This is a genomic window from Streptomyces echinoruber (genome assembly GCF_014651135.1).
GTDB lineage: Bacteria > Actinomycetota > Actinomycetes > Streptomycetales > Streptomycetaceae > Streptomyces > Streptomyces echinoruber.
On sequence record NZ_BMWH01000036.1, the window covers coordinates 1 to 55,890 of the forward strand.

A 55,890-nucleotide genomic window follows, 5' to 3' on the forward strand; every position below is an offset into this window, starting at 1 on the left:
CGCCGACGTGCACGCCGAGACCAGTGGGGTGTGCCACTTCGCCTACGACGACGAGGAGACCTGCCTCGCCGAGGTGCGCTACCTGCTGTCGCTGCTGCCGCAGAACAACCGCGAGACCCCGCCGCGGGTGCACTGCGCCGACCCGGCCGACCGCCGCTGCGAGGGACTGCTGGACCTGGTGCCGGCGGACGGCAACCGCCCCTACGACATGGCCAAGGTCATCGAGGAGATCGTCGACGACGGCGAGTACCTCGAGGTGCACGAGCGCTGGGCCCGCAACATCATCTGCGCGCTGGCCCGCCTGGACGGCCAGGTGGTCGGCATCGTCGCCAACCAGCCGCAGGTGCTGGCCGGCGTGCTGGACATCGAGGCGAGCGAGAAGGCCGCCCGCTTCGTGCAGATGTGCGACGCCTTCAACATCCCGATCGTGACCTTCCTGGACGTGCCCGGCTTCCTGCCCGGCGTCGACCAGGAGCACGGCGGCATCATCCGGCACGGCGCCAAGCTGCTGTACGCGTACTGCAACGCCACCGTGCCGCGCATCTCGCTGATCCTGCGCAAGGCCTACGGCGGCGCCTACATCGTCATGGACTCCCAGTCCATCGGCGCCGACCTCACCTACGCCTGGCCCACCAACGAGATCGCGGTGATGGGCGCCGAGGGCGCGGCCAACGTCATCTTCCGCCGGCAGATCGCCGAGGCCGAGGACCCCGAGGCGATGCGGCAGAAGATGGTCAAGGAGTACAAGGCCGAGCTGATGCACCCCTACTACGCGGCCGAGCGCGGCCTGGTCGACGACGTGATCGACCCCGCCGAGACCCGCGAGGTGCTCGTCCGCTCCCTCGCCATGCTCCAGACCAAGCACGCCGACCTGCCCTCCCGCAAGCACGGCAACCCCCCGCAGTAACCCGGCGGACCCGCCGCGGCCACCCCGCGGACCCCTCTGTGACGGAGACCGACTGCCATGAGCCCCAGCACCCTGGACATCCGCGTCGAGAAGGGCCACGCCGAGCCCGAGGAGGTCGCCGCCCTGACGGCCGTCCTCCTGGCCCGCGCGGCCGCCCGCCCGGCCGCCCCCACCCGCCCCCACCGCGGCAAGGCGCCCTGGCGCCGCCTGGAGCGCGAAAACGGCTTCCGCGCGCCGCACAGCTGGCACGCGTAACCGCGGACGCCCAGGCCAGCCCAAGACGAGCGCATAACGCCAGGCCAGGGCATTCTGGTCCGGGGGTGGTCCCCCGGCGACGTCGAGCGTCACACCGGTCGGCAAGTGGTCCCCGCCCGCACGGAGGTGGTCCGGTGCGGGCGTGACCGTCCTCGTCCTCCAGCGTGCGGTCCCCGCCTACGCAGGATGGCCCGCCGTGACCAAGGAGGAAGCTCTGCGAGGCAAAGGCTGGTGGCCCGGAGGGTCCTGTTCGCTTGGCCGCGTGTGCACGCCGGAGGGCATGCGTCCGACCCCTGGGGGCGGCGGTGCCGGGCGTGTTGCGTCGGGAGGGACGAGAGCCGCCGGCTTCCCCCGGCCATGTGAGACCCCGTGAGACATGAGAGGGTCTGGGGCGTGAGTGAGACACCACCGAACACCCTGCAATACCGCTTCGACGGGCCGGAAGAGGCCCCCGTCCTGATCCTGGGTCCCTCACTCGGTACCACCTGGCACATGTGGGACCGTCAAGTCCCCGAACTGGCGCGGCAGTGGCGTGTCCTGCGGTTCGACCTGCCCGGTCACGGCGGGGCGCCGGCCCATCCGGCCGGCTCGGTCGCGGAGCTGGCGGCGCGGCTGCTGGCCACGCTCGACGGGCTCGGTGTGCAGCGCTTCGGGTACGCGGGCTGTGCGCTGGGCGGCGCGGTCGGTGTGGAACTGGCGCTGCGGCACCCGGAGCGGCTGGCCTCGCTCGCGCTGATCGCGGCCTCGCCCCGGTTCGGTACGGCCGACGAGTTCCGCCAGCGCGGGGTGGTCGTGCGCACCAACGGCCTGGACCCCATCGCCCGTACGGCACCCGACCGCTGGTTCACCGCGGGCTTCGCCGCCGCCCAGCCGGCCATCACCGACTGGGCCGTGCAGATGGTGCGCACCACCGACCCCGGCTGCTACATCGCCGCCTGCGAGGCGCTGGCCTCGTTCGACGTGCGGGCCGAACTCGGCCGGGTCGGCGTGCCCACCCTCGTCCTGGTCGGTTCCGACGACCGGGTCACCGGGCCCGCGGAGGCGCGCACCCTGGTCGCCGGCATCCCCGACGCCCGGCTCGCCGTCGTACCCGGCGCCTCCCACCTGGTGCCGGTGGAGCAGCCCGCCGCGGTCACCGACCTGCTGGTGCGGCACTTCTCCACCGCCTGGCAGCCCGCGTACGACTCCGCCACCGGCCAGGTCGCGCTCGCCGCGCCGCCCGCCGCCCGGCCGGTGGCGGCGCCGCAGCAGACCGCGCCGGTCGCGCCGGTCGCCGAGATCCCCCCGCCTCCCGCGGAGCCGCAGCCGGCCGGAGGGACCGACCCGTACGACACGGGGCTGAAGGTGCGGCGCGAGGTGCTGGGAGACGCGCACGTGGACGGGACGCTGGAGCAGGCCGACGACTTCTCGGCGGACTTCCAGGAGCTGCTCACCCGCTACGTCTGGGGCGAGATCTGGTCCCGGCCCGGTCTGGACCGGCGCACCCGCGCCTGCGTCGCCCTGACCGCCCTGGTCGCGGGCGGGCACGGGGAGGAGCTCGGCCCGCACGTGCGGGCCGCCCTGCGCACCGGCCTCACGCCGGACGAGATCAAGGAGGTACTGCTGCAGACGGCCGTCTACTGCGGCGTCCCCGCGGCCGACCGGGCCTTCCGGGTGGCGCAGCAGGTGATCCGCGAGGAGACCACGCCCCAGGAGTGATCAAGTGATCAAGTGACCACAAGAGTGGGCACAGGAGTGGGCACGGGAGTGGTCACAGAAGGGGCATGGGAGCGATCGTCAGCCCGGTGGTGGGAGCACCGGGCTCCCCGCCGCTCCGGGCCCGTGCCGCGGGGCAGGATGGGAACCATGAAGTTCACCAAGAAGTCGCACGCCTGCGTCCGTCTGGAGAAGGACGGGCGTGTCCTCGTCATCGACCCCGGCGTCTTCAGCGAGCAGGACGCCGCCGTCGGCGCGGACGCGATCCTCGTCACGCACGAGCACCCCGACCACTTCGACGAGGGGCGGCTGCGCGCCGCGATGGAGGCCAACCCGGCCGCGGAGATCTGGACCCTGAAGTCGGTCGCGGAGCAGATCTCCGCGGCCTTCCCGGGCCGTGTCCACACCGTCGGCCACGGCGACACCTTCACCGCCGCGGGCTTCGACGTGCAGGTCCACGGCGAGCTGCACGCCGTCATCCATCCGGACATCCCGCGCATCACCAACGTCGGCTACCTCGTCGACGGCGGCCGGGTCTTCCACCCCGGCGACGCGCTGACCGTCCCGGGTCGGCCGGTGGAGACGCTGATGCTGCCGGTCATGGCCCCCTGGAACAAGATCTCCGAGGTCATCGACTACGTCCGCGAGGTCAAGCCGCAGCGCGCCTACGACATCCACGACGCCCTCCTCACCGACCTGGCCCGCCCGATCTACGACCGCCAGATCGGCGCCCTGGGCGGTGCCGAGCACCTGCGGCTGGCGCCGGGCGACTCCGCCGACGTGTAAGGACGCACGAGGACGGGGGAGGACGCACGAGGACGGGGGAGCCGGGCACCGGGCGGGGCCGCGCTGTCGGTCCCGCCCGGTAGGTTGGGGACCATGCGCATCGCCACCTGGAACGTGAACTCGATCACCGCCCGCCTGCCGCGGCTGCTGGCCTGGCTGGAGAGCAGCGGCACCGATGTGCTGTGCCTGCAGGAGGCCAAGGTCGCCGAGGAGCGGTTCCCGTTCGACGAGCTGCGCGAACTGGGCTACGAGGCGGCGGTGCACGCCACCGGCCGGTGGAACGGCGTGGCGGTGCTCTCCCGCGTCGGCATCGAGGACGTGGTCAAGGGCCTGCCCGGCGACCCGGGCTACGAGGGCGTGCGCGAGCCGCGGGCGGTCTCGGCGACCTGCGGCCCGGTGCGAGTGTGGTCGGTGTACGTACCCAACGGCCGCGAGGTGGACCACCCGCACTACGCCTACAAGCTGCGGTGGTTCGAGGCGCTCAGGGCCGCCGTGGCCGGCGACGCGGCCGGCAGCCGGCCGTTCGCCGTCCTCGGCGACTACAACGTCGCGCCGACCGACGACGACGTCTACGACCGGGCCGCCTTCGAGGGCTCCACCCACGTCACCCCGGCCGAGCGGGCCGCCCTGGCCGCGCTGCGCGAGGCGGGCCTGACGGACGTGGTGCCGCGGCCCCTGAAGTACGAGCACCCCTTCACGTACTGGGACTACCGCCAGCTCTGCTTTCCCAAGAACCGCGGCATGCGCATCGACCTGGTCTACGCCAACGAGCCGTTCGCGAAGGCCGTGACCGACGCCTACGTCGACCGCGAGGAGCGCAAGGGCAAGGGCGCCTCGGACCACGCGCCGGTCGTGGTCGACCTGGACGTCTGAGCGGCCGCACCCGGACACCCGGGGGCGGCACCCGGCGGCCGCGCCCGCGACACCGCCGTGTGCGCGACAACCGCCGCCCCCGTGCACCATCGCCCCCCGCGCACCGCCGCCTCCGCGCACCACCGTGCCCGCGCATCACCGCGCCCACGACACCCCGTAGCCACGACACCGCCGCAGGCACCCGTGCGCCCGGGCGGTGCGGGTGCCACGCTGGGGGCATGAACATCCCTTTCCTGGGCGGCCGGCGCAAGAAGCACGGGGCGGCGTTCGGCGTGGCGGTGCTGCCCGGCGGGGGCGGCCCGCCCGACCACGAGGGCATCGCCGGCCTCCTCGCCGAGTGCGACCTGCTGCGCTCCCTGGCGGCCCGGGAGGGCGTCCGGCTGGACGACTCGGCGGCCTCCCTGGAGGCGCTGGACCAGGTGCTGCCGCGCTGGCGGGACGACGAGGAGGTCCTGTCCTGGCTCGGCAACGACGCCGGTCTCTACCTCGGCACGGTGATCGTGCGGACCGTGCCGGGCGCGGTCTGGGAGATCTGGCCGAACGGGCAGCCCGTCGTCCGCCTCGCCTCCGGCCGGGAGTTCGACGTCGTCGCCTCCGGCCAGGAGTGGGCCGCGAGCGGCGTCCCCGAACTGTCCCAGCTGTACGCGGAGGTCGCGGAGGCGTGAGGGTGCCGACCGCGAAGATGCCCGCCGCGAGGGTGCCGGCCGCAGGCGGCTGGGGACGGAGACCTCCCGCACCGCCGGGGTAATTCGCGGTAAATACGGCTAATGTCCGAAAAGTGCGTGTCGGGCGTCCACTTCGCGCCCGCCTGAATAGGTTGGTCGGCGAGGAAGAGCAGGGGAGTAGCATGCCGTCCCCCACGGCCCCTCGACCGCGGGGGGCGGCGGTTCATGGAGCCAGGCCCGTCCGGTGCCGGCCGGAGATCACTGCTCGCGCAGCGGAACCGACACGTACGACGGGTCGTCCGCGGGCGAGGAGAAGGTCAGCCGCGCACCGGACGGGTTGTGCTCCAGGTAGAGCGGGTCGATCGTGTCCACGACGAGTGCGAGCCGGTGCCCGGTCGGCACGTCGTAGGCCGTGGAGTACAGCTCCAGGTCCACGCCGAACGGCCGGCCGGGCTCCCGCCCGCGCCAGCTGAACGGCGCGTGGGTGACCAGCCGCCCCACTCCCAGCGGCCCCACGTCGTACAGGTAGGCCACCAGGGTGCCGCGCTCCGCGCTCGGCGTGAGGGTGGTGTGCACCAGCGCCGTGCCGCGCAGGTGCCGGGCGGTGGCGTACGGCTCCGACTGCCACACGGCGGCCCAGCGGCGCGGCAGCAGCGGCAGCCAGGCCAGGGGCGGCACCCGCGTGAGCTGGTCGAGGGCGCCGGAGAGGAAGACGATGCCGCCGTCGGCGCCGGAGTCGACGCCGGCGTGCACGGTGGTGGTGCCGGCCAGGGGGATCCGCTGCCGGGCCGCCGTCACCGACTTCCAGTCCGGGTAGCCCTCGTACCCGCCGCCGGAGCGGGACTTGAGCTCGACGGGCGGCTCGCGGTCGATGCCGTTGTCGACGCCGCGCAGGTAGTGGTCGAACCAGCGCACGGTGTCGGTCCACACGTCGTTGGGCAGCCCGAACAGGCCGGTGATCTCGGCGGTGGCGTGGTCGCCGGGGCGCATCTCCAGTCTCTTGGGGACCGTCAGTTTCTCGTAGAAGTCCGCGTACTGGTTGGGCGAGAAGACCGTCTCGCCCCAGGCGCCGGTGAGCAGCACCGCCGGGCGGTTGGCGTTGAGGCGGTCGAGACAGGCCGCGGGGGAGCGCTTCCAGCCCCAGGCGGTCAGCCGGTCCTCGTTCGCCGGGTCGGCGGCGTAGAAGTCCTTGAACACCTGCCGCGTCTCGGCGCTCTCCCGGCCGGTGAGGCGGGCGGCGCCGTCCAGTACGGCGGTGGCTTGGACGTGCTCGGTGCGGCCGGAGTAGAGGGAGCCGATCAGGTCGCCCCAGCCGCTGAGCGAGGCGACCGCCCGGATGCGCCGGTCGTGCGCGGCGGCGAGCAGGCTGATGCCGGCGCCGTAGGAGACGCCCCCGAAGCCGATGCGGTCGGGGTCGGCGGGGGTGTGGGCCAGCGCCCAGTCGATCACCTTCGAGGCGTCGGCGACGTCGGCCGGGCCGGCGACCTCCACCTCGCCGCCGGACTGCCAGAACCCGCGCACGTTGTACGTCAGCACCACGTACCCGGCCTCGGCCAGCCGCCGCGCCTGCACCAGGTACTCGGCCTGCGGGAAGCCCCAGCTGGTCGGGAACACCACCAGCGGATACGGGCCCGGGCCGTCGGCCGGCGCGACGACGTTCGCCTTGAGGACCGTGCCGCCGTCGCCGGCGATGTCGACGAAGCGGACGGAGGGGGTGGCGGCCTCGGCGGCGGGCGCCAGGCCCGTCAGCGTGCCGGCGAGCAGGGCGGCCGAGACGGCGCCGACGGCGGACGCGCGCAGAGTGCTGCGGCGGAGTCCCATGGGTCACCTTCCTTGAAGTCGGCACAAAGTGACCCGACGGTAACCTTGTCACTCGTTGAAAGGTAACCCGTCGGTAAGTTACGCGTCGGCAAAGGAAGTTGGGTCCGGCTCCGGCAGCGGGGTGCGCGCCGCGCGGGTCACGTCGGCGACCAGCTCCACCACATCCGGCCCGTACGCCTGCGAGTTGACCACCTTCAGCAGCAGCACGAACGAGCCGGAGCCGTACCGGCGGGCCAGCCGCTCGTGGTTGCGGGCGAGGTAGCGGGTGGCGGCCTGGTTGGTGATGGAGCGCTGGCCGCAGAAGAGGAACACCGGCCGCGCGTCACGGCGTTCGCCCGCGGTGAGCCGGGCGAGCAGCACGTACTCGGTGCGCCCCGGATCCATCCGGTAGGTCTCGCCGCCGATGCGGAACGCGCCGCGCTCGGGCCCCGGTTCGGCGTCGGTGTTCACGCGCACGCCCGGCAGCAGGGACTCCAGGTGGGCGGCCATGCGGCGGTTGGAGGCGGGCCCGCCGACGCAGAACTCGGTGCGTTCGCCGAAGCCCTGCCGGGCGGCGTCGTGCGCGACGACCTGCGCGTGCGCCCGGCAGTCCTTGATGAGCGCGGACAGCTCCAGCAGCGCGAAGACGTCGTAACGCGTCACCGTCAGGTCGGTGCCGCCCGCGTCCCGGTTGACCACGAGCAGCGACTCGGAGTGGTCCGGCAGTCCGAAGAAGCCCTGCACGCGCCGCAGCCGGCGCCGCCACAGGAAGGTGCGGGCCAGCCAGCCGAGCGCGGCGCTGACGCCGGCGGCCACCACGCCCAGGACGATGTTGCGCACGTCGTCGTTCATGGCCGCGCATCGTAGCGGCCGCGCACGCACCCGTGTTCGAGACGGACACGCCCGCAACCGTGTGGGCCTGACGGGACCATGACGATGGATTAGGCTGCCCGGACGGCCTTTACTGGAGGTGCGGATGCGTCGTTCCCCGCGTGCTGTCCCCCGCAAACTGACCGTCCTGGCGGTCTCGGCCGCCGTGGTCTCGGCCGCCGCGGCCCCCGCCGCCCCGGCCCCGCAGCCGAGAACCCCCGTCAAGACCCCGGTCGCCGCCGGCTACGGCGGCGCGGTCGCCAGCGTCGACGCGGACGCCACCGCCGCCGGCATCGAGGTGCTGCGCAAGGGCGGCAACGCCGTCGACGCCGCCGTCGCCACGGCCGCCGCGCTCGGCGTCACCGAGCCCTACTCCGCGGGCATCGGCGGAGGCGGCTACTTCGTCTACTACGACGCCAAGTCCCGTACGGTGCACACGATCGACGGCCGCGAGACCGCCCCGCTCACCGCCGACGCGCACCTGTTCACCGAGAACGGCAGACCTCTCGCCTTCGCCGACGCCGTCAGCAGCGGCCTGAGCGTCGGCACCCCCGGCACGCCCGCCACCTGGCAGACCGCCCTGGACCGGTGGGGCACCAGGAAGCTCGCCGGTGTGCTGAAACCGGCCGAGCGGATCGCCCGCGACGGCTTCACCGTCGACGACACCTTCCGCTCCCAGACCGCCGCCAACGAGACCCGGTTCCGCTACTTCCCGGACACCGCCCGCCTGTTCCTGCCGGGCGGGCGGCTGCCGGAGGTCGGCTCCACCTTCAAGAACCCCGACCTCGCCCGCACCTACGAGGAACTGGCGCGCAAAGGCGTCGGCGCCCTCTACCGCGGCGACCTCGGCAAGGACGTCGTCAACACCGTCAACCACCCGCCCGTCGACCCGGCCTCGGGCTGGAACGCCCGGCCCGGCGACCTGTCGCTGCGCGACCTCGCCGCCTACCGCGCCAAACTCCAGGCGCCGACCAGGACTTCGTACCGCGGGCTGAACGTGTACTCCATCGCGCCCTCCTCCTCTGGCGGCACCACGGTCGGCGAGGCGCTCAACATCCTGGAGAACACCGACCTGTCGAAGGCGAGCGAGGCGCGGTACCTGCACCGCTTCATCGAGGCGAGCCGGATCGCCTTCGCCGACCGCGGGCGCTGGGTGGGCGACCCCGCCTTCGAGGACGTGCCCACCCAGGGGCTGCTGTCCCAGCGGTTCGCCGACTCGCGGGCCTGCCTGATCAAGGACGACGCCGTGCTCACCAGCCCGGTCGCGCCCGGCGACCCGCGCCACCCGGCGGCCTGCGCGAGCGGCGGCACGGCCGCCCCGACGACGTACGAGGGTGAGAACACCACGCACCTGACGGTCGCCGACAAGTGGGGCAACGTCGTCGCCTACACGCTCACCATCGAGCAGACCGGCGGCAGCGGCATCACCGTGCCCGGCCGCGGCTTCCTGCTCAACAACGAGCTGACGGACTTCTCCTTCGCTCCCGCCAACCCGGCGGTGCACGACCCGAACCTGCCGGGCCCGGGCAAGCGGCCGCGCTCCTCGATCTCCCCGACGATCGTCCTGGACCGGCACAACAGGCCGGTGGTGGCGCTCGGTTCACCGGGCGGGGCGACCATCATCACCACCGTGCTGCAGACCCTCACCGAGTTCCTCGACCGGCGCCTGCCGCTGGTCGACGCGATCGCCGCCCCGCGCGCCAGCCAGCGCAACGCGGCCCAGACGGAACTCGAACCCGCGCTCTACGACAGCCCGTTGCGCACGCGGCTGGAGGCCATCGGGCACTCCTTCAAGCTCAACCCGGAGATCGGCGCGGCCACCGGCGTGCAGCGGCTGCCGGACGGGCGGTGGCTCGCCGCCGCGGAGAAGGTGCGGCGCGGCGGCGGCTCGGCGATGGTCGTGCGCCCGGCACCGTAGCGGCTCACGACTTCACGCCGCACAGCGGCTCACGACTCGTGGTGGCTCACAACTCGGGGGCGGGCGGCGGCTGCCGCTCCGTGCGGAAGGCCAGCCGCCCGCCCTCCACGTCGACCGTGAGCCGGTCGCCGTCGCGCACCCGGCCGTCGAGGATGAGCCGGGACAGCTCGTTGTCCACCTCGCGCTGGATGGTGCGGCGCAGCGGCCGGGCGCCGTACTCGGGCTGGTAGCCGCGCTCGGCCAGCCAGTCCACGGCCGCACCGGTGAACTCCACCGTGATCCCCTGCCCCTTGAGCAGCCGCCGGGTGTCGTCCAGCAGCAGGTCGGTGATCTGCCGCAACTGCTCGGCGGTGAGCTGGCGGAAGACGACGATCTCGTCGATGCGGTTGAGGAACTCCGGCCGGAAGTGCTCGCGCAGCGGCCGCAGCACCTGTTCGCGCCGCGCCTCCTCGTCCGCGTCCGCGCCGCCCGGGCCGAAGCCGATGGCGGTGCCGCGCCGGGTGATCACGTCGGAGCCGAGGTTGCTGGTCATCACCACCACGGTGTTGGTGAAGTCGACCGTGCGGCCCTGGGAGTCGGTGAGCCGGCCGTCGTCGAGGACCTGCAGCAGGATGTTGAAGACGTCCGGGTGCGCCTTCTCCACCTCGTCGAGCAGCAGCAGCGAGTACGGGTGCCGGCGCACCACCTCGGTGAGCTGCCCGGCCTCCTCGTGGCCCACGTAACCGGGCGGGGCCCCGACGAGCCGGGAGACGGTGTGCCGCTCCTGGTACTCGCTCATGTCGAGCCGCACCATGCGGTCGTCGCTGCCGAACAGCGCCTCCGCCAGCGCCCGCGCCAGCTCGGTCTTGCCGACGCCCGTCGGGCCCAGGAACAGGAAGCTGCCGATCGGCCGGTTCGGGCTGGCCAGCCCGGCGCGGGAGCGCAGCACGGCGTCGGCGACGACCCGCACGGCCTCCTCCTGCCCGACGACCCGCCGCTGCAGGTGCTCCTGCAGGCCGAGCAGCCGGTCCTTCTCCTCCTGGGTGAGGCGGCTGACCGGGATGCCGGTCTGCCGCGACACCACCTCGGCGATCGCCTCCGCGTCGACGACCAGGTTGCGGCCCTCGTCGGCCCCTTCGTCGCCGCTGGCCTCCGCGATGCGCTGCTTCAGCTCCGCGATCCGGTCGCGCAGCCGCGTGGCCTGCTCGTACTGCTCGTCCGCGACCGCCTGGTCCTTGTCCCGGGTGAGCTGCTCGACCTCGCGCTCCAGGGCGCGCACGTCCGTGCCCTTGGTGCGGGCGCGCAGCCGCACCCGGGCGCCGGCCTGGTCGATCAGGTCGATCGCCTTGTCGGGCAGGCGCCGGTCGGTGAGGTAGCGGTCGGACAGCTCCACGGCCGCCGCCAGCGCCTCGTCGGTGTAGCGGACCTGGTGGTGGGCCTCGTAGCGGTCGCGCAGGCCGCGCAGGATCTCCACGGCGTCCGCGGTGGTCGGCTCCGGCACCAGGATCGGCTGGAAGCGGCGGGCCAGCGCCGCGTCCTTCTCGATGCGCCGGTACTCCTCCAGCGTGGTGGCGCCGACGATGTGCAGCTCACCGCGGGCCAGGGCCGGCTTGAGGATGTTCCCGGCGTCCATCGAACCGCTCTCGCCGCTGCCGCCGGCGCCGACCACGGTGTGCAGCTCGTCGATGAAGACGATCAGCCGGTCGGAGTGGGTGCGGATCTCGGTGACGATGGTGTTCAGGCGCTCCTCGAAGTCGCCCCGGTAGCGGGTGCCCGCCACCACCCCGGTCAGGTCCAGGGCGACCACCCGGCGGTCGGCGAGAGTGTCCGGCACGTCGCCGTCGGCGATCCGCTGCGCCAGGCCCTCCACGATCGCGGTCTTGCCGACGCCCGCGTCGCCGATCAGCACCGGGTTGTTCTTGCCGCGCCGGGAGAGCACCTCGATGGTCTGCTCGATCTCCTCGTCCCGCCCGATCACCGGGTCGATGCGGCCCTGCCGGGCCAGCTCGGTCAGGTCGCGGCCGTACTTGTCCAGCGTCGGCGTCTGCGGGGCGGCCCGGTTCGGGTACGGCCCCTCGGGACGGCCCTGCGCGGCCGCCTCCGGGGCCTCCGGCGGCAGGCCGGCGCCGGAGAAGCGGGCCGCGTTCAGGATGTGCCCGGCCGCGGAGTCCGGGTTCGCGGCCAGCGCGCTGAGCACGTGCTCCGGGCCGATGTACCCGGCGCCGCTCGCCCGCGCCAGTTCGTGCGCGTCCAGCAGGGCGCGCTTGACGGCCGGCGTCAGCGACAGCGAGGTCGGCGCCGACGCGTCCGCCGGCGGCTGCTGCGCCGGGCCCGAGCGCGCGTCGATCTCCGCGGCGAGCGCGTCCGGGTCCGCGCCGGCCCGGCTGAGCAGCGTCCGGGTCGGCTCGACGGCGAGCGCCGCGCGCAGCAGGTGCTCGGTGTCCAGGTCCCGGCTGCCGTGCTCGGCGGCGTACTGCGCCGCCCCCCGCACCAGGTCCCGGGCGGGCCGGCTGAGCAGCCGGCCGATGTCGATCTGCCGGGGACCCGGCCGTGGCCCGCCGAAGAAGCGTGCGAAGAACTCTGCGAAGGGGTCCGAGCCGTAGCCTTGCGGACCTCCGGTGAAACCGCTGGTCATGGGGCGCGAGTGCCCACAGGCCATACGGTTTAACGGCTGGGGCGCCTTCCGGCCCGGATACCGCGCCCGGCTTGCGCCGCGGGCTGCGGGCCACCGGGCGCGCCCGCGCGCCGGAGCCCCAGGTCGGGCGGGCCCGGCCGCTTCCCGTGTCCGCCGCGCCGACCGCGTCCGGCGGCCGACCGCGTCCGCCGCGCCGACCGTGTCCGCCGCGCCGACCGCGTCCGCCGCGCCGACCAAGGCCGACGTGCCGACCGCGGACGAGCGGGAGACGGACGGGCGAGAGACGGACGGGTGGAAGACGGACGGGCGGCGGATGCCGCGGCAGGGCGGGGCACGGCCCGCCGAGGAGACCGGCCGGTCCGTGCCCGTGCCGGCCGGGCGGCGGGCGCGCCCGCGAGGCGGCGGCGCTGCTCGACGCCCGTGTCCGCGGCCGGGCCCCTCAGGAAGCCGCCCGCGCCGCCCCCGGCCCGGCGGCGCCCGGGGCCGCTGCCGCGGGCCGCCCGGGGGCCTCCGAGGAGCGCCACCGGGGCCCGGCGCGCGCCCTGCGGGCCGCCGGTCTCGCCGTCCGGGCGGCCGGTGCGGCCCCGTCCGCTCCTCCGGAAGAGTGCGAAACACGATCGACTTCGGCTGTTGACGGCGATGGTCTTGGCAAGGGCACCGGACGGGCTTACGTTCGTCCCTCTACGGCCCGTTCTACGGGTGTAGAGGCTCGGACGTCCCTCGAAGGAGCTCCCATGGAGGAACGCGCGGCCGTGAACGACCTGTACCGGCGGCACCGGGCCGTCCTGCCCGACTGGCTCGCCCTCTACTACGACGACCCGATCGAGATCACGCACGGCGAGGGCCGGCACGTCTGGGACGCCGACGGCAACAAGTACCTGGACTTCTTCGGCGGCATCCTCACCACCATGACCGCGCACGCCCTGCCCGAGGTCACCAAGGCGGTGAGCGAGCAGGCCGGGCGCATCCTCCACTCCTCCACGCTCTACCTCAACCGGCCGATGGTCGAACTGGCCGAGCGCATCGCCCAGTTGAGCGGCATCCCGGACGCCCGGGTGTTCTTCACCACCTCCGGAACCGAGGCCAACGACACCGCGCTGCTGCTGGCGACGACGTACCGCCGCAGCAACACCATCCTCGCGATGCGCAACAGCTACCACGGCCGCTCCTTCAGCACCGTCGGCATCACCGGCAACGCCTCCTGGTCCCCGACCTCGCTGTCCCCGCTGCAGACGCTCTACGTGCACGGCGGCGTCCGCACCCGCGGCCCCTACGCGCACCTCGACGACGACGCCTTCGTCGCGGCCTGCGTCGACGACCTGAAGGACCTCCTCGGCCACACCCGCCCGCCCGCCGCGCTGATCGCCGAGCCGGTCCAGGGCGTCGGCGGCTTCACCTCCCCGCCGGACGGCCTGTACGCGGCCTTCCGCGAGGTGCTGCACGAGCACGGCATCCTGTGGATCGCCGACGAGGTGCAGACCGGCTGGGGCCGCACCGGCGACCACTTCTGGGGCTGGCAGGCGCACGACCGCAACGGGCCGCCGGACATCGTCACCTTCGCCAAGGGACTGGGCAACGGCATGTCCGTCGGCGGCGTCGTCGCCCGCGCCGAGATCATGAACTGCCTGGACGCCAACAGCATCTCCACCTTCGGCGGCACCCAGGTCACCATGGCGGCCGCCCTGGCCAACCTCACGTACCTGCTGGAGCACGACCTGCAGGGCAACGCCCGGCGCGTCGGCGGGCTGCTCCTCGAACGGCTGCGCTCCGTCGCCGCGCAGGTCCCGGCCGTACGGGAGGTGCGCGGGCGCGGCCTGATGATCGGCGTGGAGCTGGTGCGGCCCGGCACCGACCGGGCCGATCCGCAGGCGGCCGCCGCCGTGCTGGAGGCGGCCCGCGAGGGCGGCCTGCTCATCGGCAAGGGCGGCGGGCACCACACCAGCGCCCTGCGCATCGCCCCGCCGCTCAGCCTGACCGTCGCGGAGGCCGAGGAGGGCGCCGCGATCCTCGAACACGCTCTGCGGAGCCTCGCCTAGCAGCACGCACAGCAAGGGAAGACCGGCATGAGCACCACCGTGGAACTCCCCGAGCCCGTCCTTTCCGTCCGCCAGGTCCTCGGCCTGGAGCGGGTGCTCGCCGGAGAGCCCGAGGTGGTGGCCGGCGCCGATCACCTCGACCGGCCCGTGCGCTGGGTGCACGTGGCCGAGGCGGCCGACGTCGGGGTGATGCTCAGCGGCGGCGAGATGGTGCTCACCACCGGCGTGCTGCTCGCCGGCGACCCGCACAAGCAGGCCGAGTACATCCGCTCCCTGTACCGCGCGGAGGCCGCGGCGGTCGTCCTCGGGCTCGGCCGCGCCTTCCGCACCCCGCCGGAGGTGATGCGCCGGGCCGCCGAGCGGTGCGGGCTGCCCCTGGTCGTCCTGCACCGGCCGTTCCCCTTCGCCCAGTTGACGGAGGAGGTGCAGTGCCGCCTGGTGCGGCGCAAGTTCGCCGCCGTCAGCCTCTCGGAGGCCGTGCGCACCGCGCTGACCGGGCTGATCACCGCCGGCGCCCCGCTGCAGCGGCTGCTCGACGAGGTGGCCCAGCACAGTGGCTGCCCCGTCGTCGTCACCAACCTCGCCCACCGGGTGCTGGCCACGGCGGGGGAGCGGGCCGCCGTCGACGACGTGCTGCGCGACTGGGAACGCATCGCCCGGCAGGCATGGGGGCACCACCCAGGCCGTTCAGGCACTGGGGGAGGCAGCGAGGGCGACGGCTGGATCCGCGCCGAGCTGGGCGGGCGCGGCGAGCACTGGGGGCGGCTGCTGCTGTGCGGGTACCGCGGCGGCACCGCCACCGGGCGGCTGCTGGCCGATCGCGCCGCCGAGGCCCTCGTGCTGCACCGCATGCTCGGCGGCACCGTGCACAGCTGGGAGGAGCAGTCCGCGCAGAGCCTGCTGACCGACCTGGTCGCCGGCGCCGTACCGGCCGGACGGCTGCTGCCCCGGGCCCGCGCGGCCGGCCTGCCCGTCAACCGGCGCACCTTCGTGCCGCTCGTGGTGCACGGTGCGACGCCCGCGCGGCTGGAGCGGCTGCTGCGGCTGCTCGGCCTGCCCGGACTCGCCGCGGAACTCGCCGACGGCGCCACCGCCGTGCTGCTCAGCCTCGCCCGTGACCAGGACGCGGACGTGCTCACCGGGCGCTTCGCGGCCCGGTTGCGCACCGAGACCGGCGTGCCGGACGCCGTGGTCGCCGCCGCCGACGCCCGCACCGCGTGGGAGGAGGTGCCGGCCGGCCTGCGCGAGGCGCAGCACGTCGCCGACGCCGTCGCCGGCTCCGCGCCCGCCCTCGACCTGCCGCCCGTCGTGCGCCTGCGGGACGTCCACCTGCGCGGGCTGATCCGGCTGCTGCGCGACGACCCGCACGTGCAGGCCTTCGCCGAGCGCGAGCTGAACGGGCTGCTGTGCGCGGCCGACGACGACCTGCTGTCCGTGCTGCGCACCTACCTGGCGACCGGCCGCAACAAGTCCCGCACCGCCCAGCTGCACCACGTCTCCCGTCCCGCCCTCTACCGCCGCCTGGAGGCGATACAGGCCCGCCTCGGCGTCGACCTCGACGACTTCGAGCAGGCCGCCTCGGTGCACATCGCGCTCCTCGCGCACGACGCGCAGCAGCGCTGAACCGGCCGGCCGCCGACGCCGCGCGGCGGCATCGGACCCCACGGCAGCACCGGGCCGCACGGCAGCACCGGGCCGTGCGGCAGTACCGGGCCGTGCGGCGGCACCGGGCCGCGCGGCAGCATCGGGCCACGCGGTGGCACCAGGCCGCGCGGCGCACGAGGCGGCGCGACACCGCCGGGTGCGCGCGTGCAGCCACCGACGCCCGCCGCGGGTGCGGCCACCGACGCCCCGCAACCCCCGCGAACCACGGCACCACCTGGGAAAACGCCGCTGAAACACGGTCCCGCGGCAGGGTGACACGCTGGCACGCGCACCGCCCGCAGACGTGACACGCTGTACCTCAAAGCGGGCTTTTCCGCTCCCTAGGCTCGCCGCACACCGAGCGAGTGGAGGTCCCGATGAGCAGAGTGATCCGTGCCGCCCTCTTCCAGACCGCCTGGACGGGCGACAAGGAATCCATGATCCAGGTCCACGAGCAGGCGGTGCGCGACGCGGCCGCGCAGGGCGCCCAGGTGCTGTGCTTCCAGGAGCTGTTCTACGGGCCGTACTTCTGCCAGGTGCAGGACGCGGCGTACTACGAGTACGCCGAGCGGGTCCCCGACGGCCCCACCGTCCGGCGCTTCCAGGCCCTCGCCGAGGAGCTCGGCATCGTCCTCGTCCTGCCGATGTACGAGGAGGAGCAGCCCGGCGTCCTGTACAACACGGCCGCCGTGATCGACGCCGACGGCTCCTACCTCGGCAAGTACCGCAAGACCCACATCCCGCAGGTGAAGGGCTTCTGGGAGAAGTTCTACTTCCGGCCCGGCAACACCGGCTGGCCGGTCTTCGACACCGCCGCCGGCCGGATCGGCGTCTACATCTGCTACGACCGCCACTTCCCGGAGGGCTGGCGGGCCCTGGGCCTGGCCGGCGCGGAGATCGTCTTCAACCCGTCGGCGACCTCCCGCAGCCTCTCCTCCTACCTGTGGCAGCTGGAGCAGCCGGCCGCCGCGGTCGCCAACGAGTACTTCGTCGGCGCGATCAACCGGGTCGGCGTCGAGCCGCTCGGCGACAACGACTTCTACGGAACGTCGTACTTCGTCGACCCGGAGGCCCAGTTCGTCGGCGAGGTCGCCGGCGACAAGGAGCCCGAACTCGTCGTGCGCGACCTGGACATGGGCAAGCTGCGCGAGGTCCGCGACCGCTGGCAGTTCTACCGCGACCGCGCGCCGGCCGCGTACGGGCCGCTGACCGCTCCCTGACAGCCACCCCGGCCCCGCGGGCCCGGCCGCGCACCGGGACCGGGCCCGCGGGGCCCACCGACCGTCCGCACGCCAGCACCGACCACGGCAGGGAGCAGGGAGCATGAGCAGCCGTACCGTCATCCGCGGTGGCCTCGTCGTCACCGCGTCCGACGAGATCCACGCCGACGTCCTGATCGAGGACGGCCGTATCGCGGCCCTCGCCGCGTCCGGCACCCCGGCGGCCGAGGCCTTCACGGCCGAGCGGACCATCGACGCCACCGGCAAGTACGTCATCCCGGGCGGGGTCGACGCCCACACCCACATGGAGATGCCGTTCGGCGGCACCTTCGCCTCCGACACCTTCGAGACCGGCACCCGGGCCGCGGCCTGGGGAGGCACCACCACGATCGTGGACTTCGCGGTGCAGACCGTCGGCCAGAGCCTGCGCGAGGGCCTGGACGCCTGGCACGCCAAGGCCGAGGGCAACTGCGCGATCGACTACGCCTTCCACATGATCGTCTCCGACGTCACCGAGGAGACGCTGAAGGAGATGGATCTCCTCGTGGAGGAGGGCGTGACCTCGTTCAAGCAGTTCATGGCCTATCCGGGGGTGTTCTACTCCGACGACGGCCAGATCCTGCGCGCCATGCAGCGCGCCGCCGACAACGGCGGCCTGATCATGATGCACGCCGAGAACGGCATCGCCATCGACGTGCTGGTGGAGCAGGCCCTCGCCCGGGGCGAGACCGACCCGCGCTACCACGGCGAGGTCCGCAAGGCGCTGCTGGAGGCCGAGGCCACCCACCGCGCCATCCGGCTCGCCCAGGTCGCCGGCGCGCCGCTGTACGTCGTGCACGTCTCGGCGATGGAGGCGGTCGCGGAGCTGGCGCGGGCACGCGACGAGGGGCTGAACGTCTTCGGCGAGACCTGCCCGCAGTACCTGTTCCTGTCCACCGACAACCTCGCCGAGCCGGACTTCGAGGGCGCCAAGTACGTGTGCTCCACGCCGCTGCGGCCCCGGGAGCACCAGGCGCAGCTGTGGAAGGGCCTGCGCACCAACGATCTGCAGGTGGTCTCCACCGACCACTGCCCGTTCTGCTTCAAGGGCCAGAAGGAGCTGGGCCGCGGCGACTTCTCGAAGATCCCCAACGGGCTGCCGGGTGTGGAGAACCGCATGGACCTGCTCCACCAGGCCGTCGTCGACGGGCACATCTCGCGCCGCCGCTGGATCGAGATCGCCTGCGCCACCCCGGCCCGCATGTTCGGCCTCTACCCGCAGAAGGGCACCATCGCGCCGGGCGCCGACGCGGACGTGGTGATCTACGACCCGCACGCCGAGCAGGTCATCTCCGCCGCCACGCACCACATGAACGTCGACTACTCGGCGTACGAGGGCAGGCGCGTCACCGGCCGCGTCGAGACCGTGCTCTCGCGCGGCGAAACGGTCATCACCGAGCGGGAGTACACCGGGCGCGCGGGACACGGCGTCTACACCCCGCGCTCGACCTGCCAGTACCTCAACTAGGAGCGGTGCCCATGGACTTCGGACTCGTCCTGCAGACCGACCCGCCGGCCTCCCGCGTCGTCGGCCTGATGCAGCGCGCCGAGCGCAACGGCTTCACCCACGGCTGGACCTTCGACTCCTGTGTGCTGTGGCAGGAACCCTTCGTGATCTACAGCCAGATCCTGGCCCACACCACGAGGCTGAAGGTCGGCCCCATGGTCACCAACCCGGGCACCCGCACCTGGGAGGTGACCGCCTCCACCTTCGCCACCCTCAACGACATGTTCGGCAACCGCACCGTCTGCGGCATCGGCCGCGGCGACTCCGCGATGCGGGTGGCCGGCCGCAAGCCCACCACGCTCGCCCGCATCAGCGAGGCCATGAAGGTCATCCGGGCGCTCGGAAGCGGCCGGGAGGCCGACCTCGGCGGCACGGTGGTGAAGTTCCCGTGGATCAAGCCGGACGCCGAACTCCCGGTGTGGATGGCCGCCTACGGCCCCAAGGCGCTGCGGATGGCCGGCGAGGAGGCCGACGGCTTCATCCTCCAGCTCGCCGACCCCTACCTCACCGAGTACATGGTCAAAACGGTGCGGGAGGCCGCCGCGGCCGCCGGACGCGACCCGTCCGAGGTCACCGTCTGCGTCGCCGCCCCCGCCTACGTCACCGAGGACGACTCGCCCGAGGCGCTCGCCCACGCCCGCGAGCAGTGCCGCTGGTTCGGCGGCATGGTCGGCAACCACGTCGCCGACCTGGTGGCCAAGTACGGCGCCGACGGCAGCGTCGTCCCGCACGAGCTCACCGACTACATCAAGGCCCGCGAGGGCTACGACTACGCCCACCACGGACGCAGCGGCAACCCCGACACGCGGTTCGTGCCCGACGAGATCGTCGACCGGTTCTGCCTGATCGGCCCGGCCGACCGGCACGTCGAGAAACTCCGCGCGCTGCGCGGGCTCGGCGTCGACCAGTTCGCCGTCTACGACATGCACGACGCGCAGGAGGCCGTCATCGACGCCTACGGGGAGCACGTCATCCCCGCCGTCAACGGCGCCTGAACCCCGGCCTCCCCCCTCCGCGGGGCCGCCGGCCCCGCCGCCCCCCGGTCGTCCCTTCCCGCTCCCCCGGGAAGGGACCAGGGCGCATCCCGCGCACCCCCCACGGAGCAGCCCGCACGGCCTTTCGGCCGACCCACCCCCTTCGATTGGCCTGCCCATGACCGACACCGCTCCCACGGCCATACCGCCGTCCGCCCAAGTCACCCTGCCCGACGGGCGCGTGGAGATCGCGCCCGGCGCCCCGCAGCCGAGCGGTGCGTACGCCAACGAGGACCTGCTGCCGGTCCCCGCCGCCAAGCGCACCTGGACCACGTACAACTTCTGCGCGCTGTGGGTCGGCATGGCCCACAACACCGCCTCCTGGACCCTGGCCTCCGGCCTGATCGCCGTCGGCATGGACTGGAGACAGGCGGTGTTCACCATCGCCCTGGCCAATGTGATCGTGCTGATCCCGATGCTGCTCACCGGCCACGCCGGACCCAAGTACGGCATCCCGTTCCCGGTCTTCGCCCGCGCCTCCTTCGGCGTGCGCGGCGCCAACCTGCCCGCCGTCGTACGGGCGTTGGTGGCGTGCGGCTGGTTCGGCATCCAGACCTGGATCGGCGGCGAGGCGATCTACTTCCTCGCCGGCAAGCTCATCGGCGACGGCTGGGCGAACGCCGCCGGGATCGGCGGCCACCCCTGGACCATGTGGCTGTCGTTCGCGCTCTTCTGGGTGCTGCAGATCGCCATCATCTACCGGGGCATGGAGACCATCCGCCGCTTCGAGAACTGGGCGGCGCCGTTCGTGCTGGTCGGCGCGTTCGCGATGCTGTGGTGGATGAGCAGCCGGGCCGGCGGGGTCGGCCCGCTCTTCGACCAGCCGTCCAAGCTGGGCTGGGGCGCGGACTTCTGGAAGCTGTTCGCGCCGTCGCTGATGGGCATGATCGGCTTCTGGGGTAATGAGACAGTACCCCAATAGGGAAGCCATCGACAACGTGCATACTGAACATATGCTCGAAAGCTCAACCCGCGCGGGTCATCATGACGTGCCAGACACCTTCCTGGGGGTCCCCCCGGAAGACCTGGTGGACCTGTACGTCCGCAAGTCCGTCAAGGTCTCCGGGCACCGTCGTGACCTGTCCACAGACGCCCAGGAGGCCCTTGGTCGACGGTGGGCGGCGCGGGAGGGGAAGACCGTACGCTGGGTCTGGAAGGACATTCTGTCCGGGTATAAGGACATCAAGCGGCCCGACTATGACAAGGCCTTGGCGTCCGTGGTCAAGGGGGAGGTGGGGACGCTCTGGTGTTACCGCGTGGACCGGTGGAGCCGGAAGGGTGCCCGGTCCGTCCTGGACATCCTGGAACCGGCCGACGGTTCCCCGCCGCGTCGGTTGGTCTTTCATGATGACTACCTGGACAGCAGCAACCCCCGGGACCGTCGCCAGATCATCAACCGGGCGGAGGATGCGCGGGAGGAGTCCGAACGGATCTCCCACCGGGTGAAGGACACCAAGAACTATCAGCGTGATCAGGGCATGTGGGTTGCCGGGAAGACGCCCTATGGCCTGGCCATGGACCCCAAGACGCGGAAGCTGATCAGGGACCTGGCGTGGGCCATCCCGCGCGGGGAGGACGACGAACCCCCGGCCGGCATTCCGGAGGAGCTGGCGAACCTGACCAAGGCAGATGTGGCGGAGCGCATCCACAGGGAGGCCCGGACCGGCAAGCGGTCGTCCAGGGACATTTCCAACGGCCTGAATGACGACGGTATCCCGTCGGCGTCCGGCGGCCGGTGGAGCCCGGGCGTGGTGTACCACATCGTCCAGAACCCGGTGTATGCCGGTTGGCAGATTACGCACACACAGCCGAACGGCCGGGGGAAGCGCATCCGGTACCGCAACGAACGCGGGGAGCTGGTCCGCGTGGGTGTAGACCTGGTGACCGATGCGCAGTTGCGGGAGGCCCAGGCAGCCCTTGCGGGCCTGAAGCTGCCCCAGACGGAGGGCAAGGTCCGGGACGGCCTGGCCAAGCATCTACTGACCGACATCCTGACGTGTGCCGGGTGCGACGGTGCTATGTGCTGGGACGGCCGGTCCTACCAGTGCAACAAGGACAAGGTGACCCCGTGCCCCGAACCGGCGTCGGCCATGGGCACGTCCCTGGAGGCGTACGTGGTCAAGCGCTGGAAAGACCAGCTCACGAACGCGGACCTGGACGACCCGCTATTGGTCGCCGTGGCCCAGCGATGGGCGTCCCATGAGGCTCCGAAGGAGACGGAGGACATCCAGGCGGCCAGGGTGGCGCTTGCCCAGGCGGACGCCAGCCTGAAGCGGCTGATGGAGGACCGGCAGGCGGGCCACTACGACGGTCCGGCGTCCCGCTACTTCCCCCAGCTCCTGGCGGACGCCAACAAGGCCGTGACGGACGCCCAGGAGACGATGAACAAGCTGGGCGGCGGACTGAAGGTGGACATCTCGTTCCTGCTGGAGCCGGAGTCTTTGGATGCGGCATGGGCGGACGCGGACCTGGCGTTCCGCCGGGATCTCCTCCGGCTGGCTATTGACGATGTGCGCGTGACCAAGCTCCCGGAGGGGGCCCAGAAGCGGTTCAAGGGTGACGACCGGGTGACCGTCACGTGGGCCACGCCGGAGGTGTGGGTGGCGGCGACGCCCCAGGATGAAGCCGTTGAGGCGGAGTTGGCGGCTTGATGGGGCAGTGATCACCCCCGGACACGCTTGTCCGTAAGGGGTGATGCGTGACACATGGAGGAGGGCCGCCCCGCCAAGGGACCGACCCTCTTTCGCGTTGCGTGATGGCCAGGTGACCTCTCCGTCACGGAACGGAGGCACAGGGGGGCAAGAAAAGTGCCCTGGGACCCTTCTTTCTACATACGCATATAGAGAAGAAGGAGCGCAGGGCACTTTTCTTGCCCCCTGGCCTCACCCAAGGACGGAGGGCGACCCCGGCGGGTGTCACGGCCCCCAGTGAATGGAGACAGACGGACCGCAGACCGTCCCGTGCGCTTGGCCCCCGTTTCGCGGGTGGTGCCTCCCTGGGTTCTGCGGCCGGGTGAGTGCGCCTCTGTGACGGGGGCCTTTTTGCTTGGTGCATCGCGCCCCGGACGGTTCTCTCCTCCCGTCCTGGCGTCCAGGCCACGGCGGTGCACCAATACACGCGGGCGGCCACGGGCCGTCCGTTCTCCTGATGAGTCGCCAGCTCCACGGAGGGGCCCCGGCCGGATGCTCTCCCAGCGTCCCGCCGGGGCCGACTGGCGGCCGTTCACGCACCGGGCAGGGTGCCAATCGAGAACGCAGACTCCCGGCGGTGGGCCGGGCCGCCTCCAGGCAAACCAACCCACCCCCGATAGGGCTCGTTCGGACCCGTTGCTCCCAGGGCTGCCCCCTTGGTTGAGCACGGAGCCGGACGGGCCCTTTTCGCGTTCCGGGACCAAGTCGGTCCTGGAGATACCGACTTGGAGTGATCCGTGAGCACGATCAACCCCCATGACGCCTTGGACGACCGCGCACGGACGACCGTGTACAACTGGCCGGTGGTGACCATCGCGTGGCATGAGCCGACGGCCCCCACGCGGGTCCACGACGCCTATGCGGCCCTCCGGGAGGGCCTGGACGTGGTGAGCCGTCTCCGGGAGGAGTTCCGGGAGCTGCGGACGGCCGACGAACGCCAGGAGCGGGAGCGGCGGGAGGCTCACGCGGCCCACCTGGCCGGCGGCCCGGCCCCCAAGGCGTACAAGCGCGTGGACTACCTGGCCCAGCGGGAGGACAAGCTCCTGGCCCTCCAGGCGGCCCAGAACCGGGCCCGGGAGCTGAGGGCCCAGTACGACGCCATGGAGACGGACCCGGCGGTCATGGCGGAGGAGCGGGACGCCCTGGTGAGGGCCCTAGAGGGCGAACACGCCCGCATGGCGGAGCTGGCCGTGGAGGCCGAACGCGCATACCAGCGGTTCGCGGCCGTTAGGGCCCGCGCGGAGTACCTGTCCCTGGAGCTGGGCGACGTGGAGGCCCCGGCGGGACTGAAGCACGCCAACGACGACGTGACCGACGGGACGGAGTGGGGCGCGATCCTCCGCGTGGCGCAGTCCACGGACCCCAAGGTGACCGGGGAGTGGCTGGTCTCCGCCCTCCAGGACGCCCACTCCAAGGCGTGAGCGCCCATCTGGGGGCCTGGCGGCGTGGCCGGGCCCCGTTCCCCCATCAGGGCCCTGGCGGGCCCCAGAGAGACCCTGGAGGCTGATGTGAACTTTGTTGCCTGGCTCCAGGAGCAGACAGGCCGGGAGGACGCCACGGGCCGTGTCGCCCTGGCCGTCACCAACCACCTGGCAGAGGGCTGGACGCCCCGGTCCGGCTCCGTGGATGAAGTCCGCAAGCTGGGCTTGGCCCTGGCCGACGTGGACGCGGCGGACGCCCGGTACCGGGCGGGCCACATGGAGAACCCGTTCCTCCCGGAGGAGCTGGAGATGGGGGCCGCCAGATGACATACCGATCACCGGCCAACACCCGCCGTGAAGTGCTGAGTTGGCTACAGGCTCACCGGGACCCGTCGGTCACGACCCTGACGCACCGGGCCCGCATCCTGGCGGCCCTGGCCGTGGAGCGGCCGGAGCTGGTGGCCGCCATCACCAGCACGGAGTTCCGGGGCCTGTGTGCCCACGTCTTCAAGGACCCGCATGGAGCCCACGTTCCCGGGTTCGTCCGCCACGGCCGGGAGACGGCCGCCCCCCATGGAGTAGCCGCGTGAGTCATCAGAGAACCAACGCCCGGGTGGCCGCCGTGGCCGCTGAAGTCGTGGCCCGGCTGGGTGCCACGCATACCGACGGCACGGACCCCGCCACGGCGTCCATGTCCACGGCTGTCCGTGTGGGCCGTGGCGGACTGGACCCGACGGCCCGGCCGGAGAGCCAGGACCCGGCCGACCTGGCCAGCCGTGTCCCGCGTGACGTGCGGACCGGAGGCACCATCCGGCCGAGTGAGGCCGTGGCCTGGCTCGCATGAGCCGGACGCCCCCGTGGGACCTGGGGGGTACCCCCCTCCAGGGCGGCCGGGACATCGAAGCGTGATAGCGGATCTGCCTCTGTACGGGTTCCAAGGTCTGTGAGCGGCCCGAACGGCCGCCACACACGGCTCCTGGCCTGGGCGGACGCCGCTCAGGGACGCACGCCGGAGTGGGCCGTAACAGGCGTTTCACTAAGTCCGCCCCAAGGGCCCCGACCATTCCCCGCGTGGGACCGGTCGGGGCCCTTTGGCGTACCGGGAGCCGATTACGGAGCGCTCAGCCGGCCGTCACCCGAGAGTGAACATGCGCGCCAACTCCCTGGCGCTAGACGCCCTTGACGGCATCGGTCTGTGGGGTGATGGTCGTGGAACGTCATAGAACCTACAGGAGGGCGGAGCCAGTCATGGCGCTACGGTTCATCGCTAAGGACCCGAACACCAACGGGACGCAGTGCCCCACGGCTTGGGTGGACGACGAAGCGAAGGAGATCGTCATTCAGGGCTGGCAGGCCGGGGAAGAACTCTTGGCCCAGTGCCGGGAGACGGGCCCGATCCCGGAGACGGAGGGAGTGGTACGGCTGCCCATCCGTATGGTGTCTGTACTGAGGGAGGCGTGTGATGTCGCAGACCGACTTGGCGTTCACTGACCTACTCGCCACCACCCACCACTCAGCCGTCCACCTGGAGATGCGCGACTCCTACGGCATCGGAGAGGAGGCAGCGGAGTTCGAACGGTGGCGTTCCGGCTGGCGGCCCGACCCGGACCCGGCAACGTGGTGGAACGACTTCCACACGTGGGTCCGTGACGCGACCGCACGAGGGGTGGTGTTCCGCCGGGCCCGAATCGTGTCCGAGCCGGTAAGCGAGTACATCCGCTACGAACACGCCTGCACCTACCAGAACCTGGCGGCCGGGGAACTGGTTCGGTGGCTCCCCCGCCGGAAGGCGTCGGACATTGCTCTCCCCGGGAATGACTTCTGGCTCTTTGACGGCCGCGTGATCATGTGGAACCACTTCACAGGTGAGGGCGGATCGGCCGGGCCGGAGCTGGACGAGCGTTCCGAGGTGGCGAAGCTGTGCGCGTCGGCATTCGATGCCGTCTGGGAGCGCGCGACGCCGCACAAGGACTACAAGATCCGATAGACCTATCAGCACATGCCCGCGTCCCCGTCATCAAGCGTCCAGGCTGCCCGCAAGGCGGTTGCCGACCGGCTCCGGGAACTCCGGAGGGACGCGGGCCTGACCGGCCACGCCCTGGCCAAGAGGGCCGGTTGGTACAAGTCCAAGGTGTCCCGGCTGGAGAACGCCGTGACCCCGCCATCGGACGACGACATACGCCGATGGTGCGCAGCGTGCCAGGCAGAGGACCAGGCCGCCGACCTGATCGCGGCGGCCCGGTCCGCCGACAACATGTATGTGGAGTGGCGGCGGGTCCAGCGCACCGGTCTGCGCAGGCTTCAGGAGTCGTACGTCTCCCTCTACGAGCGCACGCGGGTGTTCCGGACCTACTGCGCCAACGTCGTCCCCGGCGTCCTTCAGACGCACGAATACGCTACGGCCCTACTGCGGTCCATCAGCCAGTTTCACGAGACGCCGGACGATGTGGCGGACGCCGTGGAAGCCCGGTTGGCCCGGTCGGCGCGCGTCGTCCGGGAGGGAGACCACCGGTTCGCCCTGCTCCTGGAGGAGTCGGTCCTTCGGCACCGTGTGGGCGACGCGGAGACGATGGCCGGCCAGTTGGGTTACCTGCTGTCCGCTATGGCGTTCCCGTCCGTGTCCCTGGGCGTGATCCCGTTCTCCGCCGAGCGTCGCATGTGGATGATCGAGACGTTCACCGTCTACGACGACGAACAGGCAGAAGCGGAGCTATTAACTGCCCGCGTGAACGTGACCGCGCCCACTGACGTGCGGCAGTACCTGAAGGCATTCGGAGAGTTCTCTCGGCTGGCGGTCCACGGTGCCGAAGCGCGGGCCCTGATCACAGCAGCTATCGACGCCTTGGAGTGAACCGCGTGGAACTCCGTGGAACTTTCTTGGAGTTGCTCATTTCGCGTCTCTAGCGTGCTGGGCATGGCAACTACCGAGAGAGCCCAGGCAACGACGGCCGGTAGCAAAGTGCCGGAAGTCGGTCAGGTGGTCCACGACACCCGCCGTCACAAGGACGGTCGCGTCATGGGCCATGAAGGCCCGTACGTCCAGCTCCGCCCGCTTGGCGGTGGTCGGGAGTGGGACGCGGACCCCGGAGCCCTGGAGCCGGTGGAGAGGACGCGCCCGTGATGGTGTTCCTCGGCCGGTACGCGGGGCCCGTGTTGATCGCGGCTGTGGCTGGCGTCTGCGGGTTCGTTCTCGGTATGGCCCTGGGCGGCTGATCAATGATTACCGGTCAGGCCACCGTTCCGGTTCCGCAGGCGGAGCCCCCGCCCATTCCCCGCTGTGCCATCTGCCGCGCGGCAGCCACCACCCGCGAGCGGGCCCGCCAGATCGGCAGCCCGTTGAGTGTCCGCGCGGCAAGCGACACGATCCGCGAGCATCCCCACCGGAGGGTCCAGTGACCGTCAGAACCGTCTCCCGCACGCCGGTACCCCCTCGGCCCCCGGTCATCCGGCCCCGGGCGGGGACGGGTTACCCCGGCCCGGAGGCGGTGCCCGTGGGCGGGATCGTCGTGGACAAGGACCGGGACATGGTGGCCAGGGTCGATGAGATCGACGGCCGATGGGTGGAGGTGTCCCGGCCCACGGGCCTGTCATGGCGGGTCAACTGGATGAGGCTCCGTCCCGCCACTGAACGGGAACACCACCAGCTCCGGGCGCTGGGCAGGCTTCACCAGCAGCAGCGTCGGGGCATGCCCTGACCCGCGTCCCGGCACCAACTCAGACTCCGGCCCGGTGGGACCACGGACAGCAGACCACCGGGCCGGTCCGGCACCATTCATCGAGATGAAGGAGAGACGACGGTGAAGGCACGCATCGGCATCCTGTATGACGCGCCGGACGACGACGACAACACGCCGGGCCAGCCCTGGCAGCCCCCGCAGGACCCGCCGAGCCCCGACGGGTCCAGCCCGGAGGGGGACGGGAAGCACCGCAAGTGACACCCGACGTACGTACGGACCGCCCCAGCCGCAAAGAGCTGGGGCGCGTCCTCATGGAGTCCGGCGCACTGTCCTCTGACTGGGCGCCGACATTCGCGGCCGTGGACCGGGCCGCGTTCCTGCCGGATCTCATGTGGCCCTACGACATGACCGCCCGCGCGAGCGTGGCCGTGGACAGGCGGGAAGACCCGGACGCCTGGTACGCGGCGGCGGACAGCAACGTCCCCATCGTGACCCAGTGGGACGACGGGGCACACTTGGGCCCCGGCCCGGGGGAACTGTCCACCAGCTCATCGTCCATGCCGTCCGTCGTTTACTCCCTGCTCCAGGACCTGGGCGTGGATGAGGGTATGCGGGTGCTGGACGTGGGGACGGGCACCGGGGAAACGGCCGGCGCGCTGTTCCACCGCCTGGGGCCGGGCAACGTCACGACCATTGAAGTGGACGGGTTCGTGTCCGGGGCGGCCCGTGAGCGGCTGTGCCGACACGGCCTGTACCCGGAGGTGGTCGTGGGTGACGGATTCGGGGGACATCCGGATGCGGCCCCCTATGACCGCATCCTGGCAACGGTCGGCATCCGCAGCGTGCCCCCGGCGTGGATCAAACAGGCCCGGCCTGGCGGGGTGATCCTCGCACCGTGGGGGACGCTGTTCACCAACGCGGACGCCATGGTCCGGCTGAAGGTCACGGGGGAGGTGGCCATGGGCCCCTTCACCCGCTCCGTGGAGTTCATGAAGCTCCGCGCCCAGCGGGGCCCCACGGTCACCCACGATGCCTACCTGTCGGCCGGGCCCCTGGAGGGTGCGGAGCGGAGCACCACGGATATCACGGAAGCCGAGTTCGTCACGGGCCGGTTCACGGACCTGCCGTTCGTGCTGGGCCTCCGGGTGTTCCAGTGCCGCCAGGCCGTGGCGGCCAAGCGTGACGGTGCACGGCCCGTCTGGTTCTACGGCCTGACGGACAGGTCATGGGCGTGCGTGATGTTCCGGGACGGGGAGCGGCACGCCTCCGTCTGGCAGTCCGGACCCCGGCGTCTGTGGGACGAAGTGGCCGACGCCTACCAGTGGTGGAAGGACCGGGGATCTCCAGAGCTGACCCGGTTCGGACTCACCGCCGACACAGACGGCCAACGCGCCTGGCTGGACGACCCGGCCAATGAGTCCTGGCCTGTCTCCCATCCAGCTTGACCACCCCGCATGACCGGCCCCGGCCGTCCGTCTCCCCCGTGGCGGATGGCCGGGGCCTTTGCGTAGTCACCCCTGGAAGACAGTCGGACCTTGCGCTGGGCGTGCGTGCCCCTCTACGCGGCCAGGGCCTGGAGGTCACGGCGGGCCGTCCGGGCGGACACACCCACCAGGGCCGCGTACGTGGTCCCGTTGACCGGCTGGCCGGTGGCCTTCAGCTCCTCCACGGCCGCCCGGATCTCCTCCACCGTGCGGCCACCCTTGGCCGGGGACGGCACCTTGGCCACCGGCTCCAGCTCCTCCAGGGGGAGGGTGTCCGGCTCACCGGCTCCGCCCCTGATCACGGACAGTCCAGCCGGCCGTGACCCATCGTGCACCGGCTCCGCGTCCACCAGCTCCTCCACGGCCTCCGGCTCCGGGGTGGAATCCGCGGTGGCCTCCGGCTCCTCCACAGCGTCCGCCTGGGCGGCCCGGACGGCCCCGTGGGCGCGGGCAACCATGTGCATGATGTGCGCCACCACGACCGGGGGTACGGCCGACACGGCGGCCACCAGCCACGCGGAGGACTGGGCGTACCCGGCGGAAATCAGATGGGCCGTCACCTGGGCGGCCAGGGCCAGGGCCAGGGCCCCGGCGGCCCCCAGGATGGCCGTTCCCCGCCCGGGGGCACCCTTGGGCCGGGAGTCCACGAACATCGCGGCTACGGCCGCGTACACGGACACGCACACGGGCATGAGCCACGCCACCCACGGGGACCACCCGGCCAGGACGGCCAGGGAGTATTCACCCGGGGCGGACATCACCAGGGCGGCCCCCAGGACCGTGAAGGCGGACGGCCGGGCGTACCAAGGAAGGGTGTTCTGGGTGTTCACTTGCGGCCCCCGTCGTTCAGGTCCTTCAGTCCATCGAGAATCGCCAGGGCCTCCGCCTGGCAGCGTTCGCAGAGGTACGTGTGACGCCAGACGTGGACGAACGGGCCGTCCGTGTCGCCACAGTCCCAGCACTCAATGCCGGTGATCACGCGGCCACCCCCTGGCGGCGGGCCCGGAGGATGCTCCGCAGGCCATCGGCGTGGGCCCGCACGTCCGGGGCCGTGTAGTCGGACGACGCTTCCAGCTCCTGGAGGGCCTGGGCGGCCAGCTCCTGGACGAACGGGGCCGGAGTGGTCCCCACGCACACGCCGCACTGACCGGAGTCCTGACCGGCCGGGAGCAGACGCCCGCAACCGTCGGAGCACTCCGCGAACGTCCGCCACTTCCGGCGGGGCGCGGGCAACTTGCGGGTGAGCCGGTCTGCCACCAGCTTGGCGGGGGCGTAGACCTTGCCGGGGAGGCCCTGGACCACGGCGTCCGTGATCTCCGGGGCGGAGTAGCCACGGGCCAGCCACTGGGCGGCCAAGGGGGCCAGCTCCTGGAGCTGTCGGTCGGTGAGCCGGAGGCGTCGGTCCGCGTCCTCCAGGGCGGCCAGGACGCGCATGGCGGCCGGGTCGGCCGGGATCTCCTGGTTCGTCTTGTTGCTGCCCTCCCTGGCGGCGGGAGCGGCCGGGGTCTGCACCGGAGAGACGGAGGGAAGGGAGGGTTCTTTCCCAAGTTCCTTAGAGACAAGATCCTTTACTCCCGTAGGGAGCGTTCCCGTCTCCGCGCTTCCCGGCCGACCGGTTCCCGGCATCGCGGGAAGCGGGGAGTCCTGGGTCTGGGGCATGTCGTAGATGGAGGTTTCCGTCCACACCTTGCCGGTCTCCGGATCACGGATGGTGAAGCGGAGGTAGTAACCGGCGGCCACCAGTTCGTCCAGCGCGTTGGCGACGCCCTTACGGCCGACACCCGGGTTCCGGTCGGCCAGGGTGCGAACGTCTTCCCGGGCCCCGTCGGGCAGGCTGATGAGGTGGAGCCACAGACCACGCGCCGTGAAGGACAGGGAGCGGTTCCGGGCCATGGAGTTGGGCACGACGGTGAAGTCACGTTCGTGCCGGGTACGATGAATACGCACTGGGAGGCTTCAGCTCCTGGTGTCGGGAAAGACTCCGGCGAAGCTGTCCAGGCGGGCCGGGGTCTTTCTGTTTTTGCAGGTCAACCCCTATCCGAGCCCTATTGCGGGGGTGTCCGGGTATCCTGGTCGACGCTGTCGCTGAACATCCCCGACTTCACCCGCTACGGCCGCAGCCAGCGCGCCCAGACCTGGGGCCAGAGCCTCGGCCTGCCCACCACGATGACCCTGTTCGCGTTCCTGTCCGTGCTGGTCACCTCCGGCTCGCAGGCCGTCTACGGCAAGCCGGTGTGGGACCCGGTGCAACTGGCGGCGAAGACGGACAACGTGGTCGGCCTGCTCTACGCCCTGGTCACGGTGCTGGTGGCGACCCTGTCGGTCAACATCGCGGCCAACCTGGTCTCTCCGGCGTTCGACTTCTCCAACATCGCGCCGCGCAGGGTCAGTTTCCGCACCGGCGCGCTGGTCACCGCCGTGCTCGCCGTGGCCATCTGCCCGTGGAAGCTGTACGCCGACCCGCAGGGCTACATCTTCACCTGGCTCGGCCTGGTCGGCGGCCTGCTCGGCACCGTGGCGGGCATCCTCGTCGCCGACTACTGGATCGTGCGCCGCACCCGCCTGGACCTGGCCGGCCTCTACCGCACCGGCGGCCGCTACTGGTACGCCGCCGGCTGGAACTGGCGGGCGGTCGTCGCCTTCGCGGCCGGCGGCGTCCTCGCCATCGGCGGCGCCGACTTCCACCCCCTGATCGACGGCCGCCCCGTCCCGGCCCTGAAACCCCTCGCCGACTACGGCTGGGCGGTCGGCCTGGGCACCTCGCTGGTCCTGTACCTGGTGCTGATGCTGCCGCGGGCGAGGACGGCCAGGGCGTGAGCCCTGCGCGCGAAGGACGGCCCGCCGCGGCCCCGGGTCAGCCGGCGCGGCCGTCCCGCAGCGCGGCCACCGCCTCCTTGGCGGCCTTGATGGCGCCCTTGTTGATCTCGTCCGTGCCCGGCGCCTTCTTCGTCTCGAAGTCGCTGCCGTTGTACGTGACGACCACCAGCGCGTTGGCGATTCGGACCACGACCTCGCCCTCGCGGGTCTGCTGCTTGTCCTCGGTGGTGAGGTTGACGACGGAGTAGGCGGCGTCGCCGAGGCCCGGAACCGTGCCCCCGCCGCTGTCCTTGGACAGCCGCTCCTGGTACGACTTCTGCGCCTGCTGGTCCGAGTCCATGATCTCGAAGGAGACGTCCAGCCAGCGGTAGTCGTAGCCCTTGAGCGCGTTCCAGGAGCAGGTGCGGCGCACGGTGCGGTCGGTGGAGGGAATCTCCTTCCCGGCCGTTTTGGCGCCCGGCACCAGGGACGTGATCGTCTTCGCGGCCAGGCTGGTGCACGGCGCCGGGGAGGTGGTGTACGTCCTGGACGCCTGCGTCGCCGACGGGACGGTCACCGTCCGCGTCCGCGGCTTGTCGCCGCCGGCGGCGCTCTTGTGCTCCGCGGCCTGTGGCGCGGCCTGCGGGCCCGACGACAGCACCCAGCCCGCCGTGGCCAGCACGGCGATCGGAGTCAGACGCGCGGTCAGAGCAAGCGGCAGGGGAAGATCACGCACGGCGCACTTCTCGTGGGGGGTGGTGTGCAGGGCGTCCGCGATGCGGACGGGACGACAGTGTCACACGACTCCCCGTGCGACGGAAGGCCGAACTCGCTCCGTGGCGGCGCGGTGACGCTCCCGTGGCGGCGTGGTCACGCTTCCGTGGTGGCGCGGTCACGCTTCCGCGGTGGCGTGGTGCGCGGACCGGGCCGCGTAGCATCGGCGGAGCGCACGCCGCGCCGCGAGGCGGAACGCACGCCGCGTCCCAAGGAGGCACCGTGTTCGCCGAGTTCACCACCCGCCCCACCCTCCAGGGCACCTTCGGCATGGTGTCCGCCACGCACTGGCTGGCGGCGCAGTCGGCGATGGCGGTGCTGGAGGACGGCGGCAACGCCTTCGACGCCGCCGTGGCGGGCGCGTTCGTGCTGCACGTGGTGGAGCCGCACCTCAACGGGCCGGCCGGCGAGGTGCCGATCCTGCTCGCCCCGGCCGGCGGCCAGGTGCGGGTGCTGTGCGGGCAGGGCGTCGCCCCGGCCGGGGCGACCGTCGCGCACTACCGGGGACTCGGCCTGGACCTCGTGCCCGGCACCGGACCGCTCGCCGCCGCCGTGCCCGGCGCGTTCGACGCCTGGATGCTGCTGCTGCGCGACCACGGCACCAAGTCCCTCCCCGACGTGCTGCGGTACGCCATCGGCTACGCCGAGCACGGGCACCCGCCGGTGGAGAACCTCGGCGCCGCTGTCGAGACGGTACGGCGGCTGTTCGAGACGGAGTGGACCTCGTCGGCCGAGGTGTACCTGCCCGGCGGCCGGGCGCCCCGCCCCGGCGAGCCGTTCCGCACCCCCGCCCTGGCGGCCACCTGGAAGCGGCTGCTCGTCGAGACGGCCGGGGCGGGGGACCGGGAGGCCCGGATCGAGGCCGCCCGCGCGGTCTGGCGCTCCGGCTTCGTCGCCGAGGCCCTGGTACGGCAGGCCCGGCGCCCCACCCTGGACACCAGCGGGCGGCGCCACGCCGGCACCCTCACCCTCGACGACCTCGCCGGCTGGTCGGCGACCTACGAGACACCGGCGACGTACGACTGGAACGGCTGGACCGTGTGCAAGGCCGGCCCCTGGAGCCAGGGCCCCGTCCTGCTGCAGCAGCTCGCCCTGCTGCCGCCCGAACTGCCGCCGTACGGCTCCGCCGACTACGTCCACCTGCTGATCGAGGGCTGCAAGCTGGCCATGGCCGACCGCGAGGCCTGGTACGGCGACGCGGCCGAGGTGCCCCTCGACGACCTGCTGTCGCAGGAGTACAACACGGCCCGGCGGACCCTGATCGGCGACCGGGCCTGCCACGAGCTGCGGCCCGGCAGCCCCGGCGGACGCACCCCGCGGCTGTGCGCCCACGCGCGCGGGGCGGCCACCGGCGACCCCGGTCCCCCCGGTCCCACCCCCATGGGCGCCGGTGAACCCACCGTCGCCCGGTACCCGGCGCCCCCCGTGCCCGGGGAGCCGGGGCCGTCCCCGATGCCCGGGGAGCCGGGGCCGTCTCCGGCGCCTGGGGAGCCGGGGCCGTCCCCCGCGCCCGGGGAGCCCGGCGTGGCCGCCGACGGCGCCACCCGCGGCGACACCTGCCACCTCGACGTCGTCGACCGCTGGGGCAACATGGTCGCCGCCACGCCCAGCGGCGGCTGGCTGCAGTCCAACCCCGTCGTACCGGAACTCGGCTTCCCGCTCGGCACCCGGCTGCAGATGACCTGGCTGGAGGAGGGCCTGCCCAACTCCCTCACCCCCGGCCGCCGCCCCCGCACCACCCTCACGCCCTCGATCGCCCTGCGCGACGGCGTGCCGGTCCTCGCCTTCGGCACGCCGGGAGGCGACCAGCAGGACCAGTGGCAGCTCCACTTCTTCCTCGCCGTCGCGCTGCGCCCATCGGTGCGCGGCGGCCCGGACCTGCAGGGCGCGATCGACGCCCCGAACTGGCACAACGACAGCTTCCCCGGCTCCTTCCACCCGCGCGGCATGCGCCCCGGCAGCGTCACCGTCGAGGCGCGCACGGACCCGCGCGTCGTCGAGGAGCTGCGTCGCCGCGGCCACGACGTCACCGTCGGCGACCCCTGGTCCGAGGGCCGCCTGTGCGCGGTCGCCCGCGACCCGGAGACCGGCGTCGTGTCGGCGGCCGCCAATCCGCGGGGGATGCAGGGGTACGCGGTGGGGCGGTGAGGGGATGCAGGGATACGCGGCGGGGCGGTGACCGGGCGGCCGCCGGCGCCCCGGAGCGCCGGCCGCGTCGTGCGCCCGCGGTGTTCACGCCGCATCCGCCCGGTGTGCACCGGGCGGAGGGGGATTGTCAGGGGCGCGTGCTGTCATGGAGGCATGATCGACGAGACGGAGACCTTCGAGTCGTTCCTGGAGCGGCACGCGGAGGATGTGGAGGAGGCGGTCCGGAAGGCGGCCGCGGCCGAGATCACGCCCCGGTTCCGCCGGCTGGCCGCGCACGAGGTCGACCGGAAGACGGGCCCGCACGACCTGGTGACGGACGCCGACCGCCTGGCCGAGCAGTACCTGACCCAGACCCTGGGCGCCCTGCTGCCCGGCTCGGTCGTGGTCGGCGAGGAGGCCGTGCACGCCAATCCGGTCACGTACGAGGCGCTGCACGGCGACGCACCCGTCTGGATCGTCGACCCCGTCGACGGCACCCGGCAGTTCGTGCACGGCGACCCCGGCTTCTGCACCCTGGTCGCCCTCGCCCACCGCGGCGTGGTGCACGCGTCCTGGACCTACGCGCCCGCTCTCGACCGGCTGGCCACCGCCGTGCGCGGCCGCGGCGCCTTCCTGGACGGCGAGCGGCTGCGGGCCGGATCCCCGGCGCCCGGCCGGGACCTGCGGGTGGCCACCTCCCACCCCGACTTCACCACCGACGAGCAGAAGCGGGCCCTGCTCGGCCTGTGGACGGACGGCGTCGCACCGCGCGCCTGCGGCTCGGCCGGCCTGGAGTACCTCGCCGTGGCCCGGGGCGAGTCGGACGCCGTCGCGTTCTCGTGGGAGGCGGCCTGGGACCACGCGGCGGGCCTGCTGCTGGTCGAGGAGGCGGGCGGCGCCCACCTGACCCGCGCGGGCGAGCCCTTCCGCATCACGGGCGGCAACGCCCTGCCGTTCACCGCGGCCCGCGACGCGGCCACGGCCCGCCGGGTGGCGGACCTGCTGCGGGCGGAATAGGTGCACAAACCGCACAAACTGTGCGCACCGCGCACGCGGGCCGGCGCCCGTCACGCCGCTCGGCGCCCACCCCGCTGCTCGGCGCCCACTACGCCGCTCGGCGTTCACCCGTCGGCCTGCGCCCGCCACGCCCGCGTGCCACCCTTGCCGGACTGCCGCCCCCGCCGTCCGTCCCGCCGCCCCCGCCGTCCTGCCGCCCCGCTGCCTTCCGCCGGACCGCCGCCCGCCCCGCCGTTGCCGCCGGTGCCCCGGCATATGCTGAACTTCCAGTGGCCGTCGGCTGACGAAGGAGTCCGAAGGTGCCGTCGATGCTCGATGCCGTCGTCGTGGGAGCGGGGCCGAACGGACTGACCGCCGCCGTGGAACTCGCCCGCCGCGGCTTCTCCGTCGCCGTGTTCGAGGCCGCCGGCACCGTGGGCGGCGGCGCGCGCACCGAGGAACTCACCCTGCCCGGCTTCCGCCACGACCCCTGCGCGGCGGCGCACCCCCTCGCCGTCAACTCCCCGGCGTTCCGCGCCCTGCCCCTGGAGCGCCACGGCCTGCAGTGGCTGCACCCCGAGCTGCCCATGGCGCACCCGTTCCCCGACGGCACCGCGGCCGTGCTGGCGCGGTCGGTCGCCGAGACGGCCGCCTCCTTCGGCCCGCGCGACGCGGGCACCTACCGCCGGCTGGTCGCGCCGTTCCTCACCAGGTGGGACACCCTCGTCCGGGACTTCATGTCCCTGCCGCTGACCGCGCTGCCCCGCGATCCGGTCACGCTGGCCCGCTTCGGCCTGGCCGGCCTGCCCCCCTCCACCTGGCTGATGCGCCGCTTCCGGGACGAGCGGGCCAGGACCCTCTTCGCCGGGCTCGTCGCCCACGTCATGGCCCCGCTGAACGGCTTCGCCACGAGCGCGATCGGCCTCGTCTTCGCGCTGGCCGCGCATGCCCGCGGCTGGCCCGTCGCCCGCGGCGGCTCGCAGGCGATCTCCGACAGCCTCGCCGCCTACCTGACGGACCTCGGCGGCAGCATCCACACCGACTTCGAGGTCAAGCGCCTCGACGACCTGCCGCCCGCCCGCGCGTACGTCTTCGACACCTCGCCCACCGCGCTGGCCCGCATCGCCGGCTTCGGCCGCCACTACGACGGCTACCGGTACGGCCCCGGCGTCTTCAAGATCGACTACGCGCTGGACGGGCCGGTGCCGTGGACCGCCAAGGAGGCGCGCGCCGCCGGCACCGTGCAGATCGGCGCGGACAGCGGCGAGATCGGCGCCGCGCTGCGGGCCGCCTCCCGCGAGGGCCGCGCCCCCGAGGCACCGTTCCTGATCACGGTGCAGCCCAGCGTCGTCGACCCGACGCGGGCCCCGGCCGGCCGGCACGTCTTCTGGGCGTACGGCCACGTCCCCAACGGCTGGCGCGGCGACCTCACCGACGCCGTGGAACGCCAACTGGAGCGCTTCGCCCCGGGTTTCCGCGACCGCGTGCTGGCCCGCGCCACCGCGGGACCGCCCGAGCTCGCCGCCCGCAACGCCAACTACGTCGGCGGCGACATCGCCTCCGGCGCGGTCTCCGGCCTGCAGGTCCTGCTGCGTCCCCGGCCGACCCTGTTCCCGTACCGCACCCCCCACCCGGCGGTGTTCCTGTGCTCCTCGGCCACCCCGCCGGGCCCCGGCGTGCACGGCATGTCCGGGCACAACGCGGCGAAGGCGGTGTGGAGGAGGCTGCGACAGGCATGACCACGCTCATCGCGGTACGGGGCGACATCACCCGGCAGCGCGCCGACGCCCTCGTCAACGCCGCCAACTCCTCCCTGCTCGGCGGCGGAGGCGTGGACGGCGCCCTCCACCGGCGCGGCGGTCCCGCGATCCTCGAGGAGTGCCGCAGACTGCGCGCCACCGCCTACCCCGAGGGCCTGCCCACCGGCCGGGCGGTCGCCACCACCGCCGGACGCCTCGACGCCCGCTGGGTCATCCACACCGTCGGCCCCGTGCACAGCACCACCGAGGACCGCTCCGCCCTCCTCGCCTCCTGCTACCGCGAGTCCCTGCGCGTCGCCGACGAACTCGGCGCGCGCACGGTCGCGTTCCCCGCGATCTCCACCGGCGCCTACGGCTGGCCGGTCGACGACGCCGCCCGCATCGCCGTCGCCGCCGTCCGCGCCGTGCCCACCGCCGTGGAGGAGGTCAGGTTCGTCCTCTTCGACGACCGGGCGTACGAGACGTTCGCGGCGCGGCTGCGCTGATCCCCGCCGGCGCCGCCCCCGCCGGCCCCGCTCCGGCGCGGAGTCCTGGCATCCCCGGATGCGGGCCAGGGGGCGGTCCCCGGCCACTCGCCGGTTCCCCGGCGCACGCCCGTACGTCGGCGCTCATTCGGCGATCCTCGATCTGCCGCAGGCGTCGTACCGCCGGTAGGCTGGCCGTCCATGCCGGAAGTCCGCCAACCTTCCCCCGCGTCCTCGCCGTTGCAGGCGGCGCCCTCTCGCGGTGGAGGCCGGCTCCCGCACGGCTTCCACCGCGCTCCCCACTCCCACCCCCACGGCCAGCTGGTGTACGCGGCTGCCGGCGCCCTGGCCACCACGACCGAGCGCGGGACCTGGGTCGCGCCGTTCAACCGGGTGACGTGGACGCCGCCGGGATTCGACCATTCCCATCGCTTCTACGGCAGCACCGACGTCCGCATCCTCGCCGTCCCGGTCGAACTGTGCGGCGAACTCGCGGAGCATCCCAGCGTGTTCGCGGTGAGCCCCCTTCTGCGAGAGGTTCTCCTGGCGCTGACCGATCGGCGGGAGTTCCGCCCCGGCGCCTGCGAACGGCTGCTCGCGGTGGCGATCGACGAGCTCGCCGAGACTCCCGAGCAGTCCCTGCACCTGCCCGAACCCCGCGACGACCGCCTGCGCGCCGTCACCGATCTCCTGCACGCCGATCCCGGCCGGAGCGCAACCCTGGCCGAGCTGGGACGAACCGCGGGAGCGAGCGAGCGCACCCTGAGCCGGCTCTTCCACACCGAGCTGGGCATGAGCTTCCACCGCTGGCGCACCATCCTGCGCATCCACCACGCCCTGGCCCATCTCACCAACGGCCTGTCCGTCACCGAGACCGCGGCGGAGTGCGGGTGGTCCAACCCCTCGAGCTTCATCGACGCCTTCACCGAGGTCGTCGGCCAGACCCCGGGCCGCTACCAGGCGGACCTGCGCGGCACCACGAACTAGCCATGCAGCCCCAGGCGTTCGGGGGACGCACCCGCGGTGGACCGGGCAGCGCCAAGTCGGCGGCTTTTCGGTATCCGGTGTCCATTCACCGGTTGGTGGCGCCCGCTGCGGGATCCACAGTGGTGGTCGGCGCGCCGCACCATCCGGGCGGCGCAGCCGTTCACGCTCAGGCGTGTCCGGTCACCGCTTTCTTCGAGGAGTTCTGGAAACACATGGTTGAAACAGGCGAGGACACCACCGTCGTCATCGTGGGGGCGGGGGTCGCAGGACTCGCGCTCGGCGCCTTCCTGCTGCGCAACGGCATCGGCTGCATCATTCTGGAGAAGCACAGCCGCGCCTACGTCGAGAAGCGGCAACGGGCCGGGACCATCGACAGCTTCGGGGTGCGCATGTTCCGCGCGTGGGGGCTCGAAGAGGTGCTGGAGGGCGACCCCATCCCGCAGGCCGGGGGCGGCTTCTTCATCGACGGGGAAGAGCTGCCGGTCGATTGGGAGGACGACGACAGCGAGAGTCTTTTCTGCCCCCAGCAGGTCCTCGTCCGGAACCTCACGGACGTCTTCCTGCGCGACGGAGGAGACCTCCGCTTCGAGGCCGCCGACGTCTCTCTGGAAGACATCGACGGCGAGCGCCCCCTCGTGCGCTATCGGGACACCAACGGCTCGGTGGAGGTCCTCAGGTGCGACTTCGTCGCCGGCTGCGACGGCGACCGCGGCGTCAGCAGGGCGGCCATCCCCGCCGCCGCTCTCACCCGTTACTCCTACGAGTACGGATATGCCTGGCTGAGCGTCCTGGCCGAAGTGCCGGCGCATCCCTCGGGCATGGCGATCCACTCCCGCGGCCTTGCCGGAGTGATCCCCCGCGGCGCGAACGCCAGTCGTCTCTATCTCCAGTGCCCGATCGACGACACGCTTGCGCAGTGGCCGGACGAGCGCATCTGGAACGAGCTGGAAGCTCGTTTCGGCACACCCGTGGCGACCGGCCCGATCGCCGACAAGCGGCTCGTGCCCCTGCGGAGCGTGGTGTACAGCCCGATGAACCACGGCAGGCTGTACCTCCTCGGGGACGCGGCACACATCGTTCCCCCGATGAGCGCGAAAGGAATACATCTCGCCCTCCACGACGCCGAGGTGTTCGCCCGCGCCGTCATCCACCGCGTCCGGAAGGGCGATTCGAGCCTGCTCGACGACTACTCCTCGACCTGTCTGCGCCATGTCTGGAACTACCAGGCGTTCGCCGCATGGATCACCGAGATCATGCACAATGTCGGCGACGCCTCCTACGCGGGGGAGTTCCGCAAGCAGATCGCCCGGGCGGAACTGGAGCGCCTGTTCACCTCGCCCACGGCGAACCGCCTCTTCAGCGAATTCAGCGCCGGGGTGAACTAGGTAGAGGTCTTGCGGGACATGGCATCGGCGGCCCAGGCCGCTCCCGGCGCAACCGAGATGCCTCGACAGGTGCCGGCCGGGCAGCGTGCGGGCCATGTCGAGTCCCGAGTCGGACAGGGTGGGGGCTTTCGGTCACGCCGTCAGCCCCCTGAACCGCTGAACTCGTAGCCCTGTCGTCGTGCCGCTCCAGGATCCGGATCAGCGGTTGGTGGTCTTCCGTGCCGCGGACGAGGAGAGCCGGTCGGCGCTGGACCGGTTGTGCGCACGGTGACGCCGAACCGCCCGTTCGCGCACCGAACCGAACCGTCGTTCCGGCTCTTCGGGGATCGCGAACCCGGAAACCGGTCCCGGCCCGCAGCGAGGTCAGGGCGGGATGCCGGGGACCTCCACGGTGAGAGAGCGGCGGAAGCGGGGTTTCGCCCCGGGTACGGATCACGGTCCACGACCGTGCGGGCCTCCCGCAGGGGCCCGCGGGAACGGACGGTGGGCGACGGACGCACCGGTCCGGGGCCGCCGAGGGCGGCGGTGGTGAAGCCGGGGCCTCCCGGTGGTCCGGCGCGCCTCCGGTGCGATCGTGCGCCGGGACCCGGGTGGACGCACCCCGGGCGGCGTGCTGTTCGCGGTGCGCTTCAGAGGTCGAGGACGAGCCGGGGGGACAGCGCCCGGGACACGCAGGCGTACATCCGGCCCTCGGGAGCGCCGATGTCGTCCCGGTGCTCGGGTGCACCGTCCAGGACGGCGACTTCGCAGCTGCCGCAGACGCCTTCGCGGCACCCGGAGGGAAGCGGGTGCCCGGCGTGGGCGAGGGCGTCCAGCAGCGACTCGTCGGCCGGCACGGCGACGGTGTCCCCGGACCGGGCGCAGACCGCCTCGAACGCCGTGTCGGGGCCGAAGGTCCGGGCCGCCGGCTGGAACCGCTCGGTGTGCAGCCGCCCGGCGGGGAACGCCGCCTCGGCCGCCGCCAGCATGGACGCGGGACCGCAGCAGTAGACCAGGGCGTCGGCTTCCAGCGTGGCCGCGAGGGCGCCGAGGTCCGGCCTGCCCTGCCGCTTGGTCTCCACGAGGTGCACCCGGTCGCCGTGGGAGCGGCGCAGCTCGCCGGCGAAGGGCATGCGGTCCATCGACGGCCCCACGTACAGCAGGGTCGCGGGAAGCCCGGCGGCCGCCACCGCGCGCAGCATCGGCAGCAGGGGAGTGATCCCGATCCCGCCGGCGAGGAACAGATACCGCGGTGCGGGGACGAGCGGGAAGTGGTTGCGGGGCAGGGAGACGCCGAGGGCGCGGCCCGGGCGCAGGAACCGGTGGACGTACTCGGAGCCGCCCCGGCTGAGCGGGTCGTACCGAACGGCGACGCGGTAGGCGTTCCGGTCGGCCGGGTCCCCGCACAACGAGTACTGCCGGGTCAGCCAGTTGGGCAGGGACAGGTCGATGTGGGCGCCGGGGTCCCAGGGCGCCAGCTCCCCGGCGGCGGCGCGCAGGGTGAGGGCGACGACGTCCTCGGCGATCCGGTCGATGTGCTCGACGACGGTCTGTTGCATCGGTGACTCCTCCGTCGGCCGGTACGGCCCGGTCAGTAGAGCTTGCGGTAGCCGTCCTCCAGGACCTGTTCGAGCAGCCCCGGGTCCACGTCGACACCGAACTGCGCGGCCGCGATCTCCCCGAGCGACGGCATCCCCTCGGCGAGCGCCTGGCTGGCGGGGTCCCACAGCCGGGAACGGATCAGCGCCCGCCCGCAGTGGAAGTACGCCTCGGCCACCTCGACGACGATCGCCAGCTCCGGCTGCTTGGCCTCGGTGCGCATCCGGACCAGCACATCGGGTTCGTCGGTGACGTAGCCGCTGCCGTTGACGCGCAGGACCTCCCGCACGCCGGGGACCAGGAAGCACAGCCCGACGCCGTCGTTCTCGGCGAGGTTGCGGAAGGAGTCGGCGATCTTGTTGCCGGGGCGGTCGGGGAGGGCGAGGGTGTGTTCGTCGAGGACCTTGACGAAGCCCGGGTAGTCGCCGCGGGGCGAGCAGTCGGCGCGTCCGGCCGCGTCCGCCGTGGCCATCATCAGGAACGGCGAGTGGGCGATGAAATGGCGGAAGTAGCCGTCGATGCGGTCCTTCACCTTCGCTCTGATCATGGGCTCGGGCTGCCCGAGCCGTGCCAGCACCTCCTTTGGCGAGACCCGTCGAGGGCGCGTGGGGGCGTGCGTCATGGCGGACTTCCTCACGTGGGCGACGGCACACGGCTGCGGGCACTCGGCTCCGCATCGCCGCATTTCAGGGCACTATTGTGAGCAATTACTCAGGTCGTGCGCTACTCGCTTTCACAGCCCCCCGCAGGAGGTGTCATGACGTCCGGCCACCGCGGACTTCAACCACGTAAACGGCCCCGTCAGGTCCGGGCCGAGCTGACCCGGCAGCGCATCCTCGACGCCGCTGCTCGCGTTTTCGCCGAGTACGGGTATGCGGCGGGGACCACCAACCGGATCGCGGAGCGGGCCCGGGTGTCGATCGGGTCGCTGTACCAGTACTACCCGAACAAGGATGCGATCCTGGTCGAGCTGCTGACCCGGCATTTCGACGCCGGGATGGCCGCCGCCCCGCTGGACCGGGACGACCTGCAGGCGGAGTCCGTCGAGGGCATCATGCGCTTCTACGTGCGAAGCGCGATCGAGAACCACCGCGAGGACCCGCAGTTGCTCCGCGTGATGATGGAACAGGGGCCCCGCGCCCCGGAGTTGCTGGAGCGGATCGCGCACCACGAGTCCAGGCGGATCGCCCAGGCCCGCAGGCTGCTCCGGAACCATCCGGACGTGCGGGTCGCGGACGTCGACGTCGCCGCCCGGCTCGTCGTCTCCACGGTGGAGATGGTGGTGCACAGGATGATGGCGGGGCCCGGCCAGGTCGACGTCGCGCGCTTCGAGGACGAACTCGTCACCATGCTCACCCGCTACCTGACGGGCGACCCGGTCGCGGCGCCCGGGGACTGACACCCGCTCCCCTCCCCGTACGGGGCTGCCGCGCATGCCGGTCGCGGAGGATCCGCCGCCCGGGCGGGTGTCCGGCCCGACGGGATCGTCGGGTCCTGTTCCGGTACCCGGCAGGACGGCACGGCCGGTCGGGGCGCCGGTTTCTCCCCGGGCGGGCCGGTGGGCCGCCGCCCGGCGGTCCGGGCGGTGGTCCCGGCGAGCCGGCCGGCGTTGAGGGCACGGCGGCGGCGCGGCCGGTTCTCAGCCGACGGCCGCGGCCAGTTCGTCCAGGTACGCCGCCACCGGCCCCAGGACCCCCACCTCGACCCGCACGTCCGCCACCCGTCCCTCCGCGTCGCTGCTCATCCGCTGCTCATCCACCGCCACCAGCATCGTGGGCGGCTCCCGGCCCCGCAGCGGCACACCCCGTTCGCGAGCCGGGAGGCCGCCCCCGAACCGGACGGCATCCCCCGTACGAAGGGGACACCCCGCCACAGTCACGCACCTGGCCTGCCTCGACGTCCTGCCGACCGCGGACATGTGGGAGGTCATGCACGGCGTGACCGCCGCCGTCGGCTTCCACCTGTACCTGATGGCGCAGCCGCCTGGTCTGCCCGAGCGCCTGATCGCCGCCGATCCGGACGCCTTCTTCGGCCCTTTCCTGGACCTGTGGGTGAACGACCCGGACGCCGTCCCGGCGGACGTGCGCGCCGCCTACCTGGCGGCCTGCCGCGGCCGTGCCGTCGATCGTGGCCGACTACCGGGCCTCCGTCGGCGTCGACCTGGAGCACGATCTGGTCGACCGGGCCGCCGGGCGGCGGCTGCGGATGCCGGTCACCGTGCTCCAGCAGGACTGGGGCGCCGCCCTCGGCTTCGACGCGGCGGCCCGCTGGCGCGCCTGGGCGCCCGACCTGCACCACGCCACGGTCTCCTGGGGCCACTTCATGGCCGAGGAGGCCCCCGGCGGCGTCGCCGCGGCCCTGCGCGACCTCCTCACCCGCCGGCCCCGCCACGGACCCCGCCCCGCCTCCCGCTTGACGCTCCAACAGGAACCCACATCTTCCGACGGGGTCATTGCTTCGGTTGTGTTCGGGTCCTAGGGTGTGCGTGCCTCAGTAGCCGCAGTGTCACCGTCAGTCGCCCCTGCCCGTCCCGAGGAACGTCCCCAGGAAGGCCACGGTCATGCCGCACTCGCACGTGCCCGCCACCGACCACCCCGACGGCCGTCCGGACCGCCCGCCGCGGGCGGTGGTCAGCCGCCGCCGGCTGCTGGAGTCGGGGGCCGCCGTCCTCGGGGCGCTGGCCCTGTCCGGCCCGGGCCCCGCGGCCCGCGCGGCGGACGGGAGCCCGGCGGCGGACGGGAGCCCGGCGGCCGGGACGCCGGAGTGGAACGGCCGCATCGACCTGTTCCAGGTGGGCACCGAGCCGCCGCACACCACCCTCATGCCGTACGCCGGCGTCGAGCAGGCCCTGGCCGGCGACCGCACCCGCTCGCCCTACCGGCTCGACCTGGACGGCACCTGGCGGTTCGCGCACGCCGACCGCCCCGAGGACCGCGACCCCGACTTCCACCGCCCCGACCTCGACGACCGCGACTGGGCCACGATCCCGGTGCCGTCCGTGTGGCAGGCGCACGGCCACGACCGGCCGATCTACACCAACATCACCTACCCGTGGTGGGGCCCCAACGGCCTGGGCGAGGAGGCGCGGCCGCCCGCCGCGCCCACCCGGTTCAACCCCGTCGGCCAGTACCGGCGCACCTTCACCGTGCCCCGCTCCTGGACCGGGCGGCGGGTCTTCCTGCACTTCGAGGGCGTCAAGTCGGCCCACTACGTGTGGATCAACGGCACGCTGGTGGGCTACCACGAGGATTCGTACACACCGGCCGAGTACGACATCACCCCGCACCTGAGACCCGGCACCAACCGGATCGCCGTCGAGGTCTACCGCTTCTCGGACGGCGACTGGCTGGAGGACCAGGACATGATCCGGCTGAGCGGCATCTTCCGCTCGGTGTACCTGTACTCCACCCCGCCCGTGCACCTGCGCGACTTCAAGCTGGAGACCCCGCTCGGCGACGACTTCACCACCGCGCGGCTGGCGGTCACCGCGAGCGTGCGCGCCTACGAGAACGGCCACGCCGGCCGCTACACCGTCGAGACGCAGCTCTACGACGCCCAGGGGCACCCCGTGTGGTCCCGCCCCCTGCGGCAGACCGCCGACCTCGCCTCCGCGCCGGTGGGGCAGGACGTCACCGTCGAGGCGGCCCGGTCCGTGCCCGACCCGCACCTGTGGTCGGCGGAACACCCCTACCTCTACACCGCCGTGCTGCGGCTGCGCGACCCGGGCGGCAGGGTGACCGAGACGCTCTCCCACCGGGTCGGACTGCGGGAGTTCGCGCTCCGGGACGGGCTGATGCGCATCAACGGCCGGCCCGTCTCGCTGCGCGGCACCAACCGCCACGAGATGCACCCCGACCGCGGCACCGCCCTCACTCGCGAGGACATGGTCCGGGACATCGGGATCATCAAGCGGATGAACATGAACTCCGTCCGCACCTCGCACTACCCGAACAACCCGCTGTGGCTCGAACTCGCCGACGAGTACGGCCTGTACCTCGTCGACGAGACCAACCTGGAGACCCACGGCATCCGCGGCGACTACCCCGGTGACCACGACGACTGGAGCGCGGCCTGCGTGGCCCGCGCCCGCGCCATGGTCCACCGGGACAAGAACCATGCCTCGGTGGTCATCTGGTCGCTGGGCAACGAGGCGGGCGGCGGCAGCACGTTCGTCCGCATGCACGACTGGATCCGCTCCTACGACCCCACCCGCGTCATCCAGTACGAGGGCGACGACCGCCCGGACGTCAGCGACATCCGCTCGGCGATGTACGAGAGCCCGGCCCGCGTCGAGGCCCGCGCGAAGGACACGAGCGACACCCGGCCGTACGTCATGATCGAGTACTGCCACGCGATGGGGAACTCCAACGGCAACTTCAAGGAGTACTGGGACCTCGTCCGCCGCCACGACGTCCTGCAGGGCGGCTGGATCTGGGACTTCGTCGACCAGGCCCTGACCTGGCCCACCCCCGCGCGCACCCTGCTGACCGAGCGGGGACCCGGCCGACTGCGCGGCGAACTCCTCGCCCCCGGCGGCTCGTTCGACCGCGCCAAGGGCGTCTTCGGCGCCACCGTCTTCGCCCGCGACCCGCGCCTGGACCTCACCGGCTCCCTCACGCTGGAGGCCTGGATCACCCCGCACGTGACGGGCTACCACCAGCCCGTCCTGGCCAAGGGCGACACCCAGTACGCCCTCAAGCAGACCGACGGCACCCTGGAGTTCTTCGTCCACAACTCGGGCCGGTGGTACACCGCGAGCTGGCCCCTGCCGGACGACTGGACCGGCACCGAGCACCACGTCGCGGGCGTCCACGACGCCGACGCCGGCACCCTGACCCTCTACGTCGACGGCGCCGTGAAGGCCACCCGCGAAGGCGTCAGGCCGCCCGCGAGCAACACCGCGCCCCTCGCCCTGGCCACCGACGCCGACAACCCCACCCGCGAGTTCAGCGGCACCGTCCGCCGCGCCCGCGTCTACGCCCGCGCCCTCACCGCCGCCGAACTCGCCTCCGGCGACCGCGGCCCCGGCGACGAGGGCGTACGGTTCTGGTTCGACGCGGCCACCGCCGGCGTCACCCGGCGACGGCCGCGCGAGAAGACGTTCCTCGCCTACGGCGGCGACTGGCGCGACAACCCCAACGACGGCAACTTCTGCGCCGACGGCATCGTCACCGCCGACCGCGGCCACACCGGCAAGGCCGCCGAGATCAAACGCGTCTACCAGGCCGTCAACGCCGCCCCGGCATCCGGCGGCGACACCCTCGCCCCCGGCGGCGGGATCATCCTCACCAACGAGTACCTCTTCACCAACGTCCGCGAGTTCGACGGCCGTTGGTCCCTCGTCGCGGACGGCATGGTGGTCGGGAGCGGCCGCCTCACCCGCGACCAGCTCGACGTACCCCCGCTGAGCAGCAAGCGGATCACCGTGCCGTTCCGGCTGCCCGACCGGCCGGCACCGGGCACGGAGTTCTTCCTGCGGCTGTCGTTCACCACGAGGCAGGCCGCGCCCTGGGCGGACGCCGGTTTCGAGATCGCCGCGGCGCAGCTCCCCGTCGACGCCGGCAGCCCCGCCGTCACGCCCGTCCCCCTGGCCGCCGTCCCCGCCCTGCGGTACCGCGACACCGGCACGTCCGTCACCGTCACCGGCCGGGACTTCTCCGCCACCGTCGACCGGCGCAGCGGCCTGCTCACCTCCTACGAGGCCGCCGGCACCCGCCTGATCACCTCCGGTCCCGTGCCCAACTTCTGGCGCGCCCCCACCGACAACGACCGCGGCAACGGCCAGCATGTGCGCAACCAAACCTGGCGCGACGCCGGCGCCCGCCGCAGGGTCACGGACGTCACCGTGCGCGCCCTGCGCGACCGCGCCGTCGAGATCAGGGTCACCGGCACGCTGCCCACCACGGTGGAGTCGGCGTACTCCACGACGTACACCGTCTTCGGCAACGGCGAGATCAGAGTCGACCACACCCTGCGCCCGGGCGCGGCCGGCCTGCCGTACATCCCGGAGGTCGGCTCGATCCTCTTCCTGCCGTCCCGCCTGGAGCACCTGCACTACTACGGCCGCGGCCCGGAGGAGAACCACTGGGACCGCAACGACGGCACCGACGTCGGCCGGTACTCCGGCACCGTCTCCGGCCAGTGGACCCCCTACGTCCGCCCCCAGGAGAACGGCAACAAGACCGACGTGCGCTGGGCCGCCCTGACCGATGCCCGCGGCACCGGCCTGCTCGTCTCCGGGGAGCCCCTGGTGGAGATCAACGCTTCCCACTTCACCCCGGAGGACCTCTCCCTGGGCGCCCGCCACGCCTACCAGCTCACCCCGCGCGAGGAGGTCGTCCTGCGCGTGAACCACCGTCAGATGGGCGTGGGCGGCGACAACAGCTGGGGCGCGCAGACCCACGACGCCTACAAGCTGTTCGCCGACCGGGACTACGCGTACACCTACCGGCTGCGACCGCTGACGGACCTCGGGGAAGCGACCAGGCTGCACCGGCGGCCGACGGCGACGGACTGACCCGGCGGGCGCCGGGGCGTTTCCCACCGGGCGCCGGGGTTCCCCGCCGGGCCGGCACGGCGGGGCCGGCAAGGAACGTCCCGTCCCCGGGGCACGGGACGTTGCCCCGTGACAGCACCCCGTGCCCCGGGCCGCCCGTCACCGGGCCGGCGGTCCAGGGCCTGCCTCCCTGTCGGATTTCCGCCAGCCTCCGCGCCGGCCGTCGTCGATGCTGGACGCATGCACAACGGGATGCACACCGACCGCGAGCGGTGCCTGCGCGCCGTGCAGTCCAAGGACGCACGGTTCGACGGGTGGTTCTTCACCGCCGTCCTGACCACCGGCATCTACTGCCGGCCCAGCTGCCCGGTGGTTCCGCCCAAGCCCGAGAACATGACCTTCCACCCGAGCGCGGCCGCCTGCCAGCAGGCCGGCTTCCGCGCCTGCAAACGCTGCCGCCCCGACACCAGCCCCGGCTCCCCGGAGTGGAACCACCGCGCCGACCTCGTCGCCCGCGCCATGCGGCTGATCGCCGACGGCGTCGTCGACCGCGAGGGCGTCCCCGGGCTGGCCGCCCGCCTCGGCTACAGCACCCGCCAGATCGAACGCCAGCTCCTCGCCGAACTCGGCGCCGGCCCCCTGGCGCTGGCCCGCGCCCAGCGCGCCCAGACCGCCCGGCTGCTGATCGAGACGACCGCGCTGCCCATGGCGCGGATCGCCTTCGCCGCCGGCTTCTCCTCCCTGCGCGCCTTCAACGACACCGTGCGCGAGGTCTACGCCCTCACCCCGACCGGCCTGCGCACCCGCGCCGGCGGCGGCGCCCCGCGCCACGGCACCGGCGGCACCCCGGGCGCGCTGACCCTCCGCCTGCCCTTCCGCGCCCCGCTCCACCCCGACAACCTCTTCGGCCACCTCGTCGCGACCGCCGTGCCCGGCGTGGAGGAGTGGCGCGCGGGCTGGTACCGCCGCACACTGCGCCTCCCCCACGGCCACGGCATCGCCGCCCTCGCCCCCCGCCCCGACCACGTCGCCTGCCGCCTGAACCTCACCGACCTGCGCGACCTGCCCGCCGCGATCAGCCGCTGCCGCCGCCTGCTGGACCTGGACGCCGACCCGGTCGCCGTCGACGAACAACTCCGCGCGGACCCGGTCCTGGCCCCGCTGGTGGACAAGGCGCCCGGCCGGCGGGTCCCGCGCACGGTCGACGAGGCCGAGTTCGCCGTGCGGGCCGTCCTCGGCCAGCAGGTCTCCACGGCCGCCGCCCGCACCCACGCCGCCCGCCTGGTCACCGCGCACGGCGAGGCGGTGGACGATCCCGAGGGCGGACTCACCCACCTCTTCCCGGCGCCGGAGGCGCTCGCGGCGGCCGACCCGGAGTCCCTGGCGATGCCCCGCGCCCGCCGCACCACCCTCACCACCCTCGCCCGCCACCTCGCCGACGGCACCCTGCGCCTCGGCGTCGACAGCGACTGGCCCGCGGCCCGCGCCCGCCTCCTGGCCCTGCCGGGCCTGGGCCCCTGGACGGCCGACGTCGTCGCCCTGCGCGCCCTCGGCGACCCCGACGCCTTCCTCCCCACCGACCTCGGCGTCCGCCGCGCCGCCCGCGACCTGGGCCTGCCGTCCACGCCCGCCGCGCTCACGGCCCGCGCGGCACCCTGGCGGCCGTGGCGGGCGTACGCCGTCCAGTACCTGTGGGCGACGGACGGCCACCCGATCAACACCCTGCCCCTCTGAAGTCCCCGCAGAGTTTCGAGAACCCGGAAGTCCTCATGAAACAGCACACGGTCATCGACAGCCCCTACGGGCCCCTCACCCTGGTCGCGACGGACGGCGTCCTGTCCGGCCTCTACATGGACGGCCAGCGCCACCGTCCCCCGCAGGAGACGTTCGGCGTGCGCGACGACCGGCCCTTCACCGAGGCCGTCGAGCAGCTCGAGGCGTACTTCGCGGGCGAGCTGAAGGAGTTCACCGTCCCGCTCCGCCTGGAGGGCACCCCGTTCCAGCGCCGCGTGTGGGACCAGCTGCGCCGCATCCCCTACGGCGAGACGCGCAGCTACGGCGACCTCGCCGCCGCCCTCGGCAGCCCCGGCGCCTCCCGCGCCGTCGGCCTCGCCAACGGCCGCAACCCCGTCGGCATCATCGTCCCCTGCCACCGTGTCATCGGCGCGAGCGGCAGCCTGACCGGATACGGCGGCGGACTGGACCGCAAGCGGCGACTGCTGGAGTTCGAGCGGGCGGCGGCGCTGTTCTAAAGAGAGAGCGCCGCTCTGGCGGGGGAGCGCTGCTCTGATGGAGGGGGCGCTGCTCTGACAGGGGAGCGCCGTCCTGGCGGGGAGAGCGCTGTTCCGGCGGGGAGGTGGAAGGGAGGCGGAGGGGGAAGGGGGCGCGGGGCCGGAAGTGGCGGAAACGAACCGTTGCGGCTCCGCCCCGGGTCGCGCAGCCTGGGAGAGGTGATGGGAGCGCTCCCATCACCTCTCAGGACTTCCCCCCACGGAAAGAGGAAGACCATGCGCTGGCACGGCAAGGCTTGTCATGATCATGCTTACCTTGGCCGGTCGTCCGCCCTCCTGCTGAGCCTCCTGGCGGCCGTCCTGCTCTGCCTCGTCCCCGGCAGCGGAACGGCGAGCGCCCACGGCTCGGTCGTCAACCCCGCGTCCCGCAACTACGGCTGCTGGCAGCGCTGGGGCAGCGACTTCCAGAACCCGGCGATGGCGACACAGGACCCCATGTGCTGGCAGGCGTGGCAGGACAACCCCAACGCCATGTGGAACTGGAACGGCCTCTACCGCAACGGCTCCGCCGGCAACTTCCAGGCCGTCATCCCCGACGGCCAGCTCTGCAGCGGCGGCCGGACCGAGGCCGGCCGCTACCGCTCGCTGGACACGCCCGGCCCCTGGAAGACCACCGACGTCGGCGGCACCTTCACCGTCCAGCTCTACGACCAGGCCAGCCACGGCGCCGACTACTTCCTCGTCTACGTCACCCGTCAGGGCTACGACCCCACCACCCAGCCCCTGAAGTGGAGCGACCTCCAACTCGTCGCCCGCACCGGCAAGTACGCCCCCAGCCAGAACTACTCGATCCCCGTGACCACGTCCGGCTACACCGGCCGCCACGTCGTCTACACCATCTGGCAGGCCTCCCACATGGACCAGACGTACTTCCTGTGCAGCGACGTGAACTTCGGCTGACCCCGGCACGGCCCTGACCGCCGCCCGCCACCCCGCACCACCGTCCGCCACCCCCCACCGCCCCCGCCGGACAGAGCCGCGTCCGGCGGGGGCCCGGCCGTCGGCCGCCACCCCGCCGCGCACCCGGAGGGCGATCAGGCGGCCGCCTCCCGCAGCCGGTCCAGCAGGGCCGGCAGGGCCGTGCCGATCGGCTCGCGGACGATCTCGTCGGCGCGGTCGTCGTACGGGGTCGGCTCGGCGTTGACGATGACGAGGCGGGCGCCGTGGTCGGCGGCGAGACCGGCGAGGCCCGCGGCGGGCTGGACCTGGAGGCTGGTGCCGACGGCGAGGAAGACGTCGCAGGCCCGGGTGACGGCCACCGCCTCGCCGAGGACGGCGGGATCCAGGTGCTCGCCGAACATCACCGTCGCCGGCTTCAGGATGCCGCCGCACTCCCGGCACGGCGGATCCTCCTCGCCGGCCTCGACCCGGGCCAGCGCCTCCTGCAGGGGGCCGCGGGCACCGCACCGCGTGCACACCACGCTCCGGGCGCTGCCGTGCAGTTCGAGCACCTTGCGGGCGGGCATTCCGGCGAGCTGGTGCAGGCCGTCGACGTTCTGGGTGATGACCCGCACCGGCACCCCGGACCGCTCCAGCTCGGCGATGGCCCGGTGGGCGGCGTTCGGCCGCGCCCGCAGCGTCCCGCTCTGCCGCCGCATCCGCCAGGAGCGGCGCCGGATCTCCGGGTCGCTCATGTAGTACTCGTACGTCACGAGTTTCTCGGCCTCGGGATCCCGCCGCCACAGCCCGTTGGGCCCGCGGTAGTCCGGGATGCCGGAGTCGGTGGAGATGCCGGCGCCGCTGAGGACGGCGACGAGGGGCTTGGTCATGCGACCGAGCGTAGGCCGGGGCCCGGCCGGGCCGCGAACCGGTTTGTCACCGGTCCACGCGGCGGCCGTTCTCCAGCTCCGCGGTGCCCGAGCCGTCGGCGAGGACGTCGAGGGCGGCCAGGACGCGGCCGTGCAGGGCGCCGAGGAGATGGGCGGAGAGGTCCTCGCGGGAGACCAGGCGCCAGGACAGCAGCTCCTCCTCCTGCAGGCGGATGGCCTTGAGGTCCTCCTCGGCCAGGACGCCGCCGTCGTACAGGTACGCGACCAGCGGCGGGCGGCCCGGGCCCCGCACCCAGTCCACGGCGAGCAGCCGCCCGGGCTCCCGGTCCAGTCCGATCTCCTCCAGCGTCTCGCGCCGGGCTCCCTGGCGCGGGGTCTCGCCGTCGTCGGACTCGATCGTGCCGCCCGGCAGCGCCCAGCCCTCGCGGTAGTTGGGCTCCACGAGCAGGACCCGCCCCTCGGCGTCGCGGAAGAGGACGGCGGCCCCGGCCAGGACGCGGGGCAGACCGGCGATGTACGTGGCGAAGTCTGGAGTCGTGGTCATCCAGGAAGGGTAACCAGCCCGCGCGCCCTCAGATCTCCGCCTCCGACTTCCCGGCCTCCGCCTCCGACTTCCCGATCTCCGCCCGCACGGCCTCTTCCTCCGCCTTCGCCCTTGCCGCCGCCTCCTGCTGCGCCCGCGCCAACCGCACCGTGCGTTCGGCGAGTTCGCTGATCCGCACTCCGTCGAAGCCGAACACCGCGCTGCGGACCGTGTCCTGCAGGGGGTCCTTCCAGTGCGCCGGGATGGCCCGCGCGCCGTTGAGGACGCCGGCGACGGAACCGGCCGTGGCGCCGTTGGAGTCGGTGTCGAGGCCGCCGCGGACGGTCAGGGTGATGGTGCGGGTGAAGTCGCCGTCGCCGTAGAGCAGCCCGGCGGTGAGGACGGCGGCGTTGGGCACGGTGTGGATCCAGCCCAGGCCGGAGGTCTCCTCGGTGACCGTGGCCAGCGTGTCCTCCCAGGTCATCCGGGCGTCGTGGAGGGAGAGCACCCGGCGCACGGCGCGGGCCAGGCGGCTGCCGGCCGGGACGACGGAGAGCGCCGTGTCCAGGGCGGAGCGGACGGTGGGCGCCGTGAACGCCGCCGCGATCAGCGCGGCCGCCCACATGGCGCCGTAGACGCCGTTGCCGGTGTGCGACAGCACCGCGTCACGGCGGGCCAGGGCGGCGGCGCGGCGCGGCTCGCCGGGGCAGGTCCAGCCGTGGATGTCGGCGCGGATCAGGGCGCCGATCCACTCCTGGTAGGGGTTGTCGTACGTGGCGGTCAGCGGCGGCTTCAGGCCGTTGGCGAGGTTGCGGTACGCGGCCCGCTCCGCGGTGAACGTCTGCAGGTACGGCAGCCGCAGCAGCCACAGGTCGCCGACCTGCTCGGTGCTGAAACCGAAGCCGTGGGTCTCCAGCAGGTCCAGGCCGAGGATGGCGTAGTCGATGTCGTCGTCGCGGCAGCTGCCGTGGATGCGGCCGCGCACGCACTGGCGCCACTCCGGGCGCAGCTGCGCGCCGGTGCTCTCGTCGAGGGGCTCGGGCAGGTAGTCGGTGAGCGGCAGCGCCGAGGCCCGCCGCAGGTAGCGGTCGATGCGCTCCCGCGTCCACACCTCGCCCTGTTCCACCGGCTTGCCGAGCATGTTGCCCGCGATCCGGCCGAGCCAGCCTCCCAGGACGCGGTCGGCCAGATCCGGTTCGGTGCCCACTGGAGTCATGGTTCCGGTGTACCCGTTCGGCGGGCCGGCCGCGCGGACACGATCGGCTGAATCCGCGCCGGTGTGCGCGAGCCGTCCCCGCGCCGGCACGCGCGAGCCGTTCCCGGGCCGGTGCGCGCGAGTCGTTCCCGGGTCGGCACGCGCGGGTCGTTCCCGGGCCGGTGGTGCGGCAGTGTCCGCGGTGCGGGCGGGGCATGCGGTGCGGGCGGGGCATGACGGGGCGGGTGCCCCGCGGTTAGGGTCACAGCGGCGCGACCGCCCCGGCGTGCCCGGCGCGCGGGGCCCGGAGAGCAAGGGGACCGACAGAGTGGCTGACGCTGCAGCGGGCGGGACCCGCCGGACGGGGCGGGTGCTCGTCGCCGCGGACAAGTTCAAGGGGTCGCTGACGGCCGTGCAGGTCGCGCGGTGCGTGACGGAGGGCCTGCGCCGGGTGGTGCCGGACGTGGAGGTCGAGGCGCTGCCCGTGGCCGACGGCGGCGACGGGACGGTGGCCGCGGCGGTCGCGGCCGGATTCGAACGCCGTAAGGTGCGGGTCGCCGGACCCCTCGGCCGGGAGGTGACCGCCGCCTTCGCGCTGCGCGGCGGCACCGCCGTCGTGGAGATGGCGGAGGCCGGCGGTCTGCGGCGGCTGCCGGCGGGAGTGTTCGCGCCGCTGACGGCGTCCACGTACGGCGCCGGGGAACTGCTGCGGGCCGCCCTGGACGCGGGGGCGCGCACGATCGTGTTCGGGGTCGGCGGCAGCGCCACCACCGACGGCGGCGCCGGGATGCTGACCGCGCTCGGCGCGCGGTTCCTCGACGCGGACGGCGAGCCGGTCACGCCGGGCGGCGGGGGACTGGCCGACCTGGCCTTCGCCGACCTCTCCGGCCTCGACACGCGCCTCCGCGACGTGGAGCTGATCCTCGCCGGCGACGTCGACAACCCGCTGACCGGACCGAAAGGCGCGCCCGCCGTGTACGGGCCGCAGAAGGGCGCCTCCCCGGACGACGTGGAAGCACTGGACGCGGCGCTCACGCACTACGTCGAGGTGCTCCGGGCGGCGATCGGACCCCGGGCGGCGGAATGCGCCGAGGCCCCGGGGGCCGGGGCGGCCGGCGGCATCGGGTACGGAGCGATGCTGCTCGGCGCGCGGTTCCGGCCCGGCATCGAGGTCATGCTGGACGTGCTCGGGTTCGCGCCGGCCCTGGAGCGGGCCGGACTGGTCATCACCGGCGAGGGGTCCCTGGACGAGCAGACCCTGCACGGCAAGGCCCCGGCGGGCGTCGCGGCGGCGGCCCGGGCGGCGGGCAAGGAGGTCGTCGCGGTGTGCGGGCGTCTCGCCCTGTCCCCGGAGGCGCTGGAGCGGGCCGGGATCCGGCGGGCGTACCCGCTCACCGGGGTCGAACCGGACGTGGCCAGGTGCATCGCGGAGGCGGGCCCGATCCTGGAGCGGGTGGCGGAGCGGATCGGGCGGGACTTCCTCGTCTGACGGAGCGGGAGGGATTGCCTGGCCCGACGATCAGGCCGGACTTCCTGGCGCGACGGCCGGCCGGGCCGGTGTCCACTCCCGGGCCTGGGCCGTCCGGGTCGTCGTCGGCCGCCGGTCCGGGCGGT

General features: G+C 73.1%; 46 protein-coding genes and 3 pseudogenes. 37 read left to right on the forward strand and 12 right to left on the reverse strand.

Translation table 11 applies throughout. The features are described 5' to 3' along the window. The 6 genes from IE225_RS29315 to IE225_RS29340 form a co-directional block, all read left to right on the forward strand. Positions 1 to 907: acyl-CoA carboxylase subunit beta (locus IE225_RS29315; RefSeq protein WP_308432567.1), on the forward strand; the 907-nt coding region annotated here is incomplete at its 5' end. Between the two features lie 57 nt (positions 908 to 964). Next, a complete protein-coding gene (locus IE225_RS29320) occupies positions 965 to 1,162 on the forward strand; it encodes an acyl-CoA carboxylase epsilon subunit (RefSeq protein ID WP_190060671.1) in 198 nt (65 codons plus the stop codon). 393 nt (positions 1,163 to 1,555) lie between these two features. Then, positions 1,556 to 2,860 carry a bifunctional 3-oxoadipate enol-lactonase/4-carboxymuconolactone decarboxylase PcaDC gene (pcaDC, locus tag IE225_RS29325; RefSeq protein ID WP_190060672.1) on the forward strand — a complete coding sequence of 435 codons (1,305 nt, stop codon included), beginning with the start codon at positions 1,556 to 1,558 and terminating at the stop codon, positions 2,858 to 2,860. A gap of 147 nt (positions 2,861 to 3,007) precedes the next feature. Next, the gene (locus IE225_RS29330; protein ID WP_190060673.1) at positions 3,008 to 3,643 is read left to right on the forward strand and encodes an MBL fold metallo-hydrolase; all 636 of its coding nucleotides are present in this window, start codon (positions 3,008 to 3,010) and stop codon (positions 3,641 to 3,643) included. Between the two features lie 93 nt (positions 3,644 to 3,736). Then, on the forward strand, positions 3,737 to 4,516 hold the full coding sequence (locus IE225_RS29335) for an exodeoxyribonuclease III (RefSeq protein WP_190060674.1): 780 nt from the start codon (positions 3,737 to 3,739) through the stop codon (positions 4,514 to 4,516). A gap of 218 nt (positions 4,517 to 4,734) precedes the next feature. Beyond that, the gene (locus IE225_RS29340) at positions 4,735 to 5,181 is read left to right on the forward strand and encodes a DUF6278 family protein (protein ID WP_190060675.1); all 447 of its coding nucleotides are present in this window, start codon (positions 4,735 to 4,737) and stop codon (positions 5,179 to 5,181) included. Between the two features lie 258 nt (positions 5,182 to 5,439). Here the strand turns inward: IE225_RS29340 and IE225_RS29345 are convergent, their stop codons facing one another. Both IE225_RS29345 and IE225_RS29350 read right to left on the reverse strand, forming a co-directional pair. Further along, positions 5,440 to 7,002 carry an alpha/beta fold hydrolase gene (locus IE225_RS29345; RefSeq protein WP_190060676.1) on the reverse strand — a complete coding sequence of 521 codons (1,563 nt, stop codon included), beginning with the start codon at positions 7,000 to 7,002 and terminating at the stop codon, positions 5,440 to 5,442. Positions 7,003 to 7,080: 78 nt separating this feature from the next. Next, entirely contained in the window at positions 7,081 to 7,833 is a 753-nt protein-coding gene (locus tag IE225_RS29350; RefSeq protein WP_190060677.1) for a hypothetical protein, read from the reverse strand. A gap of 124 nt (positions 7,834 to 7,957) precedes the next feature. Here IE225_RS29350 and ggt point away from each other — a divergent pair, with 124 nt between their 5' ends. Next, positions 7,958 to 9,769: a gamma-glutamyltransferase gene (ggt, locus tag IE225_RS29355; protein ID WP_190060678.1), complete on the forward strand. Its 1,812-nt coding sequence runs from the start codon at positions 7,958 to 7,960 to the stop codon at positions 9,767 to 9,769. Positions 9,770 to 9,815: 46 nt separating this feature from the next. On the opposite strand, the gene IE225_RS29360 is transcribed toward ggt, so the two are convergent. Beyond that, a complete protein-coding gene (locus tag IE225_RS29360; protein WP_190060679.1) occupies positions 9,816 to 12,383 on the reverse strand; it encodes an ATP-dependent Clp protease ATP-binding subunit in 2,568 nt (855 codons plus the stop codon). Between the two features lie 734 nt (positions 12,384 to 13,117). On the opposite strand from IE225_RS29360, the gene IE225_RS29365 reads away from it, so the two are divergent. The 16 genes and pseudogenes from IE225_RS29365 to IE225_RS29435 all read left to right on the forward strand — a co-directional run bounded on the left by IE225_RS29365 (position 13,118) and on the right by IE225_RS29435 (position 29,096). Next, a complete protein-coding gene (locus IE225_RS29365) occupies positions 13,118 to 14,419 on the forward strand; it encodes an aspartate aminotransferase family protein (protein ID WP_190060680.1) in 1,302 nt (433 codons plus the stop codon). 27 nt (positions 14,420 to 14,446) lie between these two features. Further along, positions 14,447 to 16,042, forward strand: a complete 1,596-nt coding sequence (locus IE225_RS29370; protein ID WP_190060681.1) for a PucR family transcriptional regulator — start codon at positions 14,447 to 14,449, stop codon at positions 16,040 to 16,042. Positions 16,043 to 16,440: 398 nt separating this feature from the next. Further along, on the forward strand, positions 16,441 to 17,283 hold the full coding sequence (locus IE225_RS29375; RefSeq protein ID WP_190060682.1) for a nitrilase-related carbon-nitrogen hydrolase: 843 nt from the start codon (positions 16,441 to 16,443) through the stop codon (positions 17,281 to 17,283). A gap of 103 nt (positions 17,284 to 17,386) precedes the next feature. Further along, complete coding sequence (hydA, locus tag IE225_RS29380; protein ID WP_190060683.1) at positions 17,387 to 18,790, forward strand: dihydropyrimidinase; 1,404 nt, start codon at positions 17,387 to 17,389, stop codon at positions 18,788 to 18,790. 11 nt (positions 18,791 to 18,801) lie between these two features. After that, positions 18,802 to 19,824 (forward strand): TIGR03842 family LLM class F420-dependent oxidoreductase, encoded by a 1,023-nt coding sequence (locus tag IE225_RS29385; protein ID WP_190060684.1) that lies wholly within the window; start codon positions 18,802 to 18,804, stop codon positions 19,822 to 19,824. Between the two features lie 157 nt (positions 19,825 to 19,981). After that, positions 19,982 to 20,761, forward strand: a pseudogene (locus tag IE225_RS29390) (cytosine permease); the annotation flags it as partial. Positions 20,762 to 20,816: 55 nt separating this feature from the next. Continuing rightward, positions 20,817 to 22,514 carry a recombinase family protein gene (locus tag IE225_RS29395; protein ID WP_190060685.1) on the forward strand — a complete coding sequence of 566 codons (1,698 nt, stop codon included), beginning with the start codon at positions 20,817 to 20,819 and terminating at the stop codon, positions 22,512 to 22,514. A gap of 776 nt (positions 22,515 to 23,290) precedes the next feature. Continuing rightward, positions 23,291 to 23,974, forward strand: coding sequence for a hypothetical protein (locus IE225_RS29400; RefSeq protein WP_190060686.1), 684 nt, complete (start codon positions 23,291 to 23,293; stop codon positions 23,972 to 23,974). Positions 23,975 to 24,061: 87 nt separating this feature from the next. Continuing rightward, positions 24,062 to 24,301, forward strand: a complete 240-nt coding sequence (locus IE225_RS29405) for a hypothetical protein (RefSeq protein WP_190060687.1) — start codon at positions 24,062 to 24,064, stop codon at positions 24,299 to 24,301. Next, a complete protein-coding gene (locus IE225_RS29410) occupies positions 24,298 to 24,564 on the forward strand; it encodes a hypothetical protein (RefSeq protein ID WP_190060688.1) in 267 nt (88 codons plus the stop codon). Before IE225_RS29405 ends, IE225_RS29410 begins: the two co-directional genes overlap by 4 nt. Then, positions 24,561 to 24,818 (forward strand): hypothetical protein, encoded by a 258-nt coding sequence (locus tag IE225_RS29415; RefSeq protein WP_190060689.1) that lies wholly within the window; start codon positions 24,561 to 24,563, stop codon positions 24,816 to 24,818. The genes IE225_RS29410 and IE225_RS29415 overlap by 4 nt, the downstream gene beginning before the upstream one ends. A gap of 618 nt (positions 24,819 to 25,436) precedes the next feature. Further along, positions 25,437 to 25,961, forward strand: coding sequence for a DUF6879 family protein (locus tag IE225_RS29420; RefSeq protein WP_190060690.1), 525 nt, complete (start codon positions 25,437 to 25,439; stop codon positions 25,959 to 25,961). 12 nt (positions 25,962 to 25,973) lie between these two features. Further along, positions 25,974 to 26,825: a helix-turn-helix domain-containing protein gene (locus IE225_RS29425; protein ID WP_190060691.1), complete on the forward strand. Its 852-nt coding sequence runs from the start codon at positions 25,974 to 25,976 to the stop codon at positions 26,823 to 26,825. A gap of 63 nt (positions 26,826 to 26,888) precedes the next feature. Then, entirely contained in the window at positions 26,889 to 27,095 is a 207-nt protein-coding gene (locus tag IE225_RS33605) for a hypothetical protein (RefSeq protein ID WP_229880159.1), read from the forward strand. 676 nt (positions 27,096 to 27,771) lie between these two features. Further along, complete coding sequence (locus tag IE225_RS29430) at positions 27,772 to 27,909, forward strand: hypothetical protein (protein WP_190060714.1); 138 nt, start codon at positions 27,772 to 27,774, stop codon at positions 27,907 to 27,909. Beyond that, positions 27,906 to 29,096, forward strand: a complete 1,191-nt coding sequence (locus IE225_RS29435) for a methyltransferase domain-containing protein (protein ID WP_229880160.1) — start codon at positions 27,906 to 27,908, stop codon at positions 29,094 to 29,096. Before IE225_RS29430 ends, IE225_RS29435 begins: the two co-directional genes overlap by 4 nt. Positions 29,097 to 29,209: 113 nt before the next feature. Here IE225_RS29435 and IE225_RS29440 read toward each other — a convergent pair whose 3' ends face one another. The 3 genes from IE225_RS29440 to IE225_RS29450 are packed head-to-tail and all read right to left on the reverse strand — an operon-like array spanning position 29,210 to position 31,082. Continuing rightward, positions 29,210 to 29,965: a hypothetical protein gene (locus IE225_RS29440; RefSeq protein ID WP_190060692.1), complete on the reverse strand. Its 756-nt coding sequence runs from the start codon at positions 29,963 to 29,965 to the stop codon at positions 29,210 to 29,212. Next, on the reverse strand, positions 29,962 to 30,114 hold the full coding sequence (locus IE225_RS29445; protein ID WP_190060693.1) for a hypothetical protein: 153 nt from the start codon (positions 30,112 to 30,114) through the stop codon (positions 29,962 to 29,964). The genes IE225_RS29440 and IE225_RS29445 overlap by 4 nt, the downstream gene beginning before the upstream one ends. Next, positions 30,111 to 31,082 carry a helix-turn-helix domain-containing protein gene (locus IE225_RS29450; RefSeq protein WP_190060694.1) on the reverse strand — a complete coding sequence of 324 codons (972 nt, stop codon included), beginning with the start codon at positions 31,080 to 31,082 and terminating at the stop codon, positions 30,111 to 30,113. The genes IE225_RS29445 and IE225_RS29450 overlap by 4 nt, the downstream gene beginning before the upstream one ends. A gap of 123 nt (positions 31,083 to 31,205) precedes the next feature. On the opposite strand from IE225_RS29450, the pseudogene IE225_RS29455 reads away from it, so the two are divergent. Next, positions 31,206 to 31,952 (forward strand): annotated as a pseudogene (locus IE225_RS29455) (cytosine permease); the annotation flags it as partial. A 37-nt stretch (positions 31,953 to 31,989) separates the two neighbouring features. On the opposite strand, the gene IE225_RS29460 reads toward IE225_RS29455, so the two are convergent. Beyond that, on the reverse strand, positions 31,990 to 32,667 hold the full coding sequence (locus tag IE225_RS29460) for a hypothetical protein (protein WP_190060695.1): 678 nt from the start codon (positions 32,665 to 32,667) through the stop codon (positions 31,990 to 31,992). 308 nt (positions 32,668 to 32,975) lie between these two features. Between IE225_RS29460 and IE225_RS29465 the strand changes: the two genes are divergently transcribed. From IE225_RS29465 to IE225_RS29490, 6 genes are all read left to right on the forward strand, one after another. Further along, positions 32,976 to 34,853: a gamma-glutamyltransferase family protein gene (locus IE225_RS29465; protein ID WP_190060710.1), complete on the forward strand. Its 1,878-nt coding sequence runs from the start codon at positions 32,976 to 32,978 to the stop codon at positions 34,851 to 34,853. 153 nt (positions 34,854 to 35,006) lie between these two features. Next, positions 35,007 to 35,849 carry an inositol monophosphatase family protein gene (locus IE225_RS29470; RefSeq protein WP_190060696.1) on the forward strand — a complete coding sequence of 281 codons (843 nt, stop codon included), beginning with the start codon at positions 35,007 to 35,009 and terminating at the stop codon, positions 35,847 to 35,849. Between the two features lie 308 nt (positions 35,850 to 36,157). Next, positions 36,158 to 37,567: a phytoene desaturase family protein gene (locus tag IE225_RS29475; RefSeq protein WP_190060697.1), complete on the forward strand. Its 1,410-nt coding sequence runs from the start codon at positions 36,158 to 36,160 to the stop codon at positions 37,565 to 37,567. Beyond that, positions 37,564 to 38,073, forward strand: coding sequence for an O-acetyl-ADP-ribose deacetylase (locus tag IE225_RS29480; protein WP_190060698.1), 510 nt, complete (start codon positions 37,564 to 37,566; stop codon positions 38,071 to 38,073). The genes IE225_RS29475 and IE225_RS29480 overlap by 4 nt, the downstream gene beginning before the upstream one ends. Positions 38,074 to 38,253: 180 nt before the next feature. Continuing rightward, entirely contained in the window at positions 38,254 to 39,039 is a 786-nt protein-coding gene (locus IE225_RS29485; protein ID WP_190060699.1) for a helix-turn-helix domain-containing protein, read from the forward strand. Positions 39,040 to 39,251: 212 nt separating this feature from the next. Further along, positions 39,252 to 40,424 (forward strand): 4-hydroxybenzoate 3-monooxygenase, encoded by a 1,173-nt coding sequence (locus IE225_RS29490; RefSeq protein ID WP_190060711.1) that lies wholly within the window; start codon positions 39,252 to 39,254, stop codon positions 40,422 to 40,424. Positions 40,425 to 41,053: 629 nt separating this feature from the next. On the opposite strand, the gene IE225_RS29495 is transcribed toward IE225_RS29490, so the two are convergent. Together IE225_RS29495 and IE225_RS29500 are read right to left on the reverse strand one after the other, a co-directional pair. Then, positions 41,054 to 41,962, reverse strand: a complete 909-nt coding sequence (locus tag IE225_RS29495) for a PDR/VanB family oxidoreductase (RefSeq protein WP_190060700.1) — start codon at positions 41,960 to 41,962, stop codon at positions 41,054 to 41,056. A gap of 32 nt (positions 41,963 to 41,994) precedes the next feature. Continuing rightward, positions 41,995 to 42,624 carry an MSMEG_1061 family FMN-dependent PPOX-type flavoprotein gene (locus IE225_RS29500; RefSeq protein ID WP_190060701.1) on the reverse strand — a complete coding sequence of 210 codons (630 nt, stop codon included), beginning with the start codon at positions 42,622 to 42,624 and terminating at the stop codon, positions 41,995 to 41,997. Positions 42,625 to 42,759: 135 nt separating this feature from the next. Here IE225_RS29500 and IE225_RS29505 point away from each other — a divergent pair, with 135 nt between their 5' ends. The 6 genes and pseudogenes from IE225_RS29505 (at position 42,760) to IE225_RS29530 (ending at position 51,689) form a co-directional block, all read left to right on the forward strand. Further along, positions 42,760 to 43,401: a TetR/AcrR family transcriptional regulator gene (locus IE225_RS29505; RefSeq protein WP_190060702.1), complete on the forward strand. Its 642-nt coding sequence runs from the start codon at positions 42,760 to 42,762 to the stop codon at positions 43,399 to 43,401. 463 nt (positions 43,402 to 43,864) lie between these two features. Continuing rightward, positions 43,865 to 44,381, forward strand: a pseudogene (locus tag IE225_RS29510) (alpha/beta hydrolase); the annotation flags it as partial. A gap of 181 nt (positions 44,382 to 44,562) precedes the next feature. After that, entirely contained in the window at positions 44,563 to 48,519 is a 3,957-nt protein-coding gene (locus IE225_RS29515) for a glycoside hydrolase family 2 TIM barrel-domain containing protein (protein WP_190060703.1), read from the forward strand. A gap of 231 nt (positions 48,520 to 48,750) precedes the next feature. Then, on the forward strand, positions 48,751 to 50,232 hold the full coding sequence (locus IE225_RS29520) for an AlkA N-terminal domain-containing protein (RefSeq protein WP_190060712.1): 1,482 nt from the start codon (positions 48,751 to 48,753) through the stop codon (positions 50,230 to 50,232). Positions 50,233 to 50,267: 35 nt separating this feature from the next. Beyond that, a complete protein-coding gene (locus IE225_RS29525) occupies positions 50,268 to 50,750 on the forward strand; it encodes a methylated-DNA--[protein]-cysteine S-methyltransferase (protein WP_190060704.1) in 483 nt (160 codons plus the stop codon). Positions 50,751 to 51,005: 255 nt separating this feature from the next. Next, positions 51,006 to 51,689 carry a lytic polysaccharide monooxygenase auxiliary activity family 9 protein gene (locus IE225_RS29530; protein ID WP_190060705.1) on the forward strand — a complete coding sequence of 228 codons (684 nt, stop codon included), beginning with the start codon at positions 51,006 to 51,008 and terminating at the stop codon, positions 51,687 to 51,689. 134 nt (positions 51,690 to 51,823) lie between these two features. On the opposite strand, the gene IE225_RS29535 is transcribed toward IE225_RS29530, so the two are convergent. From IE225_RS29535 to IE225_RS29545, 3 genes are read right to left on the reverse strand one after another with little or no spacing between them, the layout of a single operon-like run. Beyond that, the gene (locus IE225_RS29535) at positions 51,824 to 52,558 is read right to left on the reverse strand and encodes an SIR2 family NAD-dependent protein deacylase (protein WP_190060706.1); all 735 of its coding nucleotides are present in this window, start codon (positions 52,556 to 52,558) and stop codon (positions 51,824 to 51,826) included. 46 nt (positions 52,559 to 52,604) lie between these two features. Continuing rightward, the gene (locus tag IE225_RS29540) at positions 52,605 to 53,102 is read right to left on the reverse strand and encodes an NUDIX domain-containing protein (RefSeq protein ID WP_190060707.1); all 498 of its coding nucleotides are present in this window, start codon (positions 53,100 to 53,102) and stop codon (positions 52,605 to 52,607) included. A 28-nt stretch (positions 53,103 to 53,130) separates the two neighbouring features. Beyond that, complete coding sequence (locus IE225_RS29545; RefSeq protein ID WP_190060708.1) at positions 53,131 to 54,297, reverse strand: ADP-ribosylglycohydrolase family protein; 1,167 nt, start codon at positions 54,295 to 54,297, stop codon at positions 53,131 to 53,133. Between the two features lie 349 nt (positions 54,298 to 54,646). Here IE225_RS29545 and IE225_RS29550 point away from each other — a divergent pair, with 349 nt between their 5' ends. Then, positions 54,647 to 55,765: a glycerate kinase gene (locus IE225_RS29550; RefSeq protein WP_190060713.1), complete on the forward strand. Its 1,119-nt coding sequence runs from the start codon at positions 54,647 to 54,649 to the stop codon at positions 55,763 to 55,765. The last annotated feature ends 125 nt before the right edge of the window (positions 55,766 to 55,890 follow it).

Excerpts from the sequence above, each read along its gene's own strand:
- IE225_RS29320 (WP_190060671.1), top strand. The coding sequence starts at position 965 with ATGAGCCCCAGCACCCTGGACATCCGCGTCGAGAAGGGCCACGCCGAG.
- IE225_RS29330 (WP_190060673.1), top strand. The coding sequence starts at position 3,008 with ATGAAGTTCACCAAGAAGTCGCACGCCTGCGTCCGTCTGGAGAAGGAC.
- IE225_RS29335 (WP_190060674.1), top strand. The coding sequence starts at position 3,737 with ATGCGCATCGCCACCTGGAACGTGAACTCGATCACCGCCCGCCTGCCG.
- IE225_RS29340 (WP_190060675.1), top strand. The coding sequence starts at position 4,735 with ATGAACATCCCTTTCCTGGGCGGCCGGCGCAAGAAGCACGGGGCGGCG.
- IE225_RS29345 (WP_190060676.1), bottom strand. The coding sequence starts at position 7,002 with ATGGGACTCCGCCGCAGCACTCTGCGCGCGTCCGCCGTCGGCGCCGTC.
- IE225_RS29350 (WP_190060677.1), bottom strand. The coding sequence starts at position 7,833 with ATGAACGACGACGTGCGCAACATCGTCCTGGGCGTGGTGGCCGCCGGC.
- ggt (WP_190060678.1), top strand. The coding sequence starts at position 7,958 with ATGCGTCGTTCCCCGCGTGCTGTCCCCCGCAAACTGACCGTCCTGGCG.
- IE225_RS29360 (WP_190060679.1), bottom strand. The coding sequence starts at position 12,383 with ATGACCAGCGGTTTCACCGGAGGTCCGCAAGGCTACGGCTCGGACCCC.
- IE225_RS29365 (WP_190060680.1), top strand. The coding sequence starts at position 13,118 with ATGGAGGAACGCGCGGCCGTGAACGACCTGTACCGGCGGCACCGGGCC.
- IE225_RS29370 (WP_190060681.1), top strand. The coding sequence starts at position 14,447 with ATGAGCACCACCGTGGAACTCCCCGAGCCCGTCCTTTCCGTCCGCCAG.
- IE225_RS29375 (WP_190060682.1), top strand. The coding sequence starts at position 16,441 with ATGAGCAGAGTGATCCGTGCCGCCCTCTTCCAGACCGCCTGGACGGGC.
- hydA (WP_190060683.1), top strand. The coding sequence starts at position 17,387 with ATGAGCAGCCGTACCGTCATCCGCGGTGGCCTCGTCGTCACCGCGTCC.
- IE225_RS29385 (WP_190060684.1), top strand. The coding sequence starts at position 18,802 with ATGGACTTCGGACTCGTCCTGCAGACCGACCCGCCGGCCTCCCGCGTC.
- IE225_RS29395 (WP_190060685.1), top strand. The coding sequence starts at position 20,817 with ATGCTCGAAAGCTCAACCCGCGCGGGTCATCATGACGTGCCAGACACC.
- IE225_RS29410 (WP_190060688.1), top strand. The coding sequence starts at position 24,298 with ATGACATACCGATCACCGGCCAACACCCGCCGTGAAGTGCTGAGTTGG.
- IE225_RS29420 (WP_190060690.1), top strand. The coding sequence starts at position 25,437 with ATGTCGCAGACCGACTTGGCGTTCACTGACCTACTCGCCACCACCCAC.
- IE225_RS29425 (WP_190060691.1), top strand. The coding sequence starts at position 25,974 with ATGCCCGCGTCCCCGTCATCAAGCGTCCAGGCTGCCCGCAAGGCGGTT.
- IE225_RS33605 (WP_229880159.1), top strand. The coding sequence starts at position 26,889 with ATGGCAACTACCGAGAGAGCCCAGGCAACGACGGCCGGTAGCAAAGTG.
- IE225_RS29465 (WP_190060710.1), top strand. The coding sequence starts at position 32,976 with ATGGTGTCCGCCACGCACTGGCTGGCGGCGCAGTCGGCGATGGCGGTG.
- IE225_RS29470 (WP_190060696.1), top strand. The coding sequence starts at position 35,007 with ATGATCGACGAGACGGAGACCTTCGAGTCGTTCCTGGAGCGGCACGCG.
- IE225_RS29475 (WP_190060697.1), top strand. The coding sequence starts at position 36,158 with ATGCTCGATGCCGTCGTCGTGGGAGCGGGGCCGAACGGACTGACCGCC.
- IE225_RS29480 (WP_190060698.1), top strand. The coding sequence starts at position 37,564 with ATGACCACGCTCATCGCGGTACGGGGCGACATCACCCGGCAGCGCGCC.
- IE225_RS29485 (WP_190060699.1), top strand. The coding sequence starts at position 38,254 with ATGCCGGAAGTCCGCCAACCTTCCCCCGCGTCCTCGCCGTTGCAGGCG.
- IE225_RS29490 (WP_190060711.1), top strand. The coding sequence starts at position 39,252 with ATGGTTGAAACAGGCGAGGACACCACCGTCGTCATCGTGGGGGCGGGG.
- IE225_RS29495 (WP_190060700.1), bottom strand. The coding sequence starts at position 41,962 with ATGCAACAGACCGTCGTCGAGCACATCGACCGGATCGCCGAGGACGTC.
- IE225_RS29500 (WP_190060701.1), bottom strand. The coding sequence starts at position 42,624 with ATGACGCACGCCCCCACGCGCCCTCGACGGGTCTCGCCAAAGGAGGTG.
- IE225_RS29505 (WP_190060702.1), top strand. The coding sequence starts at position 42,760 with ATGACGTCCGGCCACCGCGGACTTCAACCACGTAAACGGCCCCGTCAG.
- IE225_RS29515 (WP_190060703.1), top strand. The coding sequence starts at position 44,563 with ATGCCGCACTCGCACGTGCCCGCCACCGACCACCCCGACGGCCGTCCG.
- IE225_RS29520 (WP_190060712.1), top strand. The coding sequence starts at position 48,751 with ATGCACACCGACCGCGAGCGGTGCCTGCGCGCCGTGCAGTCCAAGGAC.
- IE225_RS29525 (WP_190060704.1), top strand. The coding sequence starts at position 50,268 with ATGAAACAGCACACGGTCATCGACAGCCCCTACGGGCCCCTCACCCTG.
- IE225_RS29530 (WP_190060705.1), top strand. The coding sequence starts at position 51,006 with ATGCGCTGGCACGGCAAGGCTTGTCATGATCATGCTTACCTTGGCCGG.
- IE225_RS29535 (WP_190060706.1), bottom strand. The coding sequence starts at position 52,558 with ATGACCAAGCCCCTCGTCGCCGTCCTCAGCGGCGCCGGCATCTCCACC.
- IE225_RS29540 (WP_190060707.1), bottom strand. The coding sequence starts at position 53,102 with ATGACCACGACTCCAGACTTCGCCACGTACATCGCCGGTCTGCCCCGC.
- IE225_RS29545 (WP_190060708.1), bottom strand. The coding sequence starts at position 54,297 with ATGACTCCAGTGGGCACCGAACCGGATCTGGCCGACCGCGTCCTGGGA.